Genomic DNA, 57,671 nt, shown 5'->3' on the forward strand with positions numbered 1-57,671 from the left:
TTTATGGTATACTATAGGTAGATAAAGATGGGAAGGAGATGAGGCCATGCACGCTAAGATTAACGCAGAAGAAGTCTTACGACGTCTGAAGAATCAGACCATTAACTATGACAAGGTCTTACGCAAAATGATTGTTAAATGGGAGGCCCAGGAAGACAAGCCAACCATTCTCTTGCATTCTTGTTGTGCACCTTGTTCGACTTCCACCCTAGAATTCCTCTGCCAGCACGCGGAGGTGACCATCTTCTTCTCTAACTCCAATATTCATCCTAAGTCTGAGTATCAGCGTCGAGCCCATGAGCAGAAGCGCTTCATCGACCAATTCAATGAAAGGACTGGTCATCAGGCTGGCTTTATTGAAGATGAATACCGGCCAGAAGTCTTTACGCGTATGGTCATGTTCCATCAATTGGCTGAAGAAGAAGAGGGGGGCGAGCGTTGCTCGGCTTGCTTTAATATGCGACTAGACCGGGTGGCTCAAGTGGCCCAAGAATTAGGCTATGACTACTTTGGTTCGGCTCTGACCCTATCCCCTAAGAAAAACAGTCAGCTCATTAATGAATTGGGGCTAGAGGTTCAACAACTCTATGATGTTAACTACTTACCAAGTGACTTTAAGAAAAATAAAGGCTATGAGCGTTCAATCGTCATGTGCCGCGAATACGATGTCTATCGCCAGTGTTACTGTGGCTGTGTTTTTGCAGCCAAGCAACAAGGAGTGGACTTACGGGAGGTGAATAAGGAAGCCTTGGCTTATCTCAAGGATAAGCACGAGAATTGGGACAAGATTTCATTTAACTTTGGCAGGAGCAAGGCGAAGGAGGCCAAAGAAAACCATGATTAAGATATTTGGTGGCGTGGTGGACAACCACTTGCCGCGCGTGGAGACCAATCGCCTAGTCCTGCGCAAGCGGACCTTGGCGGACGCAGAAGATATGTTTGCTTATGCTCATTTGGATACCGTGGCTCAGGCCGCGGGTTTCCCGCGCATTCGGAGTCTAGAACAAGAAATTACCTACTTTACCCAAGTTTTTCCTCAAGAAATGAGTTATCGCAGGGTGCCGATTGGTTATGGCATTACCCTCAAGGGCATTGACCGAGTGATTGGCTCCATTGATTTTATTAATCGTCTGGGGCCAGATATCTTAGAGATTGGCTATGTACTGCATCCCACTTATTGGGGGCGGGGCATTGCACCAGAAGCTGTTTCGGCCTTTATCGAGGTGGCTTTTGGCCTACTGGATCTCTACAAATTAGAGGCATCCTGCTATAGCAGTAATGAACAGAGTCAGTCGGTTCTACGCAAATGTGGCTTTTCCCTAGAAGCATGTTTGCGGGGCAGACATCAGTTGGATGATGTCCGTATCGATGATTTACGTTATGGCCTACTTAAGTCAGACTGGGCTCGCCGGCGCGAGCGCAGTTCATACGCATAAGCTAAAATGGAACCGGTACTGTATAGTGCTAGAGTACTAGCCAGGAAAACAGGGTCAGAGTGCAAGCTCTGGCCTTGTTTTTGTCTATCGAGCCAGGAATGGAAAGCGCTTGTCGATAGCCCCCCTCATTGCGTATAATAGAAGTAATCAGTAATTTATGCTAGCCTAGCAATCACTATTTTATCGTCACTAGCTTAAGGAGGCAATGCTATGACCACTCAGCCCCTCGCTCTGGCCTATATCGGCAATGGCAAGAGCACCAACCGCTATCATCTGCCCTTTGTCGACCAACTGCCCCATTTGTTTCGGGTCAAAAGCATCTATGTCCGGCATTTTAACTTTGCTTGGCCCAAACGCCCAGATATCCACTATAGTCAGGACTTGGCGGCTATTTTAGCAGACCCAGAAGTGGACTTGGTGGTCATCACGACGCCCTTAGACTCCCACTATGACTATATTAAACAGGCCCTTCTAGCAGGCAAACACGTCTTATGTGAGAAGCCCTTTTTAGCGACCGCCCAAGAGGCGCGCGAGCTCTTTGGCCTGGCGGAAGCATTAGGCCTACACCTAGAGTGCTATCAAAATCGTCGCTATGATTCGGACTACCTAACTAGTCTAGCAGTCATCGAGTCGGGCAAGTTGGGTGATTTGCTGGAAGTTGAAATGCACTTTGATTACTATCGGCCAGAAGTTCCGCAAGGACAAGATAGGTTTACTCTCAATTCAAGCTTTCTCTACAGTCACGCCTGCCACACCTTAGATCAAGTGATTGCCTATTTTGGTCGACCTGACCGGGTGGTCTATGATGTTCGCTCTCTCTTAGGCCCCAATCGGATGAATGACTACTTCGACCTGGATCTCTATTATGGTCCCCTCAAGGTTTCTGTTAAATCCTCCTACTTCCGCCTAGAGGAACGGCCTTCCTTCCAACTTTATGGTAGTAAGGGCTCCTTTATCAAGGCAAGCAAGGACCGCCAGGAGGAAGATCTCAAGGCCTTCTATATGCCAGACCAGCCTGATTTTGGTTTGGATAGGCCTGAGCACTATGGCATTCTGTCTAGTCTGGATCAAGAGGGGCGCCTAGTCCGACAAGCCATTCAGAGCCAAAGGGGCGATTATGGCCGCGTCTATCAGGCCCTCTATGCCACGCTCAGAGAAGGTGCCCCCCGTCGCGTTCAACCGCAAGAGACCCTACTGCAGTTAGAAATACTAGAGGCTGGCATTGCTAGTCTCAAGGCCAGTTGGCAAGCCGCACCTTAATATTCAGCAAATAACTTAATTCAAGAAAAGGAGTTGTCGCCCATGGCCAACTTTATCTGGGACCTGGACGGGACCCTCATTAATTCCTATCCCCATACCCTAGAGGCGCTAGCCCAAACCTATCGCGACTTCGGACTCAGTTTCGACCGAGATGTGGTAGCATCCTATATTATTGATTATTCCATCCGTGATCTCATTGCCAATCTGGTGGCTTCTGGCCAGGTGGACCGCGACCCTTTTGTGGCCAGACTTAAACAAGCGACCGCTGGTCGGGACGAGCAGATTGGCCCCATGGAAGGGGCGGATGCCACACTAGCTAGCTTGAAGCAAGCAGGCCATCGGCATTTTGTCTACACCCATAAGGACAAGGCAGCCTTCCAAGTTCTGGAACGATTGGGGTGGTCTGACTATTTCGATGAAGTCATTACCATTGAAGCAGGTTTTAAGCGTAAGCCTGACCCTCAAGGGGTTCACTATCTCTTAGATAAATATCAATTGGATCCGGCTCAAACCTACTATATTGGTGACCGCGAACTAGATATTGAGTGCGCGCTAGCTGCCGGTGTAGGAAGCATTAACTTTATCGGAGCAGAGACTAGTCAGCAACGCGTCATGACGCAGTTAAAGGATATTCTGGATTGGTTTGCGCCTAGTGATGGCCCCGTCACACCGGAATTTCAGGCTAAGTTAGCGGCTTGTTTGTCGGCTCATTTGACACCCTTGGACCATCTATCGCTTAACGCGGTTTTTCGGGCCGACTTACCTCAGTACCAGCGTTGCTATTTTGTCAAAGTTTATGCCGAAGCAGACAAGTTTAAGCGGGATAAGCTAGGTCTTCTGGCAATCTGGCCCGATTGGTATGTCGCGGATCTGGTCTTAGAGGGACGCCATGTTCTCATTCAAGACTGGCAGGAACTAGCCCCAGTGGTGACGCCAAGCCTGGAAGACTTAGGCCAAATGGGTGAGCTCTTAGCCAAAACGCATTTGAAGCTAGCACCTTTAGCTGATTATTTGCGGCGTCAACTGCCTCTCAGCCAGCAAATAATTAGCTGGCACCAGGATTTACTAGGCAGCTCTGAAGCGGCAAGGCTGGCACCCCTCTATGACTTTTTCCAAGCTCGTTTTGAGCAAATCGATGCGGAGTATGCCAGTCTTCCGCAAGCTGTTCTACATGGGGACTACTCTTGGCGTAACCTCAAGCGTAGGGGAGATGAGTGGGTGATCATTGACTTTGAGCGTCTTGTGGTCGATATTCCCTGGCGTGAATTAGGGAAGCTCTGGCTACGTGAAGTCAAGTCCACAGAAGAACGCCAAGCCTTCCTAGCGGGCTACCGCAAGATCCTGCCCCTGCAAGAGCCAAGCCCCCTGCTAGATGCCTGTCTATCCTTCCAATTGGCCCAGGGCATCTATCGCTATGTCCTCAAGGTCGATGATTGGGAATTCCGTCAGATGGCGGATGGGGTGATTGAGGATGTTCAAGCCTGGTGTGTGACCCAAGGACTGGATATGAGTAATTAATTTTTTACCACAGCCCCTCAATTTTTTGCTATAATATTCACTAGAAGAGGTGATAGTATGCGTAGGAGATTTCAAGAATTTGCGGCTCGCCGCAATAAGACACGCTATGTCTTAGCGGGGCTCTTAGTCGGGGGGCTAGTGGGGTGTATTGTGTCGGCTTTCCGCTTTATGATAGGTGCTGTCCTGTCATGGATTGTGTCAGCCTATCAGGCCATGCAGGTTAATCCATGGCTAATTTTACCTTATATTGCAGGGACCCTAGTCCTAGGCTATGTTCTGGGGTTGATTGTCCGGAGTGAACCCTATATCAAGGGCAGCGGGATTCCCCAGGTAGAGCTCCAACTTCAAGGGCATCTAACCCTCAACTGGTGGCCAATTCTCTGGAAGAAATTTGTTGGGGGTGGTATTGCCATTGGGTCCGGTCTTTTCCTGGGTCGCGAGGGTCCATCCATTCAGCTGGGTTCAGCGGTTGGACATGGGGTGGCTAAGGCAGCCAAGAGCAATCGTGTCCAAGAAAATATCCTGATTTCCAGTGGGGCAGGGGCCGGCCTAGCGGCGGCCTTTAATGCCCCTATTGCGGGCTTGCTCTTCGTTTTGGAGGAGGTCCACCATAGTTTCAGTCCGACTGTTGCCTTGACGACTTTGACGGCAACGGTGACGGCCAACTTTATTTCCCTTCATGCTTTTGGCAATCATCCAGCTCTTGATTTAGGCAATCATCTTAAATTCCCAGTCGCCTATTACGGTTATTTGGTAGTCTTGGGGGTTTTCTTAGCACTTTTTGGCTGGTGCTACCAACGCGTCACCTTTGCTTTGCCACGGCTTTATGCAAAATTAGTGCCTTGGGTTAAACCACCATTTTATGGTATTGTGGCTGGCTTGCTGATTATTCCAATTGGCTTAGTCGCACCCCATATTCTAGGTGGAGGTGGTGAGCTCATCTTAGAATTAGCTAAGACTAAGACGCCACTCTTAGTGTTAGCTCTTATCCTTCTGGTACGTTTTGTATTTTCCATGGTTTCTTATGGGACTGGCCTGCCAGGTGGGATTTTCCTGCCTATCTTGTCTCTAGGTGCCTTGGTAGGTGCCTTATACGGTCAGTTTATTATCAATGTTACCGGCATGGATCAGGAACTCTTACTCTGCTTTATTTTCTTCGCTATGGCAGGGGGCTTTGCAGCTATCGGGAAAGCCCCACTAACGGCTTTACTTCTAGTTAGCGAAATGGTGGGTGGGCTCAACCAACTCATGCCACTAGCGGTAGTGGTCCTATCTGCCTTCCTTCTTGCGGAAGCTCTTAAGATGCCCCCAATTTATGAGGCATTAGCTGAAAAAATGCTGCACCAAGAGGATCTAGCCAAGACAGGTCGACGGACAACCTTTGAAGTGCCAATTTTCGTTGACAGTCCTTTAGTGGGCCAAAAGGTAGCCGCTATTCATTGGCCTGAAGATGTTTTGATTGCTACCATCCGCCGAGGTGAGAAAGAATACATCACCAAAGGCAAAATGGTCCTGCAGGCAGGCGATATTCTGATTGCGGTGACGGATGAAGGCATTGTGGGCAATATGCATCAAGCCATGACCCAACTAGCCATGCCGACGCAAGATTCATAATAATAAAAAAGGCTGAGACAGCGTCTCAGCCTTTTTATTAGTTTTTCATTTGGCGTTTAGAGTAAAACCACCCGATTAAAATCACTAGGGCGCAGAGTAAACTGAAAACCAAAGTAGTTTGAAGGGAAGAAATCAAACTCCCACCAATGACCAGAGCAGCCCCGATAATCCCCATCACAGGAGCAAAAAGACTGGTCAGGCGATTGCTAGCCAAGCCCTCGCGATTGAGTTTGATGACGCGAAGATAGAGGATGATGTAGAAGATGTAGTTGAAGACAATGGTAATTTCGCTGACATCGCCCTTGCCCATAAGGCCGAATTTTTGTGTTAGGTAATGGATTAAGAGCCAAACCATCGTAATAGCAGTGAAGAGAACGGCGGAAGGTACGGATACTTGATATTTAGGGTGAATCTCTTCCAAGCGACCTTTTGGTAACATGCCTTTTTCAGCATAGGCCTGCGGTAGACGCATCCCCGCTAAGAGGAGGCCGTTGAGGACCCCTAGCATGGAGATAATCACCACGACTAGAATTAGGTTACCAGCGCGTTCACCTAAGAGTGAAGTTAGGGCGTAGGTGATGGCTTGGTCACCAGTTGATAGTACGAAAGTTGCCCCCAAAATGCGGACCATGCCATAGAAGAAGAGCAAATAAGTCAAGAGAATAATGAGCGGGCCAATAATGAAGGCACGAATCAAATCACGTTTTGGGTGTTTGAGTTCGGGTGCAATAGTCACGACATAGTTCCAACCTTCATAGGTGAAGGCCAGGGGAACTAGGGCCGATAGCCAACCTAAGCCCACATTGCTCGGTTCAATTGCGGAAACACCAGCTGGAAGATTTGGCGCGGGTGCTGACCAGAAGAGGCCAGCAAAGACGATTAGGGCCAAGGGCACCATCTTGACGAACATGGTCAGGGTTTGGAAATAACCCCCGAGGACACGAGAGAGGACATTCAAGGCCATGAAGAAGAGGGTATAGGCCATACCTAAGAGCACTTGCTGACCTAGGTTCAGGTCAAGATTGAAGAGTACGCCGGTGTAGATGGCAGAAGCCCAAGACACAACAGCAACCACACTTGGAATCATGACGAAGGCTAAGAACCAACCATAGCCAGTCGCTAAGCGAGAAGAAATAAAGCGGTCTAAGTAAGCCACAACCCCACCACTTGAAGTCTCTAGCTTAGCAAATTCTGACAAGGATAGGGAACCGAAGACGATATTGCTGGCCCCAATGGATAGGACCAGTAAGCCTAAGGCTAGGCTACCACCCGTATAGGTCAGGATGTCATCAGCCTTGAAGTAAATCCCCGAACCGACCACAATCCCAATAATCATCGCTACAGCTGTTAAGAGGCCGTAGGCTTTTTTTGGTTGATTCATATATAGTACCTCCTAATATCAAAGATGAATTACTCTACATTATACGCGTTTAGGCCTTGGCGCACAAGAAGAATTTGAATAAAGTGGCAAAAAAATGAGAATTGGATGAGTTTCGTTCGGGCTACTTGGATATTGTATGACCATGATATGTGCGAAAACTACTAAATATATGCTGGAATTGTCTTAGTGACCAAGGCGCACATAGAGAAGGTAGCAAAATAAGATAGAAAAATATTTGCTAGGCGCTTACAATTATATTAGGTAAGTATGATTACTTTTATGAGGAGGAGAGGCGTATGGAACTCCAAAGCCAAACGCTTATCGGACATTTTGTCTGCAATCATCAACAGTTTTACTTAGACCGGCTGACCAATAGACAGACGGGAAAGACCTATGCATTAAGTGAGAGTGAGCCCTTTGTCATCCATTGGCAGGAGGGCGGGGAACTAGCCGCTAGCCAGATGCAAGCTCAACTTGAGAAGGAGACCGCAGAAGCCATTCAGGTAGATTACCAAGGTGACCTAGCGCGAGTCAAGGTGATTTATGAGCTAACAGACGGTTACCTCAAATGCAAGGTTAGCCTCTTAGAGGCTAAACAGGCGATTAATTTCCTAGATTTATCGGCCATGACCTTCCAGGAGGATGCCAAGTTTTATCCACCAAAGGAACAAGAGGCAATTCCTGAGATGGCAGGATTTAGTGGCTACTATGTGGCCTGTGGCCAGCCAGTCTACGCCAATAGTTTCTTCTTAGGGATGGAATTTCCCCTAGCAGAGAACCGCCTAGAACATGGCCGCTATTGGTCCCGCTACTATCTAGGGCGAAAGGTGACTTCAGATCAGCCAGTGAATTTGCATGCGACGGTTATAGGGTCAGCAGCAAGCCCTGAATTTTCAAGCATCCAACAAGCCTTTTTCGCTTATATCGATAGCATTGCATTACCCAACCACTTCCGCCTACAATATAATTCCTGGTACGACCATATGCTGGACATTGACGAGGACAAAATCATGACTTCCTTTGCCGCCATACGGGCGGGGTTCAGTGATTATGGGGTGCCACTGGATACTTATGTGGTGGATGACGGCTGGGCCAATTATGAGAGCTTTTGGGAATTCAATGCGAAATTCCCGCTTGGCCTCTCGCGCATTAAGGACCAAGTGGCCAGCTATGGCGGCCAGCTTGGCCTTTGGATGGGGCCGCGGGGTGGCTATGGTGGCACGCAGCTGACCATGAGCAATTGGCTCAAGGCTCATCCAGAATTAGGCCTAGGGACTAAAAATGAGCGGACTCAAGATGTCAATGTGGGTGACCCGGCCTATTTGGATGCCTTAGAAGCTAAGCTTCTAGCCTATCAGGACCAGTATGACCTGTCTTATTGGAAACTAGATGGCTTTTTGATTGAGCCTGCTCAGGATGATGCCTCTGGTCCCCATGGCATGCACCAGATGACCGCAACCTACGAACGTTTGATTAAGCTTTTCCAGAACTTACGGTCCGCCTATCGTCAAAAACATGCCCAAGACCATGATGAAAAAGGGGCGCAGCGAGACCTATGGCTGAATTTAACCTCTTACGTCAATCCAAGCCCATGGTGGCTAGCCTATGTCAATAGCCTTTGGATTCAAGTTTCTCAGGATACAGGCTACGATTCACTTGGGAAGACCGATTTGGCTCGCATGATGACCTACCGGGATGATCGTTATCACGCCTTCATTCGCGAGCGAGGTATTCAAGTGCCACAGAAATATTTCTATAACCATGAGCCAATCTTTGCTCATCGGGCAACTGCAGGCCTCTTAGACCATCCTATCCAGGCCAGTGTCAGTGAATTCCGTGACTACCTTTACTTTATTGGGACGCGCGGCAATGCCTTCTGGGAGTGCTATTACTCCTACGATCTCTTCGATCATGAGCGTTGGCGTGCTAATGCCGAGGCCATTCGCTGGGTACAGGATAACTATGACGATTGCCTTAAGAATAGTCGCTTTATCGGCCATAAGCCGGCTGACCATACGGGGCTGTATGGCTACCGCTGCCTAAGCGATGACGGGCGTCGTGTCATTCTGTCACTACGTAATCCGACAGCTCAACCTCAAACCTATATTTTAGGGGATGGCGAGCTCCAGACCCTCATGCAGGTCGCAGGGCGAGCAAGCTTGGAACGGACGGAAAAGCATATTTGGCAGGCTACTTTAGCGCCTCAGGAACTGGTCATCTATCAACTGACCTATGCTGATCCCATGGTTGGCTCAAGAACTTAGAATGTAAAAAATCCGCACTAATTGAGTGCGGATTTTTGTATGTCATCATACCCTCGGCTAACGATAACGTCGACGCCATTCCATAGGCGTCATACCCTTGACACGTTTGAAGGCCGAAGAGAAGTTGAACTGATTGCTGTAGCCGATTTGCTCGGCAATGTCGCGAATGGAACGATTGGTTGAAGCCAAGAGCTCGCAGGATTGGTTGATACGATAGGTCAAAATGAACTGCGAAGGTGTCATTTGGAGCTCTTGCTTGAAGAGACGGGTGAAGTAATTGCGGTTGAGGTGGCAGATGTCTGCCAGTTGATCCACGCTGGGGTTGTCCATATAGTGGTCCTGGATATAGTGGATGGCCTCTCTAATATAGAAGGAATGAATCTCGTTAGGACGCTGCTGAGGACTGTGCTTAGAAAAGCGAATCAGGTGATCAACTAAGAGATAGAGCTGGGCAATCAGAAAGGACTCATGCTGGGAGTGGTTGCGGATGATGGTCTCCAAGGTGTCTTTGATACTAGAGATAATCATGGGCTTATGAGGCGTAAAGATTAGGTTGTTAGCATTCAAACCTGCTTGGCGCATGAAATTAGCAGCCTTGAGTCCATTGAACTCAATCCAGCAATAGGTCCAGGGATCGTCTTGGTCAGCCGTATAGGAACAGACCGTGTTAGGGGGCATGAGAAAGCCTTGGCCTGGCCCCAGTTGAATGGCCTCGTGCCTCTCATTCTCAAGAAAGCTTCCCCGCCCCGACAGAATGTAGTGGAAGAGGTAATTATGGGTCAGGGTTGGCCCATAATGATGCCAGGGGTCACACTTCTCCTTGCCAAACTGAATGGGGTAGAGATCAACAGAAGATATATTATGGAAAACGTAAAACTCTTGCTCGGACATGGATATCACCTCGTCTGATAGAAGTTGTAATACTATTATAATGCTAGTTAGCTCAGATAGTCAATTTAGATATGTTGTGTATATGATGAAAATTTGTGTAGCTAAGTTAGAATTGGAGACGCGAATGGAGAAGCCAAATATTCTCATATCTATGAGTTGGCTTAGGCTTAACAAATGCTGAGACGGTGACAAGTATTATTGACTAGTAAAGTTCATTGCCAGGATATAACCAGAAGTTTTGTAGTAAATATAGTGGGACGAAACAGTTAAAATCCGAAAGTCAGCAGAAAGTTGATAAAATACAAGGTGTGAGTAGATGAAATGTTGATTTATCAAGTTTTTATCGGGTGTATAAGATAAAATCTAGCAAGAATGAATGAGGTGAAAGCTTTACCAAGCTTCGAGAACTTTGGTATAATGATGCCATATTAATAGTCTATTAATTAAAGTCCTAACGGCATTAGGCTGTTTAGTTCAGACTGTGAGGTAAGGAGAATGACAGAAGAAGTCAAGCAAAGCCACCAACCAGGCTTTGAAAGATATATGAAGATCTATACGGCTTTGAGGCTGATAACTCTCGTAACAGGAATTCATATGTTAGTTAATGTCAAAGAACTCCCAATCATATGGTTAGTATACTTAGGTCGTCTACTAGCCTTTTATTGGTTGATGACAGGTTGGAAAACCAATGATGGACCCCGTTTCAACTATGGCTTTATCCTAGATACTATCTTGTCAGTACTTGAACTTTCGGTTTGGGTGGTAGGGCTACTTGTGGCGTGGCCATTCGTAATTTTGGCATTATCCTATGCACCAATGTTTTTGATTTTTATAACTCCAATTATAGTGTGGGCAGTGCTTTTTATAGCCAAGCTTCGCTTTGATTCAGACTAATAATATAAGCTAAATTGTAAGTTAAGGAGGCACATGCATTGATTGACAAGAGTAAAAAGGGGCGCCAGTCCGAGTTTAACCTTTACATGATCTTGTACACTGTTTTGCGAGTATTAACGCTGATAACAGGATTAGTTTTATTGTTGTACTCATTGCTATTAGGATTTGTATATGTTGGACGCCTATTGGCTTTCTATTGGTTGATGATTGCGTGGAAAGATCATGATACGACAATCTTCAAAAGAGGCTACCGACTGGATTTAGTTTTGACCAGTCTAGAAGTAGGCTTAGGGGTGCTTGGAATCTCATTTTTCCCATATGTTTTATGGGCAAGTCAAGGCCTTGTCCTGATACTATTGATCATCCCTATCATAATCTGGCTAGTACTCCTAGGCGCCAAGAACCGCTTCGAGGAAGCCAGGGCTGCTTGGTTACATGAACTAGAAACTAAGAGATACAGGCATCAATCGCAAGATTAGGAGGGGCCTAATGACAGAAGAAAACATGAAGAATCACCAAGTTGGATTCGAAGGCTTTATGATAATACCAACTTAAGAATTCTATCTGTCGTACTAGTCACTTTTTATTAGAGCTATCGCAGCCTACATACAGTGTTGTCTTGCCGAGCTAGTTCTAACTAGGTAAAGCCAGTAAGATTGAATATCCCTAAGAGGAGGAAAACATATGCAAGTTAACAGGTCAGTATCTAATCAGCAACGTTGGTTGCTGGAATGCCAACTGGTCTATCTTTTATTCCAGCTTAGCCCCATTCTTTTTGGTTTTGCCATATTTAGTTGGGCAAGTCAGACTATTTTTGGGCTCTTATTGTTAGAAAAAGCAATCTTTTTATTACCACTAGTACTGACTTGGTTAGGTTATAAGTCAAAGCAGGCCTGGTGTCATTATCTAGCTGGTGCATTCAATACCGGTATTGTCATCTATGTCTTGCTAAGTTTAGATTTTCAAAACTTATTGGCCTTTTCGCCACTTACCGCTTTATCAAATCTCATCCCAAAACTCTTTGTATCAGTAGTTCCTATGGTTTATTGTGCCTATCAGCAATTCTTGGTCGGGCGCCAATTGAATAAGCAAGGAAATCAATTAAAGCTAGTTCCAACTGAGGGGAATAAGGCACTTAATCGTGCGTTGTTAGGCTATCTCTTCATTAAAGGATGGCAGATGCTCGTCTTACACCTGAATTATTCTCATGAGCCCCTTTACCTATTAGTTATAATCTTATGTCTTGCAACTACCTACTTAGCTTGGAGGGGTTACCGTCATCATCGTCCGGACTTGCTCAAGATAGCCTGGAACTTAGATCTAGTTTATCTCGTAATGGGTATCTTGTTTCTTATCGTTTATAGAATCGCTCTTTTGGTGATAGGGACGATGTTTTTTCAATTTCTTTATCAGGTGAGAGATTCCGAGGCATTAGCAAATGTTATCTTTAGCATGGGCTTATCTGCCCTACTCTTGATAGGGTTACCGACACTCCCCTTATTTTTCTTACGTAAGCTTAAAGCGGGTGTTCAAGGCTATGTCTTTGGCGTCACTTCCCGCTACCAAGGGGAAGAAGCCTATCAGCTACAAGATTTAGACCAAGTATTGACCCAAGCCGAGACCTTAAGGGGCCAATTAATTGAATGTCGAATGACCACTAATGAGAAGGGCTTTTTAGGACAAGTAGGGGATGCTTACTGGTTTGCTTTCAGTCAGTCTACTGGTGGGGACGTCTCAGCTAAAGTTTTGCGAGTGCGTGTTCAGGGGAAAGTCCCACAGGCTATCAGCAGTTGGCAGGGAGTCCTAACGCTTCGTGGACAAGTAGGCTATCATGAAACAGACAATCAGACCATTCCCAACGGTTGGTTTCTAGATGCAGACTGGCTTGCTTTTGTGCCAGACAAGAATTAAGAGCTGTTTTGAGAAAAGTGCAGGTGAGTCCGCACTTTTTTGATCTAGTCGGTTAATGATGCCTTTTGGGGAGTCTGTTATAATAAAGGAGACTAGAGGAAAGGAGAGCCTGCCATGGAACCCATAGTAGATAAAGCACGCCAGGACCGTGCCTTTGCCTTATTTTTAGTCTTTAAGGTGCTGGCCGGTTTATGGATATACCAGAACATCTTTAACTGGGACTTCATTAACTTGCCTTTTGCTGCCTGGCTACTAGCTATGGCAGTCACCTGGCTGGCCTGGTTATCCCAATCTGGGACTAGTATGAGATGGGCCTATCGCTTGGAATGGCTGGGACTGGTTGTGCTCTGGGGGCGCCTGTTGATGGGGCTACTTGTGCCAGGGCAAGGAAGCACAAAACTAAGGACTGCCTACGAAGTCGACTTGATGATTCGGTCAGGGGTCTTCTTCCTGGCTTCACTATTTTGGAGCCATCGCCTTAGGAACTTCGCCCAAGTTTGGCCTAAACCAGAAGGGGTTCGAAATAAGAAGCAAGTGGCCTTGGAACGTCATCAGTTGGGATTGGCTTACTTACAGACGGGGATGTTGCTCTATTTCCTAGTCCCTTTATTGAATAATTTGCGTTTTGGCTTTAATAATTTGGATTGGCGTGAAGCAGCGGCTCTCAATAGCCTATTAGTCTTGGGCGCGATTCTAGCGACAGTAGCTCGTCATCGTCAGACTTGGCGACTTTATTTTGGGCTCGCCGGAGTCAATCTTCTGCTCTTCTGCTATCCTTTTCTCTATTGGCTCATGATGCGAGGCGGTGTGGGCGTCGGTCCTGCCTATTGGCGGAGCCTGGTCTTGTATTTGCCTTTTGCCTATTTGTTGGCGCAAAGCGCCTGGCTAGTTAGCAAAGTGAAGTAAAATATCTACTAATAAATCATATAAATATAGTCAGCTAAGAACAGGCTCATAGAGCCTGTTTTCTTTTGCTGGATAATGAAACTTTGTTTCTTTGTTATAAACAATTAGGCGAAACTCAGTTGTCGTAAGGGCTTAAGTATGCTATACTGTAGGCGAAATGGGCTGGGGAGACCTAGTATGAGAGTGGTATATAAATTAATAAGGATAAAGGAGTGGAAGCTATGAGTTGTATTACCAAGATTAAGAGTGCCTTGGAATCCATGACCGCGACCGAGCAAATGATTGGCCGTTATATTTTGGAACACCGTCATGAGGTCTTGGAGATGAATACGCTAGAATTGGGTTGGGCCTCAGGGACATCAGGGGCAGCATGGACTCGTTTTGCTAAGAAGATGGGCTATAAGGGCTTACCTGCCTTGAAGTTGGATTTGGCCCAAGATCGCACCGATGAAGAGATGCCAGAAGTGGATCTTTTCTTGGATCCAAGAGATACGCTAGGGGCCTTGCTGCATAAGACCCAGACCATTTTGGAACAGAATCTACGTCGAACCTATGAACTCATTGATGAAGCTGTCCTAGCTCAAGCCATTGATATGATGGCCAGCGCTCATCGTCTCTTCCTCTGTGGGATTGGGGGCAGTGGGATAGTCTGCATGGACTTGGTTCACAAATTGACGAGGATTAATCGCCCTGTTACTTATGACCGCGACACCCATGTGCTGATGGCGCAAATGGCGCACTGTATGCCAGGAGACGTGGTGTTGGTTGTCAGCTATAGCGGTAATACGCATACCGTTAATCAGATGGCTTATTTGGCTAAAGAGCAAGGGGCTAAGATTATCGCCATTACCGGCCACAATCTCAAGGCACCCCTAGCTAGTTTAGCCGATGTCTGCCTCTTCATTCCTCGGGATGAAAAGGAAATTCGACTAGGTTCTGTAACCTCTCGGGATGGCTCTTTAATTGTGACAGACCTACTCTATTATGGGGTGGCACAACGCCAATTCCATGCAACTAAGGAACACCTGGTTAAGACCCGGAAAATGATTCGAAAGATTGACTAAAGCAAAAGGTTGGGCCTAAGCCCAACCTTTTTTGCCCGGATAGGGTAAATAAACTAGGAGCTTGACCTTCTAAAGATTAGAAGATTTTAAAGTCAATTCAGCGGATTTTTTAAAAAGCGTTTTGAAGGAAATTTATTTCGAATAATTCCTGTATAATAAGTGAATAAGGTATAAAATATAACTTTCTTAATCGGTCACGATTTTGTTGGGAGTTCGGGTTAACCCGAACTCGCGGTATAAAATTGAACCAATATAGTTAATGTTAGCGCGATGCATCATGAGTTATAAACCGTTTACATATCCGAAGAATCATGCTATACTAATTAATAACAAAATGTAAACAAAAGGGCGTAATCAAAGGTTAGTCTTATCTTTATTATTACCAAAAAGAAAGAAGGATTCACATGGTGAAACGTTTGATTAGTGCCAACACGTCGGAAATTCTGGCCATGTCAGCAGCAGAACTAAAACAGAGTATTAAGGCTAGTGAAGGGCGAGTGATTTTGTCTGAGAATGTGGGCTTTAAGGAGTCCTACATTGGGGATATTACTAACTCAGAGATGGCTCGCGCTTTTGGGGCAGATTTGATTTTGCTTAACGGGGTGGATTTATTAAACCCAGTCATATCAGCCATCGATCCAAATGTCCCTAATTTTGTCGCAGAGCTCCATCGCCTAGTAGGACGGCCAATTGGGGTCAATCTGGAACCTGTTGATACCAGTGCCAAGATGAATGAAGAACGTCAAGAATTGGCGACAGGGCGCCAGCTAAATGAAGCTTCCTTACAAGCGGCTCAATCACTAGGTGTGGATTTTATCTGTTTGACTGGCAATCCTGGGACCGGTGTGACTAATAAGACCATTGCGTCAGCCATTAGGCTGACTAAGCAGCATTTCTCGGGTTTAGTGATTGCGGGTAAGATGCATGGGGCAGGTGTTGACGAGCCTGTTGCAGACTTAGAAGCGGTCAGCCAATTCATTGAGGCTGGAGCGGATGTCATTTTGGCGCCGGCTGTAGGCAGTGTGCCAGGCTTCGATGAGACGGATCTCAAGGCCATTGTTCAGCGAGCCCATCAAGCAGGGGCTCTAGTGATGAGCGCCATTGGAACTAGCCAGGAAAGCTCGGATACCGACACCATTAAGCAGATGGCTATCCGCAATAAGATTTGTGGGGTAGACATCCAACACATTGGGGACTCCGGTTATGGTTGTTTGGCTCCAGTGGAGAATATTTTTGCCCTCAGCAAGGCAATTCGCGGTCAACGGCATACCATTTCCATGATTGCGCGTTCCATTAACCGCTAATTAAAGCAATAAAAGAGCGGACCTTCTACAAGCTTTAGTAGGAGGTCCGCTTATTTTTATGCTGATAAGAAGCTGGCTTTGACACAGAGGCTAGTGGCTGCCCGCGCAATATTGAGTGGGCTATAGGTCAGGGGAATGAGCCGTATTTTCTTTTGTTTGTGGAAGAGCGGGGTGGTAGCCGCTAGCTCTTGGTGCAAGAGGGTGTCGACTAGTGGGTAGGAGAAGAACTGGCCGTCAAGGTAGATGGCGTCACTGTCAATCAGCTGACTGAGATTGGATAGGGCGATTGACAGGTAGTGACAGGCTTGCTGAATCAATTGGAGACAGCTAGTATCGCCTAAGGCGCAGGCATCCATAATGGTCGTCAGCGTGATAGCTTCAGGCTCTGATACTAAGCTAGGCAGGAAGGTGGATTGGGCTACCCGATAGAGGGTTTGAGCCTTAGCAATCAGGCTAGCTTCGCTAGCATAGACTTGGAGGCAGCCCCGTTTACCACAGGTGCAGGCTTCCCCTTGTGGATTTAAAATCGTATGGCCGATTTCGCCAATCAAGAAGTTCTGGCGCCCGTAGATTTGCCCTTGATACATATAGGAGCAATGAATACCGTTAGCGACATGGAAGACGATAAAATTATGATCGTTTTTGTCATCTTGGCCATAAAGTCTTTGGGCCAGGGTCAAGCAGTGAGACTTATTATCAAAATAAACTGGCAGGCTAAAGGCCTGGGCCAACTCTTCCAGATTGAGATTCTGCCAATGCTGATTGTTGGATTGAATATAGGGACTCAAGTCGAAGTCCACATGGCCCGGGAGCCCGACGCCAATGGCGGTCAAGGGAAAGTCAGGATGTTGCGCTATAAATTGATGAATAAAGTCAGCTAAGTCAGCGCTAGTCGGGTAGTTACCTAGTTGCTGGAAGGTCATGCTGTAGTCGCTAGCTTGAATCTCGCCAAGATTATCTGTAATGACCAAGGCTAGGTATTTTTCAGAGATTTCGACACCTAGATAATAGGCCCGATGGGGCATAAGACTAAGTAAGGTTTTCTTACGGCCTACCGTGTCATCTTCAGCTTCCCCAACTTCATAGACGAGTTCTTGGCGAATTAAATCCCCGATAATAGACCCCGTGGTAGCAGGCGTTATGCCCGTTTCTTTAGCAATATCAATACGTGATAGTGGCGCCTTGGCGTAGAGTTTATCTAAAATGGTGGCCCTTAGAGCGGCCTGTTTCTTGGTTATTGTCATGTCTGGTCACTTCCTCACAAATATCATAACAAAAAATAAATAAATCCTCAAATGAAAACGTTGACATCTGAGGTTGTAGGTTCTATAATATTAATAGAAAGTAAATAATTGTTGAGAATCGGTTCCCTTTCACGCCTGCTTGTTTACATTTTTGAAATAATAGGAATCGGTTCATTTTTTCTTGCTTTCAAATTGAAAGGAAAGGGTGTTGTAAATGGAAACCAAGCAAATCATGTTAGTCTGTGCTGCTGGCATGTCGACTAGCCTCATGGTATCCAAGATGGAAAAGGCCGCGCAAGACCAAGGGTTAGATGCCCATATTTTTGCTGTGCCAGTGCCAGAAGCCAAGGAATATCTCCAGAACAATGCAGTAGATGTCTTATTGTTAGGCCCCCAAGTCCGCTATTTGAAGAACGAATTTTCTGCTGACTTGTCAGCCCGTGGCATCCCAGTGGAGGTCATCCCCATGACAGATTATGGCATGATGAAAGGCGATAAGGTCTTGGCTTTAGCTGTAAGCCTCATGGGATAAAGGAGTCAGCCTATGTCACAAGAAGCCGCATTAGAAGTAGCCATGCAGTTAATTATGTATGGCGGTGAAGCCAAATCCTGTGCCATCGAAGCCATGGCAGCAGCTAAGAAGCGAGATTTCCAGGGCGCGACGGAGCGAATGGCAGCGGCTCGAGCAGCCCTCTTAGAAGCCCATCACGCCCAGGCCGGAGTCTTGGCTCAAGAAGCACAAGGGATTGAGCAGCCCCTTAGCCTCTTTATGATTCATGGTCAGGATCATCTCATGACCAGTATCGCCTTTGTCGATTTAGCTCAGGAATTAATCGAAGTCTACCAAGTCTTAGCCCAATAAGTGGCTTGGGAGCAGTCCAAGCTAGATTGGTAGACACCCAAACCGTGGTTTTAATTAATTTATGTAAAAATTTAAGGAGGAATTATCATGGCAAGTTTAGTCGATCGTTGGCAAGAGCGCCTGATGCCTATCGCCAACAAAGTCGGGAACCAACGGTTCCTTGTTGCACTTCGGGATTCCTTTATTGGGACTATGCCGGTTATTATGGCCGGATCATTCGCTCTCATGATTAATGCCTTTTTGGCGGATTTACCTGGCCAATTTGGCAATACCTTCATCCCGCAAACTTTTGGCTGGTTGATTGATATCAACTACATCCTCTTCAAAGGGTCTATCCCAATTGTTGTCTTCCTCTTTCTCTTTAACTTTGGTGTTAATATCGCCAAGATTTACAAGGTGGATACAGTCTCCGCTGGTTTGGTGGCTGTTGCTTCCTACGTCATTACCATTGCCAATACGGTAACGCAGAACTTTAAGCTAGAAAATGTGGACTCTAAGGCCTTAGCTGGACTTCTGGGCGATAAGCTACAAGGTGTAGCAGTTCAAGGGGAGGAATTAGCGGTTACGGTACGTAATGCCATTCCGCTAGACCAAATCGGGGCCAAAGGTTACTTTACAGGGATTATCATTGGTTTCGTATCGGTTATCATCTTCTGTAAGGTCATGAATCGGAACTGGACCATTAAGTTGCCAGATTCAGTGCCACCTGCTATCGTTAAGCCATTCCTATCCATCATTCCGGCAGCCATTGCCATGTATGTAGTCGCTATTGCCACTTATGCCTTCAATCAACTGACCGGTGAATTGATGATTACCTGGGTTTATAAGGTCTTACAAGCGCCGCTGCTTAATATGTCGCAAAGCTTCTTGGCTGTCCTCATTATTGTCATCTTAAACAAGATTTTCTGGTTCTTCGGTCTCCACGGCGGCAACGTCTTGGCGCCTGTTATGTCCAGTCTCTTCGGGGTGACCATGCTAGCCAACTTAGAAGCCTACCGTGCTGGTACTACGATTCCTTACCTATGGACAGATAACTCCTTCGGTGCCTTTGTTTGGTTTGATGCCATTGGCTTAGCTATCTCCATTCTCTGGATGGCACGTAGTCGTCATTTGCGTGAAGTGGCTAAGTTAGGGATCTTCCCTATGGTCTTTAACATTGGGGAACCTGTCATGTACGGGGTGCCAATCGTTCTTAACCCAATTATGTTCATCCCATTTGTCCTCAGCCCAGTGCTGATGGTAACCGTGGCTTATTTTGCGACAACTATGGGCTTAGTAGCACCGGTTACTCAGAACGTAACTTGGGTAATGCCACCTGTTCTCTATGGCTTCTTTGCAACAGCCTTTGACTGGCGGGCTATTGTTCTGTCCTTGATTAATATCGGGATTTCCACTGCCGTCTACTATCCATTCGTTAAGATTGCCGATAAACAACAGGAGATGGGCGCATGACACAGTTCGAAATTCGCGACCAATTCTATTTAGATGGTCAGCCCTTCAAAATTCTGTCAGGGGCTGTCCAGTATTTCCGTCTGCATCCAGATCAATGGGAAGACACTCTCTACAATCTCAAGGCGCTAGGCTACAATACCGTCGAGACTTACATCCCTTGGAATTTGCATGAGCCTCATGAAGGGGTCTTTGAAGACCGTGACTTGCTGGATTTCAAAGCCTACTTTGACCTAGTCAGTCGAATGGGCCTTCACTTGATTGTTCGCCCATGTCCCTATATTTGTGCAGAGTTTGATTTTGGGGGACTGCCGGCTTGGTTGCTCAACTATCCTGGCATGCGATATCGCACCTATGATCAGGCCTTTTTGGCCAAGGTAGCGGCTTATTATGATTGGCTCCTACCACAGCTAGTACCTTATCAGTTCACTCATGGGGGCCCCATCTTGATGATGCAAGTCGAAAACGAGTATGGCTCCTATGCAGAAGACAAAGACTATTTACGGGCCGTGGCCCAAATGATGCGTGACCGGGGGATAGATGTGCCACTCTTTACCTCGGATGGCACCTGGATTGAAGCGCTAGAGTCCGGTACCTTGATTGAAGATGATATCTTTGTCACTGGTAACTTCGGCTCGGATGCACCGGGCAATACCCAAGCCCTCCAAGCCTTCTTCGACCGTCATGGCAAGCAATGGCCACTAATGTGCATGGAGTTCTGGGATGGTTGGTTCAACCGTTGGAATGAGCCTATTGTCCGCCGTGACCCGGAGGACTTGGCCCATGATGTTAAGGAAATGATGGCTGTCGGCAGTGTCAACCTCTTCCTCTTGCGAGGCGGGACCAACTTTGGCTTTATTAATGGCTGTTCTGCACGCAAGCATCGGGATCTCCCACAGGTCACTTCTTATGACTTTGATGCCCCAATCAATGAATGGGGCCAAGCAACTGCTAAATATTATGCTGTTCAGCGGGTGACCCATGAGCTTTTCCCAGACTTACCACAGTTTGAGCCCCGTAGTCGCCAGGCTAGAGCCTATGGCACCTATCCAGTGCTTGGCTGGGCCGACTTGTTAGAAGTCGCCGACCAGTTAGGAACCGGCCAAGAAGTGGACTACCCGCTAGCCATGGAAGCCTTGGGCCAACACTATGGTTATACTCTCTATCGGACGCGGGTCGCACACCATGGCCATCCGGAACGACTTAAAATCATCAATGCCCATGACCGGGTTCAAGTCTTTATCCAAGGCAAGCACCTAGTGACCCAATACCGAGAAGACATTGGCGATGAAGTGCTCTTTGATACTGACCAGGCCACTGCACAAGTCGATGTCTTGGTAGAAAATATGGGGCGCGTCAATTACGGCTTCAAACTCAATAGTCCGACCCAATCTAAGGGCATTAAGGGCGGGGTTATGATTAATCATCAGTTCCGCAAAGGCTTTACACAATATGCCCTAGAATTCAAGCCAGACATGCTAGCAGCGATTAGCTACCATGAAGGACCGCAACCTACACAAGCAGAGAGTCCCCATTTCTACCGCTTCGAGGTTGAGCTGGATCAGATTCAGGATACCTTTATTGATTGCTCTGCCTATGGCAAGGGATGCGTCTGTGTCAATGGCTTCAACCTTGGCCGTTACTGGTCTCAGGGCCCTATCCAATACCTCTATGTTCCGTCGGGCTTCCTCAAGGCTCACAACGAGTTTGTAGTCTTTGAGACGGAGTCGGTGCCAGTAGAGAGCTTGAATTTAGTAGATCAGCCTGTCTATCGTTCAGAAGAAGAGGAGGCTGAGGCATGAAGACCTTAAACTTAGGAGGTCAGCTAGCAGGTGCCAGCGCCATCGCCTTAGGCTGTATGCGCATGGATAGCCTAAGCTTGGCTGACAGCCAGAAGGTCCTAGCGACCTGCCAAGAACTAGGGATTAATTTCTTCGACCATGCTGATATTTATGGCAAGGGGCAATCTGAATCACGTTTTGGCCAAGCTTGGACAGGCCTGGGCTTAGCCCGCCAGGACCTCTTAATCCAATCCAAATGTGGCTTGGCCGATGTCTGGTCTAACTACCATTTCGATTTCTCCAAAGCCCATATTATCCAAGCAGTGGAAGGCAGCCTCAAGCGACTTCAAACAGATTACCTAGACGTCTTGGCCCTGCATCGGCCAGATGCCTTGATGGAACCAGAAGAAGTAGCCGAGGCCTTCCATGATCTTCATCAGTCGGGTAAAGTCCGCTACTTTGGCGTCAGCAACCAGAATCCAGGGCAAATGAGTCTCTTGTCTTCCTACTTAGATCAAGCCCTCATTGTCAATCAGTTGGAATTTGGGCCAGCCCACACGGTGCTTTTAGATGCTAGCTTGAATGTCAACACCAAAGACTCGGAAAGTATCAATCGTGATAGCGATGTCCTCAATTATTGTCGCCTTCATCAGATAACCATTCAGGCTTGGTCGCCTTTCCAAGTGGATTTACACCAAGGCCCCTATATGTTACACCCAGACTATCAGGACTTAAGGGATTGTTTAGCTAGCTTGGCTTTAAGCTATGGTGTCAGTTCGGATGCCTTGGCTCTAGCCTGGATTCTACGTCATCCTGCTAAAATGCAAGTCTTAGTGGGTTCCATGCAGCCTTGGCGCTTAGTGGATTTGGCGCAAGCCTGTCGCATTGACGTCAGTCGTGAGGACTGGTATCGTATCTATAAAGCGGGGGGCAATCGGCTCCCATAAGTAAGTCAGTCACCATCCTATGCTGCCTAGCATAGGATGGTGTTTGTCTATTTTGGATAGAGTAATTTTATTGGGGTTTAGTGGGGCACCATGTTATAATAGGATTAATATATTGTCTCTATTATTTGCTCTTGTCTTGTAAATGAGGTGATAAGAATGAAAATTGCGTGGTTCTGTATACCAGCTCAAGGCCATACCAATCCAACTCTAGGTTTGGTGCGCTATGTGGTGGAGGCCGGGCACCAGGTAACTTATTTTTCCTTTGAGCGCTTCAGACAAGCCATTCAGGCGACAGGTGCTCAATTTGTGGCTTGCGATGACTATGGGGATTTTGACTTGGGGCTAGATGAGCGTGAAAGCTCAGACCGCTCGGGCAAGGACTTGGCTTTTGCCACACATTTGCTAGTCCAATCTAGCTTGGCGATTGAAGGGCCAGCTCTAGAGGCCTTGAAAGAGCTCCAACCGGATTTAGTTGTGGGGGACTCGATGGCCACCTGGGCTAAGCTTCTAGCTAAGAAATTGAATCTGCCTTATGTTTGCTCCAACACGACCTTTGCCTTCAATAAGGAGTCCTCACGTTATATGAGGCAGAGTATCTGGGCCTTATTGAAATTGCTCTGGTCCATGCCAAGTATTAATCGCGAGCTCAATCGCTTGCGGGAGCGAGGCTATGAAATTGGTAGTGTTCTAGACCTAATTCAAAATGATGAGGCTACCCCTACCATGGTCTATACTTCCCCTTACTTTCAACCATGTTGGGATAGTTTTGGCTCCAACTATCGCTTTATTGGACCATCCATTCGACCGGTTGAAAAGCCTTATCCTAAGACACGAGCCAAGACCATCTACGTGTCCTTGGGGACAGTCGTTCATAATGAGGACTTCTATCGTGCTGTAATAGATGCCTTCAGGGATTTGCCGGACTACCAAGTCATCATAGCTTTAGGCCAGAGTGAGCTTAGTGACTGGCAGGACTTACCTGACCATATCGAAATTCACGATCGAGTAGACCAAATGGCGGTATTGGCCATTGCGGATGTCTTTATCACTCACTGTGGCATGAACTCTGCCTCAGAAGGGCTCTATCATCAGGTACCCCTTATTCTCTGCCCCCAAACGCCGGAACAAGGAGCCGTAGCCAAGCGCACGGCTGAACTAGGGGCCGGCTACTGGCTCAAGTTCATGACGCCATCCGCCATTCGGCGTGCCGTTCTAACCGTCTTGCAAGAGCCTCATTACCGCGATGCGGCAGGGCGTGTGGCCAAGAGCTTTAAGGCCAGTGGCGGTTATCAAGAAGCCCTTGCCTTTATGGAGCAAGTGGCCCAAAACACTTAAGTATCAGGTGCTCTACTGAATGGTAGGGCGCCTTTTTTGATAGCTTAGTTAGGAAAAGCCGAACGTTTAAGGTCTCCGCTACTAAGACCGGCAAACAGGGCTAGTAGCGGAGTGGCGACTATGATAGAATGAAAGAAGTGAATGAATCCGGTTTAGAAAGGGGGACGCGCAGTGCGGCGTTTGGTACAAGGATTAGTAATTTTGGTAGGGGTAATGGCTGCCCTGTGGGGGATACGCCATCATTTGGAGCAGTCCCTTCAAACAACCGCCCAAGGGGTGGAACGTCAGCCCCTCTATATCTTTAACTGGGGGGATTACATTGACCCTGAACTGATTACTGCCTTTGAAGAAGAAAGCAATTATCGGGTCATCTACGAGACATTTGATTCCAATGACGCCATGGAAGCCAAGCTTAAGCAAGGCGGAACACCCTATGATTTAGTCTTCCCTAGCGAGTCCATTGTTGCGCGTCTTAAAAATCAGAACTTACTTAAACAGCTAGATTATAGCCGCTTAGAAGGGACAGAACATCTAACACCTTGGTTGCTCAATCACGCTTTTGATCCAGGTAACCAGTATAGCTTGCCTTATTTCTGGGGGACCTTTGGGATCATGGTGAATACAGAGCAAGTAGACCCAGCTACTATTGAGAATTGGTCGGATTTATGGAAACCAGAATTTAAGAATTCTATCCTAGTCCTAGATGGCCATCGCGAGACTTTGGGTATGGCATTGCAGGCACGGGGCTATTCGCTTAATAGCCAAGATCCAGGGGAGTTAGCCATTGCCGGCACCTACCTCAAGGCATTGGCTCCTAATGTTCGAGCAGTCTTGACCGATGAAATCAAACCACTCATGCGCTTAGGTGAAGCGCCGATTGGTATGGGTTATTCCGGCGATGCTGCCAGTGTCATAGCGGATAATCCTAATATTGTTTATATCGTGCCAAAAGACGGCTCGGCTGTATGGACAGATAATTTCGCTATTCCTAGCACCAGTAAAAATGAAGCAGGGGCCTATGCCTTCATTAATTTTATGCTACGACCAGAAAATGCCGCTAAAAACGCAGAATATGTAGGTTACGCCACGCCAAACGAGTCAGCCAAGGCTCTACTACCTCAAGAGACGCTGGACAATCCTGCTTTCAATCCGCCTGCTGAGATCTTGCAACAACTCGAACATTACGAGTTCCTACCGGCGGATATCATTAAGGAATTTAACGAACAATTCTTAGGCTTCAAGATGGCCTTATAGGAGGAAATCATGCACTATCTATTGAAGACACAGGCCCTCTATAACCCGACTAAGGGGACCATCGGGCCAGCCCTTGTGGAAATTCGTGACCAACGAATTGCGGCTGTCTATGAGCCGGATAATCAAGAAGCGATGGGAAGCCATGCTAATCTTGAGGCTCTAGTGCCAGAAGCACTCAAGCACTTGCCGCTCAAGGACCTAGGTCAGCAAATGTTGCTACCTGGCTTTATTGATGCGCATGTCCACTTCTATCCTTCTAGCTTGATTCAAGCGGGCATATTGGGGCAAGTAGGGGGAGCGACGCCCGAAATAGTCGCGCGCCAGGCCCAGGAGCTACCTCTGCGTCAGGGTTGGCGCTTAGGCATTGGTTGGTATGCTAGCGAGTTTCAACCGTCTCAGCAACCCCATCGTCGCATGCTTGATCGTTACTGTTCGGAGCCGACTATGCTCTTGTCCGGCGATGCCCACTCTATTTGGCTCAATACCGCAGCCTTGGAGGCTTTGGGCTTGAATCCTGACAATGTCGTCACCCTGTCAGGTCAGGCTCTAGTTGATGAGGTAGATGGCCAATTAACGGGAACTTTCCTAGAAGCTGCTGCAGTCTACTATCAGACGGAGGTCTTCCGACGCTTCCATGAAGAAGCAGTACTAGCTATGCAAGATTTTAGTCGTCACCTTCATGCTATGGGGGTAACGGCGGTAGGGGATGTCGCCATTACGGGTGAGAGTCCTGATGATATGGTCTATCCGGAACTCTATGAACGCGCCCTGGCCCAGGTTCCTCTGCGTCTCAGCTTCTTCCCAGCTATGCGGGCCAATCGTGAGCCTCTGCGTCAACTCTATCAGCGCTATCGTGGCCCTTGGCTACAAATGGGTGGGGTCAAGCAGTTTTTTGACGGCGTGACTTCTTCTCATACAGCCTATCTCAAGTCAGAGTATCCTGAGCCCTATTACCCGGGAGATGTGGGTGGACCCTTAATCCCAATCGAAACCCAGCATGACTTTATCTTAGCTGCCAGCCAAGAAGATTGGCCGATGCGGATTCATGCCATTGGTGACCGGGCCATTGAGTTAACCTTGACCTATTACAAAGAAGCCCTAGCCAAATTTCCCCTCAGTTTAGGTAAATTCCACACCATTGAGCACCTAGAAGTAATGGATTGGGCTGATTTAGACCTAGTGGCCCAAGAGCAGCTAGTGGTTTCTGTTCAACCAAGCCACCTGATGGTAGGCTATGATAGCTTGGATGAAGAAGTAGGACCTGAACGTGCTAAGCACATGTTTCCTTTTAAGGAATTCTTGAAGGAAGGTGCAACTCTGGCCTTTGGAACCGACACGCCCGTAGTGGTCAATGTAACACCATTGGAGAGTTTGCATTACGCAGTCCACCGCCAGACCTGGGATGGGCTACCGCCTCAAGGCTTGATGCCAGAACAACGCTTGACACTTGAAGAGTCCCTCTATGCCCATACACTTGGGGCAGCTAAGGCCTTAAGTCGAACTGATATTGGGGGAATGGAAGCCGGTATGTGGGCAGACCTCGTTGTCCTGTCCCATGATTTGCGAAGCGTCAAGGACTGGCGGCAAGTCAAAGTGACCGCCACCTATTTGGCCGGTCAGCAAGTTTATTAAGATTATAGAAACTGAGGCTTGATTAAGTCTCAGTTTTGCTTTTAAGAATGGCTTAGCAAAGGGCTTTTGGTGGAACCAGTTCTGCTTATTGTAGGCAAAAAGATGGATTTGTAAAGGAAATACCCTTGAATTTAGGTAGCGCATACATTATAATGTAGATAATAAGTGGTGTAACTATTAGATTAGGCATAACTTTCCCATATAGGGAGAGTTATGCCTAATTTTTGTCGAAAGGGGAGGTGCGCAGTGAAAGTCATTCAATCACTCAACCAGAATGCTGTCTTAGTCGCCAGAGATGATGGGGTGGAATTGGTAGCATTAGGGAAAGGTGTAGGGTTTGGCAAGAAAAAAGGGGACACCATTGACCCAACTGCTGTGACCAGGGTCTTTAGTTTAGCGTCTAGTTACCGTCAGGAACAGTTGCTAGGCCTAATTAAGGAACTGGAACCATGGGTGTTCGAACTAGCTCAAGACATTACCGTCATCGCCGAGGCTTGTTTGAAGAAATCCTTGATGGATACCTTCATTTTCACCATTGCTAAACATTTGCAATATGCCTTGGACCGGGAGCCTATTGAAGGGGGCGATTACGACCCTTTCCAGTACCAGCTCCATTATCTTTATCCGGATGAGTATCAGGCGGCGGCCGAGGCCATTGGCCAGGTCAATGCCAAGTATCAACTTCGACTGGCCCAGGAAGAGGTTTCCTTCCTGACCTTGCATCTGGTCAATGGCCAGATTGATCAGGCGGGATTCCATAATGTAGTAGAACTGAGCGAAATCCTTAATCGTTTGATTCAAGTGATTGAGACTCAGACGGGAGTGCCCCTTGATAAGGAGTCGACCGACTATGGGCGCTTCGTGGTTCATATCCGCTACTTCCTGATTCGGACCCTAAGTCATCAGACTGGCCAAGAGTCTGTCTCACCGGAAAAAATCGAGACCGTCTTAGAGACGACTGCAGGAGTCTTTCCCCGGGAATGGGACCTAGTGAAGGTCCTTAAGGAGACCCTGCAAGAGGAGTTCAATCTAAGCTTTGGCCAGGATGAAGATTTTTATCTCTTATTGCACCTTGTACGTATTCTAGGAAGGAGGTGACCCGAATGGGGGTTGTAGCAAGTTTAATTCAGTCGGAATTGATTGATTTGGCGTGTGAGGAGACAGACCAAGCCCTCTTCTTCGCCCATCAGGCTGCCAAGTTACAAGACTTAGGTTATGTGGCCGATAGCTTCGGTCAGGCTTTGGCGGAGCGGGAGGCAGAGTTCCCGACAGGACTGGCCTTGGAACATGTGACAGTGGCTATTCCCCATACCTATGTTGAACATGTCAAACGTCCCTTTATCGCCTTTTACCGTCTGGAAGAGCCAGTAATGCCTTTTATCCAGATGGGGACCGATGATTTGGTAGTTTATCCGCGTTATATCATGATTTTAGGCATAAAAGAAGCCAAGGCTCAGGTGGATCTCCTAGCAGAGCTCATGGCACTTTTAAGCCAGGAAGACTTGGTAGCCAAACTAGAAGCTGCCCAGTCGCCAGAAGCAATTGTAGACCTATTAAGCCATTAGAAAGGATGATTGATTATGAAAAAGATTATTGTTGCCTGTGGTTCTGGTGTTGCGACCTCTCAAACAGTAGCGTCCAAATTAGATAAGCTGCTCAAAAGCAAGGGCGTCCCTGCTCAAGTCGAAGCAGTGGACATTAAATCACTTAAACATCATGTCAAAGATGCGGATGCCTATGTTTCCATCGTTAAAACTAAGGATCAAATCGATATCCCAACCTTTAACGGCATTGCCTTCCTGACAGGTATGGGGCAAGATGCTGAGTTACAAAAGATTATTGATTTCTTGAAGGCCTAGGACCTAGCTTCCTAGCAACGACGACCGTGTGAATCAAGGAGGAATGACACATGGATATCTTACAAACAGTTGTCAATTATGTCTTAAATGATTTGGGAGCAGCCGTTTTTGTTCCCCTCTTAATGTTGATTATCGGGCTTCTTATGAAGATGAAATTCTCCGAAGCTTTCCATTCAGCGCTGACCTTAGGGGTGGCCTTCTCCGGGATGGGGCTATTGATTGGTTTTATGATGACCTCCATGGGGGATGCAGCTGCCTCTATGGCTACGAGAACAGGTTTCTCCTTGCCAGCTGTAGACGGGGGCTGGCCTGGTATGGCAGCCATCTCTTGGGCTTGGCCATATGCCTTTCTCATGTTCCCTCTGACCATTGGGGTCAACATTGTCATGCTGATGCTCAAACAAACCAAGACCGTCAACGTGGACATGTGGAATGTCTGGGGTAAAATCTTTACCGCCGTTATGGTTTCCTATATTACCGGCAATGTCATCATGGGCTTTGTCGCAGCCACTATTCAAATTATTTTCGAGCTCAAGGCGGGCGATATGTACGGACCTGAAGTGGAACGTTTGACCGGGATTCCAGGGGTAACCGTGCCGCACTTTATTGTCTTAATTTCCGTTATTCTCTATCCAATTGATGAGTTGCTGAAGAAAATTCCTTTCTTCAACAAGCCAATGGATGCGGATGCGCTTAAGGAAAAAATCGGGATTTTTGGCGAAAACTCCGTTATGGGGGCCATTATTGGTTTCGTCTTGGGCTTGGCAGCCGGTTATGGCTTATCGGGCTCTCTCAAGTTAGCCGTCCAAGCGGCGACCGCTATGACCCTCTTCCCAATGATTTCTAAGCTCTTCTCCCAAGCCCTATCGCCTGTATCTGAAGCCATCTCTGAATTTATGCGGACGAAGTTTAGCGACCGTGAAGTCTTCATCGGCTTAGACTGGCCAATCTTGGCAGGGCGTAACGAGCTATGGGTAGCCGTGATTATTACCATCCCAGTGCTCTTGATTATGTCTGTTATCTTACCTGGTAACATTGTCTTACCATTTGCGGGGATTATCAACTTGTCCTTCGTTGTAGGGGCCTTGCTCCTAACCAACGGGAACTTGGCGCGGATGATCTTCCATGGGGTGGTGTCTGCACCGCTCTTCCTCTATGGGGCAACTTTCTTCGCTACTTATATTACCCGTTTGGCTAATGAAACAGGGGCTGCGGTAGTAGAAGCTGGCAAGCTCTTGTCTTGGTCAACCTTTGAAGGTCCGGACTTCCGTTATCTCTTATCTACTGGTTTGTCTGGCAATATTGTCAGCATCCTACTCTTCGTCTTATGGGCTGGCCTCTTCTATGTGCTCTACCGTGCACGTATGGCCTACAACAAAAAAATGGAAGAGGCAGGTGAATAGAAGATGTTCCAAAACAGCACCATCGTTGCGGAATTTGCTGATATTACACATGTTATGTGGTCTATGGGTTGGGATGAGAAGAATGGGGGCAATATCTCCGCTATTCTCACTGAAGACCAATTAGCACAAGTTGAGCAAGTGGCATCCCCGCGTTTTGTTTCTTTGGAACATGTGCCGGAGAATATGGTAGGTCGTCATGTCCTGATTACAGCGTCAGGCTCAGAATTTCGCCGGGTACGGGATTCCCTGACGGAGACTTTGGGTGTGATTCGAGTAGAGCCTAATGGTTACGCCATTGTCTGGGGCTTCGAAGGGGACAATAAACCAACGTCAGAGATTTATATGCACCTACTTAGCCATAGCACCCGACTGGCGGTGGATCCTCATCATCGGATTGTCCTCCACAACCATGCGACAGAAGTCTCTGCCCTCAGCTTTATCCTAGATCAGACAGACCAAGCCTTCACTCAGACCCTCTGGCGTATGATTACCGAGTGTTTGATTGTCTTCCCGGATGGTATCGGGGTCGTGCCTTGGATGGTCTGCGGGACCGAAGCCATTGGTCAGGCGACAGCAGCCAAACTCAAGGACAGTCGCATCGTCGTTTGGGCTTATCATGGCATCTTAGCCACTGGCTCAAGCATTGCGGACTGCTTTGGCCTCATCGAGACCGTCAACAAGGCAGCCAAGGTCTACCTCAGCATCGCTCACTTGCCACATCAAGATGGCATTAGCGATAGCCAGTTACATGACCTAGCTGACTTCTTCAAAGTAACCCCACGTTGGGAACTACTAGAAAAATAGCCCACTAGTAGGTGGCGGGCACCAGCCCCCGGCAGCCTTATAGCTGTCGGGGGCTTTTTACATAGAGAAAAGAGCCGAGCATATTGAAGCCTACTAGGGGAAGAGAGGAGACTATGGACATTTTGGCTAATAAATTTCAAAGGCTGTCTATAGCTAAGGCCATTTTCTAGTCCCCATAATAGCAGAGTGGCTCGTCCTAAAGACAGTGATTGACGTAAAAAATGCAGTATCTTAACTATAATAAAGATAAGAGGTGACAAGTATGACATTCAGTTTGAAGGAAGAGTCGGTTTTGAAGGCTTTGAATTTCGATGACTACGTGTCCGCATCTGATTTATCCAAGCATATGTCTGTATCATCTAAGACCGTTTATCGAATGGTTAAAAAGATTAATGAGGTGGCGATTAGCCAATATCAAGAACCAATTATTCTAGCAGAGACAGGCAAGGGATACAAACTCAGCAGTTATTACCTCGATAAAGATTGGACGCAACTTTTCGAGGGCGACAGTGATGAGACCAATCGATTATTGCGCCTACTCTTTAAGTATCCTTACCGTCTAGATTTGACTAGTATCATGTCAACTGATTACATGAGTAAAAGTACAGTTGAACGCCACTGCCGAAAAATGGAGGATACGCTAGCGGCCTTTCAGCTTAAACTGGTTGTAGAAGGACAAAAAGTAAGAGTTGAAGGCAGTGAACAACAGGTTAGAATAGCCATCAATACCCTGTTTATACAGCAAAATAAAAGCGCCTACATGAATAATGCAGAGCACGAAGTAAGTTCTTTTGACCACCATTTTATTATGAGTCAACTGACTTATATTGAGACCGAATTAGGGCAAGCCATTTCCTATCCCTATGACGTCAATTTATATTCACATCTCTATATGGTGATGAAGCGCTATAGAGAAGGGAATGTTAGTTTTCTAAAAAGTCAGTCTCCCTTAACAACAGAAGAGGAAGGCTTAATGCAAGATAACCAAGCTTTAGTGAATTTATCCCACCAAATTATTGGCCGTATGGAGCAGTTTCTTCATCAAGAGTTACATGAATTAGAAGTTTATTTTCTCTTCCAAAACATTTATGCCATTAACTTAAAGGACCGTTCAACTAGCCAGTTTGACCAAAGCCTAGCAGCGCTCATGACAGAGTATTATATTTTGAATTTCTTTTCTCTTGAGAAGTTTAATAGAGAAAATAAATTCTACTCTAGTCTTTATAACGACCTCTATTATCATATACTGCCCATGATTCATCGACTCAAAACGGGAATTCAAGTAGGTAATAGTATGTTGGAAGAAGTCAAGACGGAGTTCCAGGCAACTTTTGAACGTATCAAGCAAATCACAGAACGATTGATTCATGATATACCAGGTAATCCCCTTATTAATGAATCAGAAATGGGTTATCTAACTCTATATTTTGAGAAATTTAAATTGAAGCACCCCGACATAAACCGTGTACTACTTATTTGTTCTACAGGGATTGGAACCTCAGAACTACTCAAGATTCGCCTTAAGCATCTTTTTCCCACTTTGGAAGTAGTGGCTACTATGGGGACACGACAATTAGAACGTCAAGCCGAAATACTAGACCAAGTGGATGTGGTGATTTCTACGGTACGAACAGTGCCGTCATTTGTAACCCAGCCTGTCATAATCATTAGTCCGGTCTTGATAGAAAAAGATATCCAATTAATTCGTAGTATCTTGGAAGGAGGAATATAGATGACGACACTTAGCCTAGATCAACTAATTGATAAAGATATTATGGTCGTCAATTCTACGGCTAGAAACAAACAGGAGGTGTTAGAAGAACTTGGAAGGCTTTTGGAAGCTAAAGGCTATCTAAAAGATGTTGATACCTTCATTGAAGATGTTTACCTTAGAGAAAGTGAGGGTATTACAGGTATTGGAGGGGGAGTTGCAATTCCTCATGGCAAGTCGAAAGGAGTGAAACAAACAACAGTTGCCATTGCTAAATTAGCGCATCCTATTGAGTGGGAAACACTTGATGAGGGAAAGGTGTCAGTGGTTTTTCTTTTTGCAGTGAGGGATGTAGATGCCAATACGACACATATTCTTTTGTTGCAACAAGTAGCAATTCTACTTGCAGATGATAGCTTTATTCACGCAGTTCAAGAAGCCAAGTCAGTAGATCAACTCTATCAGTTAATTGTAAGCCATCAAGCTAATATCCAATAAGTGAAGGAGGAAAATATATGTTAATTAGTGGTAAAGAAATTCTAAGTGTAGCAAATCAACATGGTTTTGCTGTTCCGGCCTTTAATGCGGGCTCCGGTCAATTATTAGAAGCTGTCATGCAAGCCTGCGAAGAATTGCAGTCACCTGTTATGATTGCCATCCACCCAGATGAACTCTCATTCCTAACAGACTCATTTGTCGATCAAGTCAAGTATTATGCTAACCATACAAAACTACCGGTCTGCATTCATTTAGATCATGGGGCGTCCTATGAACAAGTAATTCACGCCATTCAACTAGGCTTTACCTCCGTTATGATTGATGCTTCTCATCTCCCTTATGAGGAGAATGTGGCAATCACGCAAAAAGTGGTGGCGGCTGCTCATCCTGTAGGGGTATCTGTAGAAGCAGAACTTGGGACTATTGGCGATACAGGGAATAGCATTGAAGGAGGGGTGACAGAAGTTATTTATACAGATCCTGATGTAGCGCAAGATTTTGTAGAACGGACGGGCACTGACAGTCTGGCCGTTGCCATTGGCACGGCACACGGTATTTATCCGAAGAATATTAAGCCTCATTTACGGCACGATATCCTAGAAGAAATCACCAAGAAGGTATCTATTCCACTTGTTTTGCATGGGGGATCAAGTAATCCAGATGAAGAAATTGCTAAGGCGGTGAAGATGGGGATTAATAAGATTAATATTTCGAGTGATATTAAGATTGTATTTGCCAATAGATTGCGGGAGCAACTCAATAGTGGTGACAGCGAAATGCGTGAGCCAAATGTACTATTTCCACCATGTATGCTAGAAACTAAGAAAGTGGCAGAAGATAAGATTCGTCTCTTTAATTCTGCGAATAAAGCACAGCTCTACTATCAATAAGGTCAGGAGGGTTTCTTATGAAAATTGTTGGGATTGCAGCCTGTACAGCCGGTATTGCTCATACCTATATTGCAAGGGAAAAAATCATGAAAGCCGCGCAAGCATTAGGGCATGAGATAGCCATTGAAACACAGGGATTGGCAGGTACTCAGAATAATTTATCGGCCCAAGAAATTTCAGAAGCGGATATCGTTTTAATTGCAGCTGATATTAAGGTTGGTGGCCGTGAACGTTTTAGCGGTAAGAAGGTAGTAGAAGTTCCAACAGGTGTGGCGGTTAAGTCACCCACAAAACTAGTTGAGAAATTACAAGAACTCGTTCAATAATAACCTCAAATCTAAAAGGAGTGAGTCTTATGAGCAAGAAGATTGAAATTAAAAAGCACTTGATGACTGCTATTTCCTTCTTTCTTCCCATTGTGGTAGCCTCAGGTTTCTTATTGGCTATTGGGAATATGATGGGAGGTACGTCCATTACGGACTTCAAGGCAGGCTTTAGTTTTGCAGATACGATGACGACCATGGGGGGCTATGGTTTAGGCCTCTTGCCAATGATTGTTTCTACAGCTATTGCCTACTCTATTGCGGATAAACCGGGTATTGCTCCTGGCTTAATCGTTGGGATGGTGGCCTCAGGGATTGGGGCTGGCTTCCTTGGTGGCTTGGTAGGGGGCTACCTTGCGGGTTATACCGTGGTTACGATTGTAAAAAGTCTTAAGGTGCCGGAATGGATGCAAGGCTTAATGCCAACCTTAGTGATTCCATTTACTAGTTCATTCATTGCCGGGCTAATTATGTATTATATTATTGGTACACCAATTAACTGGGTAGCTTCTCAAATTACTGGTTACCTAGGTGGACTGGATCGGTCTCAATTACTCTTTTATGGTGCGATTATTGGGATTCTTAGTTCAATCGACTATGGTGGTGCCATTAACAAAGTTGTTTTCGCCTTTGTCTTCACGCTATTCTCAGAACAAATCTATGAACCTATCACCGTCTTGATTTTAGCTTCTATGGTGACACCATTTGGCTTGACCATGGCTTACTTCATCGGCAAGGTATTTGGTAAGAATATCTTCAATAAACAAGAAGTTGAAACCCTAAAAACAGCCTTTCCTATGGGGGTATGCCAAATTACAGAGGGTTGCTTCCCAATTGTCTTGAATGACCTCTTTAAGAATGTCATTGCGACAGGTGTCGGCGGAGCTGTTGGTGGTGCGCTCAGCATGCTCTGGGGAGCAGATAGCCATATCCCTGCCTCTGGTATGTTTGCCGTCTTTACGATGACTCGTCCATGGGCCTTTATTGGAGCCTTGCTATTAGGTTCCTTGGCAACCGCCATTACAATTTTAATTTTACGTCCACAAGTGGATCCAGAAGCAGAAGTTGTAATCCAAGAGGTGGAAGAAGACGAGCTATCATGGGATGATTTGAAAATTAGTTAGATTGCGAAAGGAGGGGTACTGTATGATATCACCTGAAGTGAAGTTAGCCGTTCAACAACTATATCGTGAGTCGGGAATGGTTTTTCGTCCAGATGAGCTTGAAGCAATTGAGTATGCGGATTTTGGGCTTAATGATTTTGAACTAGAAGGATTAAGTCTTATCATTTATGATAATAACGAACGCTACTGCGCTAAAGAGCTTGTATTACTACCTGAGCAAATTTGCCCTGAACACCGTCATCCTGAGAGAAATGGTCAGCCAGGAAAGCAGGAAACTTTTCGATGCCGCAAGGGCTCAGTAGACCTATTCGTTGAAGGACATGAGTCAGGTGGAAGAGATCAGGTGCCTAAAGGTAAAGAGTCAGTATATACGGTCTTCCACCATATTCATTTGGAACCAGGACAGCAGTTTGTGATTAGTCCCAATACAAAACACTGGTTTAAGGCAGGACCTGAAGGCGCGATTGTCTCTGAATTTTCCTCTTCTAGCGATGATGCCAGCGATATTTTCACGGATCCTAATATTCGACGTGTGGAACCATAAAAAGGAGGTGAAGCTTCATGGCATATGTGCTAGGGATTGATTTAGGGACAACGAGCCTTAAAGGTTTAGTCGTGGACAAACAAGGACAGCTTGTCGCCCAAGCGCAGGTCAGCTATGAAACGCAGCACCCACAGCTAGGTTATTCTGAGCAGGATCCGGCTGTCTGGACAGGCGCTATGGATGAGGTGATGGAGCAGTTAATCAGGTCTTTGCCTGAGCTTACGAGTGGCTTAGAAGCCATCTCCTTCTCCGGACAGATGCATTCACTTGTTATCTTAGACCAGAAAGGCCAAGTCCTGCATCCCGCCATCTTATGGAATGATGGTAGGACTCAAGAGGAGTGTCAAATTCTGGAACATACTTTAGGGAAAAGACTAATCGATATTAGTAAAAATGTTGCTTTACCTGGATTTACACTACCTAAATTAATTTGGGTAAAAAGAAATTTACCTGAAATTTGGACTCAGATACGATATTTTCTCCTGCCAAAAGACTATTTGCGCTATTGGTTAGGTGCCCCTATGCAAATGGATTATTCTGATGCCTCGGGTACCTTGTTGCTTGATATGAAGCAAGGCAAATGGTCGGAAGAATTGTGTCAGAGTTTGGGTATTCCATTGGAATGGTGTCCACCTTTGGTCGAATCAAAGGCTGTTGTTGGTTGGCTCCGGCCAGAACTTGCCCAACAGTGGGGGCTGAAGGAGCCTGTTAAGTTAGTAGCTGGTGGGGCGGATAATGCCTGTGGAGCTTTAGGAGCAGGATTAATTCCAGAACAAGGCCTTGTGAGTATCGGGACTTCAGGTGTCTATCTGCAACTAGGGGACTTACCTGACGAAACTACTGGACGTACGCATGTTTTCCAACATGTTGTGCCTGGCCAGTACTATCAAATGGGGGTTACGCTAGCAGCAGGAGATAGTCTCAATTGGTATAAGACACAGTTTTTGCCTGACTTAAGTTATGAGCAGTTATTTGAAGCAATAGCAGAACATGACGCTAAGGAGGCTGTTCCACTATGGTTTACGCCTTACTTACAAGGTGAACGCTGTCCTTATCCTGACAGCAAGGTGCGAGCAAGCTTTATGCATCTCGATATTAGTCACGGACCGCTTGATTTAGCACGTAGCATCGTAGAAGGGATCACCTTCTCCTTGCGAGACCTGATTCAACTAGTAGAAAAGGAAACTAAGGTCACCCCGACTTTGCTTCGTTCTATTGGGGGTGGAAGCCAATCTGACTATTGGTGCCAACTCCAGGCCAATATCTTCGCTAAGCCTATCATCACGATTCAGCCTGAGCAAGGTCCTGGCTTGGGCGCTGCTATGCTAGCTGCGATGGCCATGGGCTGGTTCGAGAATTTTTCATCCTGCCAGGAACAGTTCCTAAAACTGAATCAGCAGTTTCATCCTGAAGAGAATAAAATTCAACATTATCAAGAATTATACGAGGTATATGGGCAGATTTATCCTCGTACAAGCAACCTGAGAGATTAGTTTTGAATAGTCGAACCATAGCAAATGAATAGAGCCAAGACCTTAGGGAAGATAAGGCCTTGGCTCTATGCTTTTTTCGAAATCGTTAGGTTCTGTAACCAAACTGTAAGCCACAAAAAAATGCGAGGGGCAGCTCTTTGGGCTATATATAGAGGGAGGGGTCTTTATGTATGCGGCTTTGAATGGGGCAGGTAAGTTGGTCTATGCTAGTCAGGTGGCGGGATTAGTGGGGGAGGGGCCCTGGTTTTGTCCACGCTGTCATCGGCCACTTAAATTGCGGTCGGGCAGACGGGTTAGACCCCATTTTGTTCATGTGGATGGGGTTTGTGGACAAAGTAAATTTAGTAAACGACAGGTCATGGAGTCGGAGCGGCATCAAGCGGCTAAGCGCCTCTTAGGTCAGACCTTCCAAGCCCAAGGTGAGAGTGTGAATTTGGAGTATTATTTAGCTTCTTCGGGGCAATTTGCGGACCTCTACCTGCCTCAGCGTCAGTGGGTGGCGGAGTATCAACAATCGATAATTTCCGCTCAGCTTCTGACTGGTCGGCAGGCGGATTATCAAGCCTTGGGTCAGGCAGTGGTCTGGCTATTATCAGCTGACGTCCTAAGGGGCAAGTTCAAGACTCGTTGGAAACAAACTTGCCTGCATTATGCCCCTGCTTGGGGTTATTATTGGCTAGCCCTGGATGTGGAGGGCGCCTGCCTAGTTCAGGATTTTCATCTACCTTTAGTCTATTCTCGCCTGTCCTATACTTATCAAAGTCGTACCCTCTTACTGAGGACTTTGTCTCAGCAGGCCTGGCAGGCGGATTGTCTGGCTTATGGTGCTTGGTTGGGACCAAGGGCTTGTCACTGCCAAGAAGGCCAACTTACCAGCCATGTTCGCAGCCATTTGGTGGTTGGTCACCAATCTTATTGGCGTCAACTTTATCAGGAGGGGATTCAGGTGGGCTCGCTGCCGGCTTGGTGCCTACAGGGGCGCTATCAGGTTCTAGTCAGCCCAGAGCCTGGTTGGGTCTGGTTGGCCTATGAGGCTGCTTTTTTGAAGGAGGCTAAGGAAGTTAATCAAGGATTTACAGATCAGGACTGGTTTCTTTTCCATGAAAGGCTAGTGCGGTCTGGCAAAGTTCATCTTGTTCCGACGCCTTTGTTAGGCGAGAAGGGGCGAGCTAGACTGCTGCCTGAAATTTGCCAATCATTCCTTCGGCTGTGGCAGTGGCAAGGCCACCTAGCCTTTGATCGAGATTGGGAGCTTTATCGTGTCGTCAGCTAAGAATTGGGAGGTCAAACATGATCGAAGTGACTAAAAGGACACTTCTTCCTCTTCCTCAAGGGCTTTCAATTCAATTCACAAGTGAATTGTGCTAAAATTTATGATGTCTAACTATTCAATAAATTTAAGATGAGGTGACCTTATGTCAGAAGAAACATTACGCACGCGTGAACAACAACCTGAAGCCTTTACCTGGGACCTGACTTCGCTCTATGCGAACGCAGAACAATGGCAGGCTGAGTATGACAAGGCAGAAGCTATGGTGGCAGACTTAGCATCCTACAAGGGCACCCTGAATCAAGGTGGCGCTCACTTAGTGACTGTTATTGAGGCTATTCAAGCGGCTTGCTTAGTTGTTGAGCGGCTCTACGCCTATGCCCACCTAACTTATGATCAAGATTCAACCAATAGTGCCTCTCAAGTTCTCAATGCTCGAGCTATGCAACTATACAGTAAGTTGGCAGAAGCCATTGCCTTCTTCGACCCTGAACTTTTGAGCTTGCCATCCGAAACCCTAGAGGCTTACTTCCAAGAAACACCTGAATTGGATTTCTACCGTCAGTACTTGGATGATATTACCCGTGGGCGTGCCCACACCTTGTCGGCTTCCGAGGAGACCCTCTTAGCGCAACTAGGTGAGATTTTCAGCAGCTCTTATTCTACTTTCTCCTTGTTGGACAATGCTGACTTTGTCTTCCCAACCATTGAAGGGCCGGAAGGGCAAGCGGTACAATTAACACACGGGACCTATGGTCGTCTCTTGGAAAGCACTGACCGCCGTGTACGCCGCGATACTTTCCAACAGTACTACACTGTCTACAACCAGTTCAAGAATACCTTGGCCAATGTCTTATCTACCAATATTAAGACTGACAACTACAAGGCCAAAGTCCGTCACTACCCGTCTGCACGGGCAGCAGCCCTCTTCCGCAATAATGTACCGGAATCTGTTTATGATACCTTGCTAGAGACGGTGGGCGATCACTTGGGCTTACTCCACCGTTATACCGCTTTGCGTAAGGATCTCTTAGGTCTAGATTCGCTAGAAATGTATGACCTTTATACGCCGCTTCTTGGGGATGCCCCAATCAAGTTCAGCCAAGTGGAAGCGCGGGATATCGTGATGGAAGCCCTGGCGCCAATGGGACCAGATTATTTGGAAATCATGGCTAAGGCCTTCGATGAACGCTGGATTGACTGGTATGAGAACAAGGGCAAACGCTCAGGCGCATACTCTGGCGGGATGTATGACAGCAAGCCTTATGTCTTGCTCAACTGGCAAGACAATATTAATTGGCTCTTCACCTTAGTTCATGAGTTGGGTCACAGTGCGCATTCTTACTTGTCTCGCACTAACCAACCTTATGTTTACAGTGATTATTCGATTTTCTTGGCTGAGATTGCCTCAACTACTAATGAAAATCTTTTGACGGACTACCTCTTGAAGAAATATCAAGATCCGCAAATCCGTCTCTATGTCCTCAACCACTTCTTAGATGGGGTTAAGGGAACGGTCTTCCGTCAAACCCAATTTGCGGAATTCGAGCACTTCATGCACCAAGCAGATGCAGAAGGAACCCCATTAACTCACGAATTCTTGACGGAGAACTACCGTAAATTGAATGCTAAGTACTACGGACCAAGCGTTAACTCTGACTCTGAAATTGGGCTAGAGTGGGCACGGATTCCACACTTCTATTACAACTACTATGTCTTCCAATATGCGACTGGTTTCTCCGCAGCAACCTTCTTCGCAGACAAGATTGCGGCAGGCGACAGTGCTTTACTTGAAGCCTACAAGGGCTTCCTCAAGTCAGGCTGCAGCCTCTATCCAATCGACACCATGAAGAAGGCTGGGTTGGATATGACGCAACGTGACTATATCGAAGCAACACTCAAGGTCTTCGAAGCACGTTTGAACGAGTTTGAAGCCCTCTTGGCAGAAACTAAATAATCCAATCAACTGGGGAAGCGAGACTTCTCCAGTTTTTCTTAGCTATGGGGTTTAGGACTGAGCACTACTTTTATTTTCCTACCGCAACTGCTAGAAATCTGGCGCTATACGTGATAAAATTTAAGTATGCGACTTTCTAAGAATATGAGGGATTGAATGAAAAAATTTGAATCATTACCGGCGGAACTGCAGACCGAGCAGGTGCGCCCATATTACGAGGCCTTGGCCGCTAAACGCGGGCAACTATTCTTGAAACGGGCCTTCGATATCTTGGTGAGTGCTATCTTGTTACTCTTACTCTCGCCAATTTTACTCTTTTTCGCTATTTGGATTAAGTTAGACTCACCAGGCCCGGTCTTCTATCGCCAGGAACGGGTGACAAGCTACGGTAGAATCTTCCGGATTTTCAAGTTCCGGACCATGAAGGTGGATGCGGACAAGATGGGGTCTTTAGTGACCCTCAAAAATGATGACCGTATTACCCGCGTTGGTCATGTCATTCGCCGTTATCGCTTAGATGAACTACCTCAATTGTTAAACATCTTAACAGGGGATATGAGTCTGGTTGGTACGCGACCTGAAGTAGCCAAGTACGTGGCTGCTTATACGCCTGAGATGAAGGCTACCTTGCTCTTGCCAGCAGGGGTAACCTCTATGGCCAGCATCCTCTTCAAGGATGAGGAAGAATTGATTGCTAAGTTCATCTTGGAGGGGATGGAAGTGGATGATATCTACATCACCAAGGTCCTACCAGAGAAGATGCACTATAACTTATCCTATCTCAAGAATTATAGCTTTCTAGGCGATTTGAAACTCATGGTTCGAACTGTCTTGAAGGTCTTCAAATAAAGGAGCGTTCGCTATGAAAAAATGGAATATTCCCTTCTCACCACCTGACTTAGGCCAGGAAGAAATTGATGAGGTAGTGGATACCCTCAAATCAGGTTGGATTACCACCGGCCCTAAGACTAAGAAATTAGAAGTAGAGCTTTCCAGCTACACTCAGACGCCACGGACAGTCTGCTTAAACTCAGCTACTGCAGCTCTGGAATTGATCTTGCGCGTCTTAGGCATTGGGCCTGGTGATGAAGTGATTGTGCCAGCCTTGACCTATACGGCTTCTTGTGCGGTGATCGAACACGTAGGAGCGACGCCTGTCTTAGTTGACTTGCAGTCGACTGGCTTTGAAATGGATTACGACTTATTGGCAGCTAGCCTAACGGCTAAGACCAAGGCGGTAATCCCGGTTGAAATCGCTGGGATTCCTTGTGACTATGACAAACTCATGTCAGTCCTAGAAGCCAAGAAGGATCTCTACCAAGCTAATCCTGATCATGCTATCCAAGCACTTTTTGATCGAGTGATTGTTATTTCGGACTCTGCTCACGCCCTAGGAGCAACTTATAAGGGCCAACCAGCAGGGACTTGGGCGGACTTCACTTCCTTCTCCTTCCATGCTGTTAAGAACTTTACGACTGCAGAAGGCGGTAGCGTGACCTGGAAGGCTCGTCCAGGCCTTGATGATGACGAACTCTACCGTCTCTTCCAAGTCTTCTCCCTACATGGCCAAACCAAGGATGCCTTGGCTAAGACCCAGCTAGGGGCATGGGAATATGATATTGTCATCCCAGGTTTCAAATGTAACATGACCGATATCATGGCCAGCATCGGCTTGGTACAATTACAACGTTATCCAGGTCTCTTGGCTCGTCGTCAAGAATTAGTGGCACAATATGATCAAGGTTTCGCTGGCACAGCCATTAAGCCTTTGCCTCATCAAGGCGCGGATTATGAATCTTCTCGCCACCTCTACATTACCCATATTGAAGGGGCTAGTCTGGAAGACCGTAACCGCATTATCAACTTGATGGCGGAGCGGGGCATTGCAACCAATGTCCACTACAAACCACTGCCACTGCTCACCGCTTATGCTAATATGGGCTTTAAGATGGCGGATTATCCAAACGCCTATGCTTATTATGAAAATGAAATTACCCTGCCTCTACACACCCGTTTGACGGATGAAGAGGTAGCCTACATTATTGAAAGTTTCCGTGAGGTTGTGGCCCAAGTCCTTGAGGAAGGAGCCTAGTCCTATGTTAGTATCAATTATCACGACAGCAATGAACGAAGAGTCCTATTTACCAGGCCTCTTTTCAGATTTCCTCAATCAGACCTATCCCCACGATCAAATTGAAATTATCCTCATGAATTCCATGTCGACCGATAAGACCCGAGATCTGATGCTAGATTTTCAAGCTCAGTTCCGCGATGAATTCTACGATATCCAAGTCCATAACAACCTACGCAAATCACTGGCGGCCGGCTTGAATGAAGGCATTAAGGTGGCGCGCGGGGAGTGTGTCCTTAAGGTAGATGCTCATGCGACCATTCCTGAAGATTTTGTGGAACAGAACGTGGCGGTTATTTCTCAGGGAGAATTCATCTGTGGCGGTAAGCGTCCGACTATCATTGAATCAGATGATCCATGGAGCAAGACCCTGCATCAAGTGGAAGAAGCCATGCTAGGTAGTAGTATTGCCTCTTACCGTAAGGCTGATAGCCCTCGCTATGTCAAATCGATTTTCCATGGCATGTATAAGAAGTCTGTCTTTGACCATGTTGGGGAACTAGATGAGCGCCTAGGTCGGACGGAGGACAATGAAATCCATGACCGTCTGCTTAAGGCTGGTTATCAGATTAAGTACGATCCTAGAATTGTCTCCTATCAATATATGAGACCTAACTTCCAGAAAATGGTTAAGCAAAAATATAGCAATGGCTACTGGATTGGCATGACTAGTCATGTTCGACCATCCTGCCTATCGCTCTATCATTTTGTACCATTTGTCTTCACCTTAGCGGTGATTTTCTCTATCCTTATGTTGCCTGTAACAGGCTGGTTCTTAGGACTCTTGGCCCTGGCCTACTTTGGCGCTATGGCTGCCGTAACAGGTCTGACAATCCGCAAGGAAGGCTTCCTACCACACTATTTAGCCATGCCATTCCTCTTGTTGGCTGTCCACCTAGCCTATGGGGTAGGAACCATTGTAGGGCTCTTCAACGGTTTACGTTGGCGACAAGAATACTTTGCTGCTGAGCAAGACCAAGAAGAGACAAAGAAATCCGTCTAGCCCTTATGAAAGGAAGATATCTATGTATTCAAAACAAATCGTAAAGAACTGCGCTAACGCTAGTTTTATCCGCAAAATGTTCGAAAAAGGCTTGGAATTATCCAAGCAATATGGCCCAGAGAATGTCTATGACTTCTCCATCGGGAATCCCTTTGCTGAACCACCAGTAGACTTGCGTGAACGCATGAAGGAATTGGTCGACCAACCAGGTGTACACCGCTATATGCCAAACGCTGGTTTCCCAGATGTACGCGAGAAGGTGGCTGCTTATTATAGCGCACGCTCTGAAAAGCCAATCCCTGCTAGTCATATTGTCATGACGACCGGGGCAGCAGGTGCTCTTAATGTCTTGTTCAAGGCTATCTTGAACCCAGGCGAGCGCATCGTGACCTTCGCACCTTACTTCGTTGAGTATGGCTTTTACGCTCAAAACGTGGGCGCTCATTTGGATACAGTAGAAACTGAATCAACTGATTTCTTACCAAATATCGAAGGCTTACGTCAGGCCATTCAACCTGATACTCGGATTCTCTTGTTGAACTCTCCTAACAACCCAACCGGTCGCATCTATTCACGTCAAGATTTAGAGGCAGTAGCTGGGGTATTACGTGAAAAGTCAGCAGAATTTGGTCAACCAATTTTCTTAGTATCGGATGAACCATACGCGACCATTACTTATGATGGCCACCAAGTGCCGAATGTTCTCGATATTTATGAACATGCTATTGTGATTAACTCCTTCTCCAAGTCCCTAGGCTTGGCGGGTGAACGGATTGGTTACATCGCGGTTGGGGCAGATGTGCCAGAAGTGGAAACCTTAATGGATGCCCTGATCTTCTGTAACCGGACCTTGGGCTTCAACAATGCGCCTGCTTTGGCGCAAAAGGTCGTAGCAGAGTTCCTGGATATCTTGCCTGATGTAGCGGACTACCAAGCTAAACGGGATGCGCTCTATAAAGAGCTGACAGCCCTTGGCTTTGAGACCAACTTGCCAGAAGGGGCCTTCTACTTCTTCATGAAGGTGCCAGCCGGCTTCGAAAGTTCCGTAGACTTTGCCAACTATGTAGCAGATAAGCATCAAATCCTTGTGGTGCCAGGTTCTGGTTTTGGCTGCGAAGGCTATGTTCGTCTGTCTTACTGTGTCAAGATGGAAGTAGTAGAGCGTTCGCTCAAAGCTTGGCAGGCTCTAGCGGCTGAGTTAGGCTTGAAGAAATAAGCAAATTATTTAAAACTCCTCCTTGTTGATTTAAGGAGGAGTTTTTTGCATTCAAAAATCCCAAGTGCTAAAAAGTCACTTGGGATAAGCCTTTTTTAAGCCTGATTAAAGGCATCTAGGAAGCGACGAAGGCCGGCGCGACCTTCTGGGCTTTGCTTGTAGACTCCAGCGTCTTCAAGGACGCGGGCGAATTTAGCGCCCACAGCTGCTTGGAGTAGACGATCGACTTGGTCAGGGGTTACATCAGGATGGCTAGCAGCCAAGTCTTGAGCCCAGCTTTGATGATAGTCAGCTACTTGATCCAAGGAGGCTTGGCCCAGTAAGAAGTCCTTGATGGTGGCTAGCTCGCCCACTAGGCGTGGTGGCAAGATTGCCAAGCCCATGACTTCAATCAGGCCGATATTTTCCTTCTTGATGTGTTGCACGTCAGGATGTGGATGGAAGAGGCCATCCGGATAGGTCTCGCTGGTCCGGTTGTTACGCAGTACCAAGTCCAATTCGTAGGCGCCATCTCGACGTCTAGCGATTGGCGTAATAGTATTGTGCGGAGTCTCCCCACTAAAGGCCAGGATGTCACAGGATTCATCACTGTAAGCTCGCCAGAAGTCGAGGAGCGCTGTCGCTGCATCCGCCAGTGGCGCCTTATCTTGGCTACGTAATCGAATAACAGATAGGGGCCATTTGACTAACTCAACGCTTAAATCTGGAAAGGCGCTTAGGCTAGCCGTCTCATAGGCTGGAGCCTGATCCATAGGGAAGGTGTGACGCCCGCCCTGATAGTGGTCGTGGGAGAGGATTGAACCGCCCACAATTGGTAAGTCGGCATTAGAACCGGCGAAATAATGTGGTAGTACCTCGATGATGTCTAGCAGATGCTCGAAGCAAGCGCGGTCGACCTTCATGGGTACGTGCTCTTGGTTGAGGAAGATGCTGTGCTCGTTATAGTAGACATAAGGTGAGTACTGCATGCCATAGTTTCCGCCACCTAGCGATAGGCGAATCAGGCGGTGGTTCTGGCGAGCGGGATGATTGGTGCGTCCCCGGTAACCTTCATTTTGCATACAGAGTAGGCACTTAGGATAGTGACTTGGCTTGGCTAACTTGGCCGCCGCAATATCCTTGGGATCCTTCTCAGGTTTGGAAAGGTTGATGGTAATCTGCAAGTCGCCGTAGTCACTGGCTGCACTAAAAGCAATATTCTTGGCAATATGGCGGGTCTTAATATAGTCATTGGCCCGCGACAGAGCATAGAAATAATCTGTGGCCCGTTCAGGTGCTTCTTGGTAAAGAGCCCAGAAACGTTGGTTAAGCACAGAAGGTAGAGGCGTCAACAAATCCATAATAGCCGCCTCAAAGGCCTCGCGGCCGAAGGCAGAGTCTGGAATTAAGCCGTGTTCCAGGGCATAAGCCTCTAGTTGGTCTAGATAGTCTAGGAGGGTTAACTCAGGGTCTAGGGCTTGGTCACAAGGATCTAGTCCGTCTAAAGCTAAACGTGCTAAGAGCTGGTTGACGGTGTAATCGTAATCTAAGGGGTCTAGCCAGCCATCTTGAATGGCGCGGCTGACAAAATGGTGAATGGTTTGGTCAATAGGAATAGTCACAGCGTTCGTCCTCTCTGCTTGCCTGATTTTTTGGCAAGCATTCATCATGATTTAGTCAGCTAGGGCGTGGGCACCGGCGCCAACTTGGGCAATATAGAAGCTAGCAGGGTAGCCGATGCTTGCCTCATAGGCTTGGCCAATGGCTACTTGAACAGCCTCAACGGCATCTTTAGCCACTAAGGCAATGGCACATCCGCCCATTCCGGCACCTGTCATGCGAGCGCCTAGGACGCCTTCTTGTTGCCAGGCCGTGTGAACCAGGGTGTCTAGCTCACGTCCTGTTACTTCATAGTCTTCCTGTAAGCTCATATGGGAAGCGTTAAGGAGTTGACCGAAGGTCTTCAAATCGCCAGCAGTCAAGGCTTCTTTGGCTTGAACCGTCCGTTGATTCTCGTAGACCGCGTGCTTAGCGCGACGCTCTAAGACTTCGTCATTGATTAGATGACGGCTAGTTTCAAAGCCATCAGGGCTCAATTGGCCCAGACTTTGGATTTGCATGCCACCGGCTTGCAGGCGACGTAGGGCTTCCTCGCACTGGCTACGACGTTCATTATATTTTGAATCTGCTAACTCGCGGCGTTTGTTGGTATTCATAATCAGTACTAGGTGTTCGCCAAAAGCCGCAGGGACCAGTTCATAATCTAGGGTGTTGGTATCCAGATAGATGGCCATGTCTTTGGCCCCCATGCCAATGGCGAATTGGTCCATGATACCAGAATTAACGCCAATGAAGTGGTTTTCGACTTGTTGGCCAATCTTGACTAAATCCAGACGGGTTAAGGTCAAGTCGAAGAGAGATTCCAGCGTAATACCTACCAATAATTCTAAGGAAGCAGAACTTGAGAGACCTGCCCCGTTAGGGATATTGCCATAAACCAAGAGGTCGAAGCCTTGGTCGATGGTGTGGCCGGCTTGGCGTAAGAATTTGACTTCGCCTTTGACAAAGTTAGTCCAGCTATCTTCTGGTCGGTTAACTAGCTCTTGCGACAGATCAAAGCTGATGAGACCAGCTTCTTCGAAGTTGAGAGAATAGCAACGAACTAAGCTATCTTGACGTCGACGGGCAATACCGTAGGTCCCTTGGGTGATGGCACAAGGGAAGACCCGTCCACCGTTATAGTCGGTGTGCTCGCCAATCAAGTTAATTCGTCCAGGCGCGAAGAAGGCCCGGCCGGGTTCCGATTCAAAAACTTCCTGAAATCGAGTGTGTAAAGCAGATAATTCCATACAAGTTCCTCCTAGTACTAGCTAGATAATTGAGTAATATAGTTCTATTATACGACTAAATGTAAGGGTGTTCAATGCTATTTCTAACAGAATTTTTATCCTTTTTGGGTAAGGACCCTTTACGTTTACTTTTTAAGTCTAATTTCGGTATAATAAGGAGGTGAGAAAAATAGGAAAGGAGGGTGGCGCCATGATTCGCAGTGTCCCCCTGAACGCCCAGGATGTCTGGATTAATATTGAAGCGGATGCCCTAGAAAAACATCCCGAGTGGATCGAGGAGTTCGACTTGGACGATGAGATAATCGAATATGCGGCCGACCGTAATGAGCGGGCTCGGGTGGATTATGATCGCCAAAGCCATACCTTCGTCCTGATTTTCAATGTACCCAATCGCATTAAGCAGACCCGGCACTATGAGACAGTACCGATGACCTTCATCGTTCAAAAGCATCGCCTGATTACAATCAGTAACGAGGAAAATGCCTATATTCTGCAACGTATGCATCGCAACCTAGAGTTAGAGCCAGAGCAAAGCCTCTTCGGTTTTCTATTCGAAGCCCTCTATCGGGTGACGGATGAGTATTTCCCTTTGGTTGAAGAAATCAACCGTGAGCGAGATCAGTTGACCCGGCTCTTGCGTGACAAGACCACGCGAGAGAATCTCCTGGCCTTATCGGATATGGAGACCGGCATGGTCTATTTCATCACTGCCAGCAAGCAGAATACCGTCCTCTTGGAGCAATTACGGACCTTATTGGTTTTCCGCTCGCTAACGGAAGTGGAGCGGGAGCAATTAGAGGATACTCTGATTGAAACGCGCCAGTTAGTGGAAATGACCCAGTTGACCGGCCAGACTCTCCAACAACTGTCAGACACCTATAACAATGTGTTGAATAATAACTTGAACGATATTTTCCGAATTCTGACCACGCTAGAGATTATCCTCATGGTACCGACCTTTGTGACCGGCTTCTTCGGTATGAACGTGCCGATTCCCTTTGCCAATCATCCTCTGGGCTGGTTGATTACCTTGATTATTAGTGTTGCTGGATGCTTAGTGATTAATGGCGTCCTCAAAAATCTCTTGGCCCGAAAATAAGAAAGGAGGCTCCCCATGATTAGCATGCGACCAATCAACGAGACAGATAGCTGGCTCAATATTGACGCGGACACCATTGCCTCCCGGCCGGACCTCCTCAGTCAATATGGCTTAGATGAAGAGATTGTCGAATACGCTCTGGACCGTAATGAACGGGCTCGGACTGAATATGACCGCGAACGCAATACCTTTATCATTATCTATAATGTCCCTAATCCCATTAAACAGGATTACCACTATGAGACGGTGCCCATGACCTTTATTGTCCAGCCTAACCGACTCATTACGATCAGTAACGAGGCCAATGCTTACCTAATACCAGAATTTAGCCGTTATCTAGACGCCAACCCTGGGGTTTCGGTCTTTACCTTCCTATTCGCTTCGCTCTATACCGTGTCTGAACAGTATTTCCCTTTGGTTGAGAAAATCAATCAGGAGCGCGACCAACTTAACCAGGTTCTCAGACAGAAGACCACCAAACAGAACCTATTCGCCCTGTCAGACTTGGCTACTGGGGTTGTTTACTTTGTCTCAGCCACCAAGCAGAATGTGGTGCTGTTGGAACAACTGCGGACCCAGTTTATGTCCCGCCTGCTGGATGAGACAGCGCGCGAAGAGTTAGAAGATTCTCTGATTGAAGCCAAGCAATTAGTGGAAATGACCCAGTTGACCTCGACTATTTTGCATCAGCTGTCGGGCACCTATAACAACGTCCTGAACAATAACCTGAATGACACCATGAAGCTCTTAACCATTGTGTCCATTCTTCTGACGATTCCAGATATTATCACCTCCTTCTTCGGGATGAATATGCCTTTGCCTTTTGAGCAAGATGCCATGGGCTGGGTCTATATCTTGTTGATCTCGGCAGTTGGCTGGGTAATTGGCCTACGAATCCTCAACTATCTCATGGATAAGAAGCAATAGCTACTAGGAAAGGGGGGCATGCGCCATATGGCCCTGATTGAACAAGAAGTAAAAATTGCCTTGGAGGCTGAGAGCTTTGATAGGCTTAAGGCGGGTTTAGGGCTAGATGGGGTAGCTCCGCGCCAACAGGTTAACCACTATTACGATAGTAAGCAGAGCGCCCTTAAGGAGGCACGGGCTGCCTTGCGCCTACGGCAATATGACCAAGTGAGTGAGTGGACCTTCAAGCAGGCTTTAGACCAGTTCCAAGCGTTGGAAATCACACAGACTAATGTGGGGCGTCTAGATTCGGTGCCTGCTAGCCTGGCAGGCGCTTGGATTCAGGATGAGGACCTCTTAGCCGCCTTAGCCAAAGTAGGGATAGAGCCCCAGGACTTAGTTCTGCGCTATGGTTTTCAGACTCATCGCTGGGCCCTAGACTTAGGCTGGGGTGAGTTGGTGCTAGACCAGACTCTTTATGGGGACAAGGTCGACTTTGAGCTAGAGTTAGAAGCTCAAGACTTGTCCTTGGCTCAAAATTATATAGCCAAATTAAGCCAGACCTATGATTTCCCGCTCCTAGCAGCAGATAAGAAAATTGCCAGAGTTAGCGCCTATTACGCCAAATTAGAGAAGAATAAATGAGCTAGTGGTCCACTCTTTGGAGTGGACCACTAGCTGCATGGGAAAAGGCCGAAAAGGGCCCAAAATGCAGAAAAAGCCGAGAGCCAGTGGTCCACTTTAAAGAGTGGACCACTGGCTGCATGGAAAACGTCGGAAATAGCCCAAAACGATGAAAAAGCCGAGAGCTAGTGGTTCACTTTGGAGAGTGGACCACTAGCTAACTGAGAAATAGAGAAGAACAGCCCGCTTCATCCTAGCAGAGCAAGATTCAGTCTCAATGTCTTTTAGCCGGGCTATAAGGCATTTCATTAGAACTTGTCTATTCTTTGTGTTAAGATAAATTTAAGAAATCAAGTTGGAGAGGAGGGAATGTCGCATGCCTCAAGAGCAAGTGGCCTATCAAGTATCAGGCCATGGTCAGGCCAGATTATTTGAGTTGTATCTCTTTGTTAACCCACTAGGGCAAGATTGTCGCAGAGTAGAGCGCGAACTCAGCCGTGCGATTAAGCAAATGCCGGCCAAGACGGATGTGCATATTCTCTGCTTCACCAGTCAACCCCTGATTGCCCGTTACATGATGCAGCTGGGTTATGAACCTCAGGACTTGCGTCATCGTAACGAAATTTTCCAGAAGATTTATTCTGCCACCTTGGCTTACCGGGCAGCGGGTCTGCAAGGCAAGCGTCGTGGCCGTCAATACCTCTACGAAATGCAAAGTCGCATTAATTCTGATTTAGAACGGCTGACGGATGACTTTTTAGCCAACTTAGCCTGTGATATTGGCTTGGACTTGGCCCTCTTCGAGAGCGACCGACGTTCTCAGTACGTCAAGGAACTCTACTATCGTGATCAAAAGATTGCGCTCGAGATGAAAGTACAAGATACACCGTCACTCATTATTTTTGAACAGTGTTCCGGGGACTCCGGCATCCTCTTACAAGGTCCGATGGAGTGCCAACACATTCTGGAACAAGTGGACTTATTAATGGATAAAACATGCTGCCCTCGACCTACTCGGTTGAAGCTGGTCGCAACAAAAGGATAATAAGAGAGAGGCTAGAACTTGGTTCTAGCCTCTTTTTGTAGGAAAGAAATATGAATATATTTGTTACCTAGAAAAAACTATACTAAGTAAGTGAAAGTTATTACATTAGATGGTTATAAAGTACAAGAGTAGTGTTTGTTTGACAAAAATTAATAAGGACAAGAAACTCGTTAAAAACATCCCAAACTAATCTTGAAAACGGATTCTGTATGATGTACACTTAACTTGTTACAAAGAGATTTCAAGTTAAATTATTAAAACACATGAGTAAATTAGCAGATAGTTTGATGATGAGAAGAGAAGATAAAACTTAAAATTTTCAGGAGGAGTAAAATATATGTGCTTTGCTCACTACGACCGTGAGAGTGGACATACTCAATCACTAAAAGATCATTCGGTAAATGTTGCGTGTATGTGTTTTGAAAGAGGAAACGAAATTCAACAAGGAACTATAATGCTAATTATAGGATTGTATCACGATGTAGGCAAAGCTGATAGAAAGTTCCAGGATAAACTTATGAATAATCCCACTAGACATGTAGATCATTCATATGCAGGAGCAAAGTACTTATCATATAAAATAAGAAGTGTTTTAAATGAGAACAAATCTGAAATAGATTCTTTTTTAGCGAGTAGCTTCCAAGAGATAATTGTATATGTAATATTAAGTCACCATGGTATATTTGATATCCCATTAAGCCAATCGGAGGATAGCAAGGCAGATGAATTTAGATTTAGTAACTTGATGAGAAGATGCTTACAATATAACGATGGAAATGAATATCATTATGAAGAGGATGTAAAACCTTTTATTCAGAATTTAGAAGAGAGCATATTGGAACATGAGCATAAAGAAATTGATCAGCTAATTATTGATGCATTTGATGAATATATATTAGCTTGGGAAAAACTAGGTCTTGTTCCTGAGGAAAGCGAACGACTCTATTATACTGGAATGTTTATGAGATTATACTTATCTATTCTTAAAAATGCGGATATCCAAGATACTATTAATGCTTTTGATGAAAAAATATTGCCTATGAGTAAGGATAAACAGAAAGCGCTTAAAATACGTTATCTGAGATCCATTGAAGACAAGTACTCACAATATAGTGGCGAAACAGGGAAAATAAATAGGATACGTCAAAGAATATCAGAGATAGTAAAGAAGCGTGGAAAAGAAGATACAGTGGGTATTTATCGATTAGATTTACCAACTGGTGCAGGAAAGACAAATCTAAGTATGCGATATGCTTTTCATCAGATGATAGAACAAAATATGTCATCATTTATTTATGTTGCGCCTTTTTTATCTATTTTAGAGCAAAATGCAGCCGAAATAAAGGAGATTGTTGGAGAAGAAGGTGTTTTAGAGCATCATTCAAATATTATGAATGAGCAAGATGATGAATTTGAAGATGAATCATATTCGATGAGATTAATGACTTTTACAAAAGAGACTTGGGATAGTCCTATCACTTTAACGACTATGGTACAATTTTTTCAAACGTTATTCAAAGTAAAATCTTCTAACATTAGAAGATTCTCAAGTCTTATTCGTGGAGTAATTGTACTAGACGAAGTTCAGAGCCTTCCGTTAGAAGTTACAAGTGTATTTAATTTAAGTATGAATTTCCTATGCAAAGTAATGGAAGCAGTGGTGGTTTTATGCACAGCAACTCAGCCTTTATTGAGTGTTCCAAGGATTCAACATAAACTTATGTACGGAGATTCTAAGGGAGAAAATACTGATATTATCTCATTAACTATGGAGGAACGATCTATTTTTGAGCGTACTCAAGTTAGAAAGTTTAATGATTCAAATGACTACGTCAATATTGAAGAGGTGTGTAGCGAAGTTCTAGAACATAATCAATCAACTTTAATAATTTTAAATACAAAAAAAGCTGTGGAAAAGCTATATTTGCTAATAAGAGAAAAAACGGATAGAACTTGTTATTACCTTTCTACAAATATGTGTGCTGCTCACAGACTAGATAGATTGGAAAAAATACGTAATGAGCTGGCATGTGGGAAAGCAATTATTTGTGTGAGTACTCAGTTAATCGAAGCCGGTGTTGATATAGACTTTCATCGCGTAATAAGATCGTACGCAGGGATTGATTCCCTGATACAGACATGCGGGAGATGTAATCGAGAAGGTTTACGTGATAAAGGGGAAGTACTTCTTGTTAGACTCCCAGATAAAATTGAGAATGTCTCATCTTTGAAGGTTATCAAAGATAAGCGAAAAGTAACAGAGAGTATTCTGAGAGAAATTAACTCGACTATTGACTTAACAAGACTAAATGATGAGTTTTATTCGAAGTATTATGAATTAGACGAAAGTCAAGAAAAATTTGATTATCCTGTAAACAATACTACTGCTTACAGGTATTTATCAGACAATAGAGGATTAGGTTTTGAAGTGAAAACGTTATTAAAACAATCTTTTAGAACAGGCGGAAATGCAATTCAATTGATAAAAGATGAATCTATTAGCATCATCGTTCCGTATAGTCAGAAAAGTAAACGGATGATTGAAACTCTAGAATTAGAACTATCAAAAGGAGTTAGATTTGATACTAAGCAAGGAAAATTTATTAAAAGTCTGATTAGGAAGTTACAGAGATATACGGTTAATGTGCCTCAAGGTAGTGAGTTCATTAGCTATACTAAACCTTATTTGAATCAATCAATACTAATCCTAAGCGAGGAATATTATGACGAAGATAGGGGACTTGTATCAATAGCCCGAGGGTTTATATATTAGAGAGAAAATTTTATCTAGAAAATGAAGGAGGAGTCAAGGTGTATAGGTCAAAAAATTTTTATGTCCGAGTGACAGGAGACTTAGCATTGTTTACTAGTCCGCAAAGTAAAGCTGGTGGAGAAAGGACGAGCTATCTAGTTCCCACTAGGCAAGCACTAACGGGAATCGTTGATGGAGTCTATTTTAAGCCAAGTATTCAAAATATTGTGACGGAAGTAAAGGTAATGAATCGTATCCAGACAGAAGTACATGGTATAAGGAATTTATTAAAGAATGGAGGAAGTGACTTAAGCTATATTTCCTATTTACACAATGTGGAGTATTTAGTGAAATTCCATTTTATATGGAATAAAGCAAGACCAGATTTACAGCAAGATTGGATTTCAAAAAAACACGAGGCCATTATGACTCGTTCACTGGATAAAGGAGGTCGGTTAGATCTTTTTTTGGGGGCGAGAGAATGTCATGCGACTGCAACAGGAATTTCAGAGAACGAGTATAAGGATTCTGTATCATTTTACGATGAGCAAGAAGTAGATTTGGGCTTGATGTTTCATTCTTTTGCTTACCCTATAAATGAAAAGGATTCTTTGAGGTCATATTTTACAACTACAAGGATGATAAATGGAATCATAAAATTTAAGGCACAGTCTGAATGTGAAGTTGAAAACGTGTTGTCAGCCAAGGGGATGGGAAAACGAAATGGTATGAAAACAGTCGATGAGGAATTTTTGGAATATGAGCAATGGGAGAAGGAGGAAAAGTAATGAATTTCTTTACTGCATTGATGAAGGCATATAATGCAGCTGAAAAAATAAGTTTGGTTGATAAATTTGAAGTAGGCCATCCAGTTCTTTTGCCACTTTTTCATAACAGTATCCAATCTAATGGGAAAAATATTATTGAAGTCTGTCTGGATACAAAAGGTCAGCTGATTGAGGCAAAGTTTATAGAAAAAGGGGAAAAGATTATTTTTCCGGTAACTTCTAGCTCTATGAATAGAACAAGTAAAGCTGTTCCTCATCTTATCGCAGATACAATAAAGTACTTAGATTGTAGGCAAAGTCCTAATAATTATGACGCTTATATAAATCAATTATCGTTATTTATGCGAAAGTGTCATAACGAAGAGGTCAAAGAATTCTTAAACTATATATTAATTTTTATAAGAGATCTTAATGCACTAAATAAAGTTAGCCATCGCCTTGAGTTAGCGAACGAATCTAGTAAAAATGCTAATCTGGTCGAAAATAAAAAATCAATGAATAATAAAATCATGATTACTTTTGCAGTTAAAAACTTCAGAGACGGTAAACGTTATTCTGTTTCAAGTTATAAAGAATTACATCAAGAACATATCAAGCAGGTGCTAGATTCGAAGGAGGAGTTAGGTACGTGTAATTTGACAGGTGAGCAAGACGTTGTGGTATCTATACATCGCTCTGTTGCAGGTACCGCTAAATTAATTCCTCAGAAAAGTCACGATGAAATGTATAAAGGGAGATTTAAAGTAGCTTCAGATGTAGTTTCTATCGGTCAAACAACTTCCGAGAAGGCACATTTGATGTTGAAATATTTAATGGAGAGCCCCCAAAGTAAGATTAATTTAGGTGAAAATCAATTTTTTATAAACTGGTTTAGTGACGATATTAAAAACGAAAGTAAAATAGACTTGACAAAAGAGACCATGTTTGAGGACCCGTTTATTTGGGAACCGCCTAGAAAAAAGTCCGTAACAGATGTTGTGTCGCAGGAAAATAGGAAGATAGCTTTATCCTTCATTAAAGGTAAACGACTTTTTAATGATGCATCTTATTATTATGGAGCGGTTATTAATAAAGTGAACGATGGTAGAGCTTCCTTAACTTATTTTCGGGAATTGAGGAGCGCAGAATTATTAGAAAATCTAGAAGAATGGCAAAAAAAATATTCCTGGCCTAATAGCAATCAGAAGTTAAGTTGGCAAACACCTGCACTAATTGGGATTGTTGAAGCTGCGTATGGTATCGAAAAGGATTCGTTTCTCACAGTACGTAACAAAAAATTTAAGAATAAATTATTACAAGAACTGATTGTGTGTCTTCTAGATAAAAAGCCAATATCTAGAGCAATTACTAAACAACTAGAGTTGAATATTAGAAACCGGCATAAATACGAAAAAGAATGGTACAAAGTAGAGCATGTTGCATTATCTGTATTGAAGAATCAAGGAGAGGAGCAATTTTCACCAATTTTAGATGAAAAGAATGTAGATAGATCTTATTTATTCGGTCGGCTTTTGGCAGTGTTTGAACTTTTAGAGTTAGAAAGCTATAGATTAGATAGTGAATCGAAAACGAGAATTCCCAATGCACAAAGATATTGGGCAGCTTATATGGGACAACCAGCGAAAATAATGCGGACCCTTTTTGATAAAACATTACCTTACGCGCAAAGACTCCAAAATAGTAATCATAAAGGAATATTCTTCAAATTAGAGAAGGAGCGTCAAATAATAATTGAGGGCTTGTCAAGATATCAAGAAACAGAAGCTATAAACCTACCATTAGATTTCACATTTATTTTTGGGTATTACGCGGAAAAAAAATATATCTTTACCAGAAATAGCGAGAAAGAAAACAAGGAGGAAGAAAAATGATTACCCGTAAAGTAGACTTTATGTTAACATTTGAGGTGGAGTGTGCCAATCCAAATGGAGACCCTTTATCTGGAAATATGCCTAGGACAAATTCAGAAGGATATGGTTTAGTTAGTGATGTTGCGATTAAGCGAAAGATTAGAAATAGACTTCAGGACGAAGGGTATCAAATCTTTGTTCAAGCGAATGAACGTATACACGATGGTCATACTTCTTTGCAAAAACGTTTTGAATCAAAGTTTAAAGATGAAAAAGACGAAGCTATCATTGTGAAACAAGCTAATCAAGAGTGGATTGATGTTAGAGCATTTGGACAGGTATTTACATATTGCGATAAAGCAATTGGAGTTAGAGGGCCATTGTCAATTAGCATGGCAAAATCTTTGAATCCAATTGTAACATCGACAATGCAAATTACTCGCAGTACGAATGGTAAGGAGCAAAAACTGGGAAATAAAGGATCAGACACAATGGGATCTAAGCACTATGTTGAGTATGGAGTCTATTTAGTCAAAGGTTCTGTAAATGTGTTTTTCTCCGAAAAAACAGGATTTAATGATAAGGACTTGAAGGCTATAAAATTGG

50 protein-coding genes (1 of these 50 running past the window's edge) are annotated in these 57,671 nt (G+C 45.5%); 45 read left to right on the forward strand and 5 right to left on the reverse strand.

From position 1 onward, the window contains the following. Positions 1-46: 46 nt before the first annotated feature. The 5 genes from ACO53F_RS04830 to ACO53F_RS04850 all read left to right on the forward strand — a co-directional run bounded on the left by ACO53F_RS04830 (position 47) and on the right by ACO53F_RS04850 (position 5,828). The gene (locus ACO53F_RS04830; protein WP_485137518.1) at positions 47-844 is read left to right on the forward strand and encodes an epoxyqueuosine reductase QueH; all 798 of its coding nucleotides are present in this window, start codon (positions 47-49) and stop codon (positions 842-844) included. After that, a complete protein-coding gene (locus tag ACO53F_RS04835) occupies positions 837-1,436 on the forward strand; it encodes a GNAT family N-acetyltransferase (protein WP_485137519.1) in 600 nt (199 codons plus the stop codon). Before ACO53F_RS04830 ends, ACO53F_RS04835 begins: the two co-directional genes overlap by 8 nt. A gap of 210 nt (positions 1,437-1,646) precedes the next feature. Continuing rightward, the gene (locus ACO53F_RS04840) at positions 1,647-2,696 is read left to right on the forward strand and encodes a Gfo/Idh/MocA family oxidoreductase (protein WP_485137520.1); all 1,050 of its coding nucleotides are present in this window, start codon (positions 1,647-1,649) and stop codon (positions 2,694-2,696) included. 42 nt (positions 2,697-2,738) lie between these two features. Next, entirely contained in the window at positions 2,739-4,214 is a 1,476-nt protein-coding gene (locus ACO53F_RS04845; protein WP_485137521.1) for an HAD-IA family hydrolase, read from the forward strand. Positions 4,215-4,271: 57 nt separating this feature from the next. Next, positions 4,272-5,828 carry a ClC family H(+)/Cl(-) exchange transporter gene (locus ACO53F_RS04850; RefSeq protein WP_485137522.1) on the forward strand — a complete coding sequence of 519 codons (1,557 nt, stop codon included), beginning with the start codon at positions 4,272-4,274 and terminating at the stop codon, positions 5,826-5,828. Between the two features lie 37 nt (positions 5,829-5,865). Here ACO53F_RS04850 and ACO53F_RS04855 read toward each other — a convergent pair whose 3' ends face one another. Continuing rightward, entirely contained in the window at positions 5,866-7,209 is a 1,344-nt protein-coding gene (locus ACO53F_RS04855; RefSeq protein ID WP_485137523.1) for an APC family permease, read from the reverse strand. 296 nt (positions 7,210-7,505) lie between these two features. Here ACO53F_RS04855 and ACO53F_RS04860 point away from each other — a divergent pair, with 296 nt between their 5' ends. Then, a complete protein-coding gene (locus ACO53F_RS04860) occupies positions 7,506-9,473 on the forward strand; it encodes an alpha-galactosidase (protein WP_485137524.1) in 1,968 nt (655 codons plus the stop codon). 57 nt (positions 9,474-9,530) lie between these two features. On the opposite strand, the gene ACO53F_RS04865 is transcribed toward ACO53F_RS04860, so the two are convergent. Then, positions 9,531-10,364: an AraC family transcriptional regulator gene (locus tag ACO53F_RS04865; RefSeq protein WP_303765229.1), complete on the reverse strand. Its 834-nt coding sequence runs from the start codon at positions 10,362-10,364 to the stop codon at positions 9,531-9,533. A 495-nt stretch (positions 10,365-10,859) separates the two neighbouring features. On the opposite strand from ACO53F_RS04865, the gene ACO53F_RS04870 reads away from it, so the two are divergent. From ACO53F_RS04870 to ACO53F_RS04890, 5 genes are all read left to right on the forward strand, one after another. Continuing rightward, complete coding sequence (locus tag ACO53F_RS04870; protein ID WP_485137525.1) at positions 10,860-11,258, forward strand: hypothetical protein; 399 nt, start codon at positions 10,860-10,862, stop codon at positions 11,256-11,258. A 684-nt stretch (positions 11,259-11,942) separates the two neighbouring features. Further along, positions 11,943-13,169: a hypothetical protein gene (locus ACO53F_RS04875; protein ID WP_485137526.1), complete on the forward strand. Its 1,227-nt coding sequence runs from the start codon at positions 11,943-11,945 to the stop codon at positions 13,167-13,169. A gap of 114 nt (positions 13,170-13,283) precedes the next feature. Then, a complete protein-coding gene (locus tag ACO53F_RS04880; protein ID WP_485137527.1) occupies positions 13,284-14,075 on the forward strand; it encodes a hypothetical protein in 792 nt (263 codons plus the stop codon). Positions 14,076-14,296: 221 nt separating this feature from the next. Continuing rightward, a complete protein-coding gene (locus ACO53F_RS04885) occupies positions 14,297-15,139 on the forward strand; it encodes a MurR/RpiR family transcriptional regulator (protein ID WP_023391249.1) in 843 nt (280 codons plus the stop codon). A 404-nt stretch (positions 15,140-15,543) separates the two neighbouring features. Beyond that, positions 15,544-16,443: a DUF7916 family protein gene (locus ACO53F_RS04890; RefSeq protein WP_485137528.1), complete on the forward strand. Its 900-nt coding sequence runs from the start codon at positions 15,544-15,546 to the stop codon at positions 16,441-16,443. Positions 16,444-16,499: 56 nt separating this feature from the next. On the opposite strand, the gene ACO53F_RS04895 is transcribed toward ACO53F_RS04890, so the two are convergent. After that, a complete protein-coding gene (locus ACO53F_RS04895) occupies positions 16,500-17,687 on the reverse strand; it encodes an ROK family transcriptional regulator (RefSeq protein ID WP_485137529.1) in 1,188 nt (395 codons plus the stop codon). A gap of 214 nt (positions 17,688-17,901) precedes the next feature. On the opposite strand from ACO53F_RS04895, the gene ACO53F_RS04900 reads away from it, so the two are divergent. From ACO53F_RS04900 to ACO53F_RS05025, 26 genes are all read left to right on the forward strand, one after another. After that, the gene (locus ACO53F_RS04900; RefSeq protein WP_070756269.1) at positions 17,902-18,219 is read left to right on the forward strand and encodes a PTS sugar transporter subunit IIB; all 318 of its coding nucleotides are present in this window, start codon (positions 17,902-17,904) and stop codon (positions 18,217-18,219) included. A gap of 12 nt (positions 18,220-18,231) precedes the next feature. Continuing rightward, entirely contained in the window at positions 18,232-18,549 is a 318-nt protein-coding gene (locus tag ACO53F_RS04905) for a PTS sugar transporter subunit IIA (protein ID WP_306486465.1), read from the forward strand. Between the two features lie 87 nt (positions 18,550-18,636). After that, positions 18,637-20,001 (forward strand): PTS sugar transporter subunit IIC, encoded by a 1,365-nt coding sequence (locus ACO53F_RS04910; RefSeq protein WP_023391244.1) that lies wholly within the window; start codon positions 18,637-18,639, stop codon positions 19,999-20,001. Further along, positions 19,998-21,800: a beta-galactosidase gene (locus tag ACO53F_RS04915; RefSeq protein ID WP_485137530.1), complete on the forward strand. Its 1,803-nt coding sequence runs from the start codon at positions 19,998-20,000 to the stop codon at positions 21,798-21,800. Before ACO53F_RS04910 ends, ACO53F_RS04915 begins: the two co-directional genes overlap by 4 nt. Next, entirely contained in the window at positions 21,797-22,726 is a 930-nt protein-coding gene (locus ACO53F_RS04920; RefSeq protein WP_485137531.1) for an aldo/keto reductase, read from the forward strand. Before ACO53F_RS04915 ends, ACO53F_RS04920 begins: the two co-directional genes overlap by 4 nt. A 156-nt stretch (positions 22,727-22,882) precedes the next feature. After that, a complete protein-coding gene (locus tag ACO53F_RS04925) occupies positions 22,883-24,061 on the forward strand; it encodes a macrolide family glycosyltransferase (RefSeq protein WP_485137532.1) in 1,179 nt (392 codons plus the stop codon). Between the two features lie 171 nt (positions 24,062-24,232). Further along, on the forward strand, positions 24,233-25,315 hold the full coding sequence (locus ACO53F_RS04930; protein WP_485137533.1) for an ABC transporter substrate-binding protein: 1,083 nt from the start codon (positions 24,233-24,235) through the stop codon (positions 25,313-25,315). A 9-nt stretch (positions 25,316-25,324) separates the two neighbouring features. Further along, positions 25,325-26,947, forward strand: coding sequence for an amidohydrolase (locus ACO53F_RS04935; RefSeq protein ID WP_485137534.1), 1,623 nt, complete (start codon positions 25,325-25,327; stop codon positions 26,945-26,947). A 246-nt stretch (positions 26,948-27,193) separates the two neighbouring features. Then, positions 27,194-28,045, forward strand: a complete 852-nt coding sequence (locus ACO53F_RS04940) for a PRD domain-containing protein (RefSeq protein WP_485137535.1) — start codon at positions 27,194-27,196, stop codon at positions 28,043-28,045. Between the two features lie 5 nt (positions 28,046-28,050). After that, the gene (locus tag ACO53F_RS04945) at positions 28,051-28,512 is read left to right on the forward strand and encodes a PTS sugar transporter subunit IIA (RefSeq protein ID WP_485137536.1); all 462 of its coding nucleotides are present in this window, start codon (positions 28,051-28,053) and stop codon (positions 28,510-28,512) included. Between the two features lie 15 nt (positions 28,513-28,527). Continuing rightward, complete coding sequence (locus ACO53F_RS04950; protein ID WP_485137537.1) at positions 28,528-28,806, forward strand: PTS sugar transporter subunit IIB; 279 nt, start codon at positions 28,528-28,530, stop codon at positions 28,804-28,806. Positions 28,807-28,856: 50 nt separating this feature from the next. Further along, entirely contained in the window at positions 28,857-30,209 is a 1,353-nt protein-coding gene (locus tag ACO53F_RS04955) for a PTS galactitol transporter subunit IIC (protein ID WP_485137538.1), read from the forward strand. Positions 30,210-30,212: 3 nt separating this feature from the next. Continuing rightward, on the forward strand, positions 30,213-31,013 hold the full coding sequence (rhaD, locus tag ACO53F_RS04960; protein WP_485137539.1) for a rhamnulose-1-phosphate aldolase: 801 nt from the start codon (positions 30,213-30,215) through the stop codon (positions 31,011-31,013). A 262-nt stretch (positions 31,014-31,275) separates the two neighbouring features. Next, positions 31,276-32,745 carry a BglG family transcription antiterminator gene (locus tag ACO53F_RS04965; RefSeq protein WP_485137540.1) on the forward strand — a complete coding sequence of 490 codons (1,470 nt, stop codon included), beginning with the start codon at positions 31,276-31,278 and terminating at the stop codon, positions 32,743-32,745. After that, positions 32,746-33,222, forward strand: a complete 477-nt coding sequence (locus tag ACO53F_RS04970) for a PTS sugar transporter subunit IIA (RefSeq protein ID WP_485137541.1) — start codon at positions 32,746-32,748, stop codon at positions 33,220-33,222. It begins immediately after the preceding gene. Positions 33,223-33,239: 17 nt separating this feature from the next. After that, complete coding sequence (locus ACO53F_RS04975; protein WP_070756284.1) at positions 33,240-34,112, forward strand: ketose-bisphosphate aldolase; 873 nt, start codon at positions 33,240-33,242, stop codon at positions 34,110-34,112. 17 nt (positions 34,113-34,129) lie between these two features. Beyond that, positions 34,130-34,438: a PTS fructose transporter subunit IIB gene (locus ACO53F_RS04980; protein ID WP_070756285.1), complete on the forward strand. Its 309-nt coding sequence runs from the start codon at positions 34,130-34,132 to the stop codon at positions 34,436-34,438. A 29-nt stretch (positions 34,439-34,467) separates the two neighbouring features. Next, positions 34,468-35,559: a PTS fructose transporter subunit IIC gene (locus ACO53F_RS04985; protein WP_291454398.1), complete on the forward strand. Its 1,092-nt coding sequence runs from the start codon at positions 34,468-34,470 to the stop codon at positions 35,557-35,559. Between the two features lie 22 nt (positions 35,560-35,581). Next, a complete protein-coding gene (locus ACO53F_RS04990; RefSeq protein ID WP_485137542.1) occupies positions 35,582-36,103 on the forward strand; it encodes a D-lyxose/D-mannose family sugar isomerase in 522 nt (173 codons plus the stop codon). A gap of 17 nt (positions 36,104-36,120) precedes the next feature. Beyond that, the gene (xylB, locus tag ACO53F_RS04995) at positions 36,121-37,596 is read left to right on the forward strand and encodes a xylulokinase (RefSeq protein ID WP_485137543.1); all 1,476 of its coding nucleotides are present in this window, start codon (positions 36,121-36,123) and stop codon (positions 37,594-37,596) included. A gap of 166 nt (positions 37,597-37,762) precedes the next feature. Next, positions 37,763-38,869, forward strand: coding sequence for a competence protein CoiA (locus tag ACO53F_RS05000; protein ID WP_485137544.1), 1,107 nt, complete (start codon positions 37,763-37,765; stop codon positions 38,867-38,869). A 142-nt stretch (positions 38,870-39,011) separates the two neighbouring features. Next, entirely contained in the window at positions 39,012-40,823 is a 1,812-nt protein-coding gene (gene pepF / locus ACO53F_RS05005; RefSeq protein ID WP_485137545.1) for an oligoendopeptidase F, read from the forward strand. 156 nt (positions 40,824-40,979) lie between these two features. Then, positions 40,980-41,672 (forward strand): sugar transferase, encoded by a 693-nt coding sequence (locus ACO53F_RS05010; protein WP_485137546.1) that lies wholly within the window; start codon positions 40,980-40,982, stop codon positions 41,670-41,672. A gap of 13 nt (positions 41,673-41,685) precedes the next feature. After that, the gene (locus tag ACO53F_RS05015; RefSeq protein ID WP_485137547.1) at positions 41,686-42,915 is read left to right on the forward strand and encodes a DegT/DnrJ/EryC1/StrS family aminotransferase; all 1,230 of its coding nucleotides are present in this window, start codon (positions 41,686-41,688) and stop codon (positions 42,913-42,915) included. A gap of 4 nt (positions 42,916-42,919) precedes the next feature. Then, the gene (locus ACO53F_RS05020; RefSeq protein WP_485137548.1) at positions 42,920-43,957 is read left to right on the forward strand and encodes a glycosyltransferase family 2 protein; all 1,038 of its coding nucleotides are present in this window, start codon (positions 42,920-42,922) and stop codon (positions 43,955-43,957) included. 22 nt (positions 43,958-43,979) lie between these two features. Further along, entirely contained in the window at positions 43,980-45,173 is a 1,194-nt protein-coding gene (locus ACO53F_RS05025; protein ID WP_485137549.1) for a pyridoxal phosphate-dependent aminotransferase, read from the forward strand. Between the two features lie 95 nt (positions 45,174-45,268). On the opposite strand, the gene galT is transcribed toward ACO53F_RS05025, so the two are convergent. Beyond that, positions 45,269-46,768, reverse strand: coding sequence for a UDP-glucose--hexose-1-phosphate uridylyltransferase (gene galT / locus ACO53F_RS05030; protein ID WP_485137647.1), 1,500 nt, complete (start codon positions 46,766-46,768; stop codon positions 45,269-45,271). 57 nt (positions 46,769-46,825) lie between these two features. After that, positions 46,826-48,001, reverse strand: coding sequence for a galactokinase (locus ACO53F_RS05035; protein ID WP_485137550.1), 1,176 nt, complete (start codon positions 47,999-48,001; stop codon positions 46,826-46,828). A 190-nt stretch (positions 48,002-48,191) separates the two neighbouring features. On the opposite strand from ACO53F_RS05035, the gene ACO53F_RS05040 reads away from it, so the two are divergent. The 8 genes from ACO53F_RS05040 to cas7c all read left to right on the forward strand — a co-directional run. Beyond that, the gene (locus ACO53F_RS05040) at positions 48,192-49,100 is read left to right on the forward strand and encodes a magnesium transporter CorA family protein (protein WP_485137551.1); all 909 of its coding nucleotides are present in this window, start codon (positions 48,192-48,194) and stop codon (positions 49,098-49,100) included. Between the two features lie 15 nt (positions 49,101-49,115). Continuing rightward, on the forward strand, positions 49,116-50,027 hold the full coding sequence (locus tag ACO53F_RS05045; protein WP_485137552.1) for a magnesium transporter CorA family protein: 912 nt from the start codon (positions 49,116-49,118) through the stop codon (positions 50,025-50,027). A gap of 18 nt (positions 50,028-50,045) precedes the next feature. Beyond that, entirely contained in the window at positions 50,046-50,651 is a 606-nt protein-coding gene (locus ACO53F_RS05050; protein ID WP_485137553.1) for a CYTH domain-containing protein, read from the forward strand. Positions 50,652-51,006: 355 nt separating this feature from the next. After that, the gene (locus ACO53F_RS05055) at positions 51,007-51,675 is read left to right on the forward strand and encodes a DsbA family protein (RefSeq protein ID WP_306486478.1); all 669 of its coding nucleotides are present in this window, start codon (positions 51,007-51,009) and stop codon (positions 51,673-51,675) included. A 337-nt stretch (positions 51,676-52,012) separates the two neighbouring features. Further along, on the forward strand, positions 52,013-54,448 hold the full coding sequence (gene cas3 / locus ACO53F_RS05060; RefSeq protein WP_485137554.1) for a CRISPR-associated helicase Cas3': 2,436 nt from the start codon (positions 52,013-52,015) through the stop codon (positions 54,446-54,448). A gap of 38 nt (positions 54,449-54,486) precedes the next feature. After that, positions 54,487-55,215, forward strand: a complete 729-nt coding sequence (cas5c, locus tag ACO53F_RS05065) for a type I-C CRISPR-associated protein Cas5c (RefSeq protein WP_485137555.1) — start codon at positions 54,487-54,489, stop codon at positions 55,213-55,215. Beyond that, complete coding sequence (gene cas8c / locus ACO53F_RS05070) at positions 55,215-57,086, forward strand: type I-C CRISPR-associated protein Cas8c/Csd1 (protein ID WP_485137556.1); 1,872 nt, start codon at positions 55,215-55,217, stop codon at positions 57,084-57,086. Before cas5c ends, cas8c begins: the two co-directional genes overlap by 1 nt. Further along, on the forward strand, positions 57,083-57,671 hold the 5' portion of the coding sequence (cas7c, locus tag ACO53F_RS05075; RefSeq protein ID WP_485137557.1) for a type I-C CRISPR-associated protein Cas7/Csd2. Its footprint extends 254 nt past the window's final position; only the first 589 of its 843 coding nucleotides appear in the window; its start codon is at positions 57,083-57,085; the stop codon falls past the right edge of the window. The genes cas8c and cas7c overlap by 4 nt, the downstream gene beginning before the upstream one ends.

It is taken from the genome of Abiotrophia sp. (assembly GCF_057275535.1).

What these genes read in the sequence shown, in the direction of transcription:
- ACO53F_RS04830 (WP_485137518.1), top strand. Translation starts at nt 47, where the DNA reads ATGCACGCTAAGATTAACGCAGAAGAAGTCTTACGACGTCTGAAGAAT.
- ACO53F_RS04835 (WP_485137519.1), top strand. Translation starts at nt 837, where the DNA reads ATGATTAAGATATTTGGTGGCGTGGTGGACAACCACTTGCCGCGCGTG.
- ACO53F_RS04840 (WP_485137520.1), top strand. Translation starts at nt 1,647, where the DNA reads ATGACCACTCAGCCCCTCGCTCTGGCCTATATCGGCAATGGCAAGAGC.
- ACO53F_RS04845 (WP_485137521.1), top strand. Translation starts at nt 2,739, where the DNA reads ATGGCCAACTTTATCTGGGACCTGGACGGGACCCTCATTAATTCCTAT.
- ACO53F_RS04850 (WP_485137522.1), top strand. Translation starts at nt 4,272, where the DNA reads ATGCGTAGGAGATTTCAAGAATTTGCGGCTCGCCGCAATAAGACACGC.
- ACO53F_RS04855 (WP_485137523.1), bottom strand. Translation starts at nt 7,209, where the DNA reads ATGAATCAACCAAAAAAAGCCTACGGCCTCTTAACAGCTGTAGCGATG.
- ACO53F_RS04860 (WP_485137524.1), top strand. Translation starts at nt 7,506, where the DNA reads ATGGAACTCCAAAGCCAAACGCTTATCGGACATTTTGTCTGCAATCAT.
- ACO53F_RS04865 (WP_303765229.1), bottom strand. Translation starts at nt 10,364, where the DNA reads ATGTCCGAGCAAGAGTTTTACGTTTTCCATAATATATCTTCTGTTGAT.
- ACO53F_RS04870 (WP_485137525.1), top strand. Translation starts at nt 10,860, where the DNA reads ATGACAGAAGAAGTCAAGCAAAGCCACCAACCAGGCTTTGAAAGATAT.
- ACO53F_RS04875 (WP_485137526.1), top strand. Translation starts at nt 11,943, where the DNA reads ATGCAAGTTAACAGGTCAGTATCTAATCAGCAACGTTGGTTGCTGGAA.
- ACO53F_RS04880 (WP_485137527.1), top strand. Translation starts at nt 13,284, where the DNA reads ATGGAACCCATAGTAGATAAAGCACGCCAGGACCGTGCCTTTGCCTTA.
- ACO53F_RS04885 (WP_023391249.1), top strand. Translation starts at nt 14,297, where the DNA reads ATGAGTTGTATTACCAAGATTAAGAGTGCCTTGGAATCCATGACCGCG.
- ACO53F_RS04890 (WP_485137528.1), top strand. Translation starts at nt 15,544, where the DNA reads ATGGTGAAACGTTTGATTAGTGCCAACACGTCGGAAATTCTGGCCATG.
- ACO53F_RS04895 (WP_485137529.1), bottom strand. Translation starts at nt 17,687, where the DNA reads ATGACAATAACCAAGAAACAGGCCGCTCTAAGGGCCACCATTTTAGAT.
- ACO53F_RS04900 (WP_070756269.1), top strand. Translation starts at nt 17,902, where the DNA reads ATGGAAACCAAGCAAATCATGTTAGTCTGTGCTGCTGGCATGTCGACT.
- ACO53F_RS04905 (WP_306486465.1), top strand. Translation starts at nt 18,232, where the DNA reads ATGTCACAAGAAGCCGCATTAGAAGTAGCCATGCAGTTAATTATGTAT.
- ACO53F_RS04910 (WP_023391244.1), top strand. Translation starts at nt 18,637, where the DNA reads ATGGCAAGTTTAGTCGATCGTTGGCAAGAGCGCCTGATGCCTATCGCC.
- ACO53F_RS04915 (WP_485137530.1), top strand. Translation starts at nt 19,998, where the DNA reads ATGACACAGTTCGAAATTCGCGACCAATTCTATTTAGATGGTCAGCCC.
- ACO53F_RS04920 (WP_485137531.1), top strand. Translation starts at nt 21,797, where the DNA reads ATGAAGACCTTAAACTTAGGAGGTCAGCTAGCAGGTGCCAGCGCCATC.
- ACO53F_RS04925 (WP_485137532.1), top strand. Translation starts at nt 22,883, where the DNA reads ATGAAAATTGCGTGGTTCTGTATACCAGCTCAAGGCCATACCAATCCA.
- ACO53F_RS04935 (WP_485137534.1), top strand. Translation starts at nt 25,325, where the DNA reads ATGCACTATCTATTGAAGACACAGGCCCTCTATAACCCGACTAAGGGG.
- ACO53F_RS04945 (WP_485137536.1), top strand. Translation starts at nt 28,051, where the DNA reads ATGGGGGTTGTAGCAAGTTTAATTCAGTCGGAATTGATTGATTTGGCG.
- ACO53F_RS04950 (WP_485137537.1), top strand. Translation starts at nt 28,528, where the DNA reads ATGAAAAAGATTATTGTTGCCTGTGGTTCTGGTGTTGCGACCTCTCAA.
- ACO53F_RS04955 (WP_485137538.1), top strand. Translation starts at nt 28,857, where the DNA reads ATGGATATCTTACAAACAGTTGTCAATTATGTCTTAAATGATTTGGGA.
- rhaD (WP_485137539.1), top strand. Translation starts at nt 30,213, where the DNA reads ATGTTCCAAAACAGCACCATCGTTGCGGAATTTGCTGATATTACACAT.
- ACO53F_RS04965 (WP_485137540.1), top strand. Translation starts at nt 31,276, where the DNA reads ATGACATTCAGTTTGAAGGAAGAGTCGGTTTTGAAGGCTTTGAATTTC.
- ACO53F_RS04970 (WP_485137541.1), top strand. Translation starts at nt 32,746, where the DNA reads ATGACGACACTTAGCCTAGATCAACTAATTGATAAAGATATTATGGTC.
- ACO53F_RS04975 (WP_070756284.1), top strand. Translation starts at nt 33,240, where the DNA reads ATGTTAATTAGTGGTAAAGAAATTCTAAGTGTAGCAAATCAACATGGT.
- ACO53F_RS04980 (WP_070756285.1), top strand. Translation starts at nt 34,130, where the DNA reads ATGAAAATTGTTGGGATTGCAGCCTGTACAGCCGGTATTGCTCATACC.
- ACO53F_RS04985 (WP_291454398.1), top strand. Translation starts at nt 34,468, where the DNA reads ATGAGCAAGAAGATTGAAATTAAAAAGCACTTGATGACTGCTATTTCC.
- ACO53F_RS04990 (WP_485137542.1), top strand. Translation starts at nt 35,582, where the DNA reads ATGATATCACCTGAAGTGAAGTTAGCCGTTCAACAACTATATCGTGAG.
- xylB (WP_485137543.1), top strand. Translation starts at nt 36,121, where the DNA reads ATGGCATATGTGCTAGGGATTGATTTAGGGACAACGAGCCTTAAAGGT.
- ACO53F_RS05000 (WP_485137544.1), top strand. Translation starts at nt 37,763, where the DNA reads ATGTATGCGGCTTTGAATGGGGCAGGTAAGTTGGTCTATGCTAGTCAG.
- pepF (WP_485137545.1), top strand. Translation starts at nt 39,012, where the DNA reads ATGTCAGAAGAAACATTACGCACGCGTGAACAACAACCTGAAGCCTTT.
- ACO53F_RS05010 (WP_485137546.1), top strand. Translation starts at nt 40,980, where the DNA reads ATGAAAAAATTTGAATCATTACCGGCGGAACTGCAGACCGAGCAGGTG.
- ACO53F_RS05015 (WP_485137547.1), top strand. Translation starts at nt 41,686, where the DNA reads ATGAAAAAATGGAATATTCCCTTCTCACCACCTGACTTAGGCCAGGAA.
- ACO53F_RS05020 (WP_485137548.1), top strand. Translation starts at nt 42,920, where the DNA reads ATGTTAGTATCAATTATCACGACAGCAATGAACGAAGAGTCCTATTTA.
- ACO53F_RS05025 (WP_485137549.1), top strand. Translation starts at nt 43,980, where the DNA reads ATGTATTCAAAACAAATCGTAAAGAACTGCGCTAACGCTAGTTTTATC.
- ACO53F_RS05035 (WP_485137550.1), bottom strand. Translation starts at nt 48,001, where the DNA reads ATGGAATTATCTGCTTTACACACTCGATTTCAGGAAGTTTTTGAATCG.
- ACO53F_RS05040 (WP_485137551.1), top strand. Translation starts at nt 48,192, where the DNA reads ATGATTCGCAGTGTCCCCCTGAACGCCCAGGATGTCTGGATTAATATT.
- ACO53F_RS05045 (WP_485137552.1), top strand. Translation starts at nt 49,116, where the DNA reads ATGATTAGCATGCGACCAATCAACGAGACAGATAGCTGGCTCAATATT.
- ACO53F_RS05050 (WP_485137553.1), top strand. Translation starts at nt 50,046, where the DNA reads ATGCGCCATATGGCCCTGATTGAACAAGAAGTAAAAATTGCCTTGGAG.
- ACO53F_RS05055 (WP_306486478.1), top strand. Translation starts at nt 51,007, where the DNA reads ATGCCTCAAGAGCAAGTGGCCTATCAAGTATCAGGCCATGGTCAGGCC.
- cas3 (WP_485137554.1), top strand. Translation starts at nt 52,013, where the DNA reads ATGTGCTTTGCTCACTACGACCGTGAGAGTGGACATACTCAATCACTA.
- cas8c (WP_485137556.1), top strand. Translation starts at nt 55,215, where the DNA reads ATGAATTTCTTTACTGCATTGATGAAGGCATATAATGCAGCTGAAAAA.